Source organism: Actinomycetaceae bacterium MB13-C1-2, from assembly GCA_035621235.1.
Taxonomy (GTDB): domain Bacteria; phylum Actinomycetota; class Actinomycetes; order Actinomycetales; family Actinomycetaceae; genus Scrofimicrobium.
Genome location: CP141731.1, coordinates 115,343 through 173,013, shown reverse-complemented (window position 1 = coordinate 173,013; position 57,671 = coordinate 115,343). Strand labels below are relative to the sequence as shown.

At 56.3% G+C, this 57,671-nt stretch carries 40 protein-coding genes (2 of these 40 running past the window's edge); 29 read left to right on the top strand and 11 right to left on the bottom strand.

The window, feature by feature from the left end; genetic code table 11:
- The 6 genes from U6G28_00680 to U6G28_00655 all read left to right on the top strand — a co-directional run.
- A protein-coding gene (locus U6G28_00680) for an acyltransferase family protein (protein WRS30244.1) crosses the window boundary here: on the top strand, window positions 1-1,923 show its 3' portion. Its footprint begins 192 nt before the window's first position; only the last 1,923 of its 2,115 coding nucleotides appear in the window; its start codon lies off the left edge, out of view; it ends in the stop codon at window positions 1,921-1,923.
- Window positions 1,924-1,934: 11 nt separating this feature from the next.
- A complete protein-coding gene (locus tag U6G28_00675) occupies window positions 1,935-2,120 on the top strand; it encodes a hypothetical protein (protein WRS30243.1) in 186 nt (61 codons plus the stop codon).
- On the top strand, window positions 2,105-4,792 hold the full coding sequence (locus tag U6G28_00670; GenBank protein WRS30242.1) for an FG-GAP-like repeat-containing protein: 2,688 nt from the start codon (window positions 2,105-2,107) through the stop codon (window positions 4,790-4,792). The genes U6G28_00675 and U6G28_00670 overlap by 16 nt, the downstream gene beginning before the upstream one ends.
- A 166-nt stretch (window positions 4,793-4,958) precedes the next feature.
- A complete protein-coding gene (locus U6G28_00665; protein WRS30241.1) occupies window positions 4,959-8,051 on the top strand; it encodes an N-acetylmuramoyl-L-alanine amidase in 3,093 nt (1,030 codons plus the stop codon).
- 81 nt (window positions 8,052-8,132) lie between these two features.
- Complete coding sequence (locus U6G28_00660) at window positions 8,133-9,338, top strand: hypothetical protein (GenBank protein WRS30240.1); 1,206 nt, start codon at window positions 8,133-8,135, stop codon at window positions 9,336-9,338.
- A 13-nt stretch (window positions 9,339-9,351) separates the two neighbouring features.
- Window positions 9,352-10,542 (top strand): hypothetical protein, encoded by a 1,191-nt coding sequence (locus U6G28_00655; protein WRS30239.1) that lies wholly within the window; start codon window positions 9,352-9,354, stop codon window positions 10,540-10,542.
- 6 nt (window positions 10,543-10,548) lie between these two features.
- On the opposite strand, the gene U6G28_00650 is transcribed toward U6G28_00655, so the two are convergent.
- On the bottom strand, window positions 10,549-12,348 hold the full coding sequence (locus tag U6G28_00650) for an ABC transporter ATP-binding protein (GenBank protein WRS30238.1): 1,800 nt from the start codon (window positions 12,346-12,348) through the stop codon (window positions 10,549-10,551).
- An 87-nt stretch (window positions 12,349-12,435) separates the two neighbouring features.
- Between U6G28_00650 and U6G28_00645 the strand changes: the two genes are divergently transcribed.
- The 4 genes from U6G28_00645 to U6G28_00630 all read left to right on the top strand — a co-directional run bounded on the left by U6G28_00645 (window position 12,436) and on the right by U6G28_00630 (window position 22,062).
- Complete coding sequence (locus U6G28_00645) at window positions 12,436-13,548, top strand: glycosyltransferase family 2 protein (GenBank protein WRS30237.1); 1,113 nt, start codon at window positions 12,436-12,438, stop codon at window positions 13,546-13,548.
- Window positions 13,549-13,627: 79 nt separating this feature from the next.
- Window positions 13,628-17,413, top strand: coding sequence for an asparagine synthase-related protein (locus U6G28_00640; protein WRS30236.1), 3,786 nt, complete (start codon window positions 13,628-13,630; stop codon window positions 17,411-17,413).
- The gene (locus tag U6G28_00635; protein ID WRS30235.1) at window positions 17,403-19,715 is read left to right on the top strand and encodes a glycosyltransferase; all 2,313 of its coding nucleotides are present in this window, start codon (window positions 17,403-17,405) and stop codon (window positions 19,713-19,715) included. The genes U6G28_00640 and U6G28_00635 overlap by 11 nt, the downstream gene beginning before the upstream one ends.
- Window positions 19,678-22,062: a glycosyltransferase gene (locus tag U6G28_00630; protein WRS30234.1), complete on the top strand. Its 2,385-nt coding sequence runs from the start codon at window positions 19,678-19,680 to the stop codon at window positions 22,060-22,062. The genes U6G28_00635 and U6G28_00630 overlap by 38 nt, the downstream gene beginning before the upstream one ends.
- 15 nt (window positions 22,063-22,077) lie before the next feature.
- Here U6G28_00630 and U6G28_00625 read toward each other — a convergent pair whose 3' ends face one another.
- Together U6G28_00625 and wecB are read right to left on the bottom strand one after the other, a co-directional pair.
- Window positions 22,078-23,559, bottom strand: a complete 1,482-nt coding sequence (locus U6G28_00625) for a sulfatase-like hydrolase/transferase (protein WRS30233.1) — start codon at window positions 23,557-23,559, stop codon at window positions 22,078-22,080.
- A 242-nt stretch (window positions 23,560-23,801) separates the two neighbouring features.
- Window positions 23,802-24,887, bottom strand: a complete 1,086-nt coding sequence (wecB, locus tag U6G28_00620) for a UDP-N-acetylglucosamine 2-epimerase (non-hydrolyzing) (GenBank protein ID WRS30232.1) — start codon at window positions 24,885-24,887, stop codon at window positions 23,802-23,804.
- Between the two features lie 155 nt (window positions 24,888-25,042).
- Between wecB and U6G28_00615 the strand changes: the two genes are divergently transcribed.
- The 7 genes from U6G28_00615 to rfbA are packed head-to-tail and all read left to right on the top strand — an operon-like array spanning window position 25,043 to window position 34,404.
- On the top strand, window positions 25,043-26,332 hold the full coding sequence (locus tag U6G28_00615) for a nucleotide sugar dehydrogenase (protein ID WRS30231.1): 1,290 nt from the start codon (window positions 25,043-25,045) through the stop codon (window positions 26,330-26,332).
- Between the two features lies 1 nt (window position 26,333).
- On the top strand, window positions 26,334-28,274 hold the full coding sequence (locus tag U6G28_00610; protein ID WRS30230.1) for a DUF6541 family protein: 1,941 nt from the start codon (window positions 26,334-26,336) through the stop codon (window positions 28,272-28,274).
- Between the two features lie 30 nt (window positions 28,275-28,304).
- Window positions 28,305-29,135, top strand: a complete 831-nt coding sequence (locus tag U6G28_00605) for an ABC transporter permease (protein WRS30229.1) — start codon at window positions 28,305-28,307, stop codon at window positions 29,133-29,135.
- Window positions 29,132-30,355, top strand: a complete 1,224-nt coding sequence (locus U6G28_00600) for an ABC transporter ATP-binding protein (protein WRS30228.1) — start codon at window positions 29,132-29,134, stop codon at window positions 30,353-30,355. The genes U6G28_00605 and U6G28_00600 overlap by 4 nt, the downstream gene beginning before the upstream one ends.
- Complete coding sequence (locus tag U6G28_00595; GenBank protein WRS30227.1) at window positions 30,348-30,641, top strand: hypothetical protein; 294 nt, start codon at window positions 30,348-30,350, stop codon at window positions 30,639-30,641. The genes U6G28_00600 and U6G28_00595 overlap by 8 nt, the downstream gene beginning before the upstream one ends.
- Before the next feature lie 8 nt (window positions 30,642-30,649).
- Window positions 30,650-33,520, top strand: a complete 2,871-nt coding sequence (locus U6G28_00590) for a glycoside hydrolase family 99-like domain-containing protein (protein ID WRS30226.1) — start codon at window positions 30,650-30,652, stop codon at window positions 33,518-33,520.
- A gap of 11 nt (window positions 33,521-33,531) precedes the next feature.
- Window positions 33,532-34,404 (top strand): glucose-1-phosphate thymidylyltransferase RfbA, encoded by an 873-nt coding sequence (rfbA, locus tag U6G28_00585; GenBank protein ID WRS30225.1) that lies wholly within the window; start codon window positions 33,532-33,534, stop codon window positions 34,402-34,404.
- On the opposite strand, the gene U6G28_00580 is transcribed toward rfbA, so the two are convergent.
- Window positions 34,401-35,312, bottom strand: coding sequence for a glycosyltransferase family 2 protein (locus tag U6G28_00580; GenBank protein WRS30224.1), 912 nt, complete (start codon window positions 35,310-35,312; stop codon window positions 34,401-34,403). The two genes, rfbA and U6G28_00580, sit on opposite strands and share 4 nt — an antisense overlap.
- Window positions 35,313-35,539: 227 nt before the next feature.
- Between U6G28_00580 and rfbB the strand changes: the two genes are divergently transcribed.
- From rfbB to U6G28_00560, 4 genes are all read left to right on the top strand, one after another.
- On the top strand, window positions 35,540-36,547 hold the full coding sequence (rfbB, locus tag U6G28_00575; protein ID WRS30223.1) for a dTDP-glucose 4,6-dehydratase: 1,008 nt from the start codon (window positions 35,540-35,542) through the stop codon (window positions 36,545-36,547).
- A 387-nt stretch (window positions 36,548-36,934) separates the two neighbouring features.
- Window positions 36,935-37,198 (top strand): hypothetical protein, encoded by a 264-nt coding sequence (locus tag U6G28_00570; GenBank protein WRS30222.1) that lies wholly within the window; start codon window positions 36,935-36,937, stop codon window positions 37,196-37,198.
- Between the two features lie 3 nt (window positions 37,199-37,201).
- On the top strand, window positions 37,202-37,459 hold the full coding sequence (locus U6G28_00565) for a CopG family transcriptional regulator (GenBank protein ID WRS30221.1): 258 nt from the start codon (window positions 37,202-37,204) through the stop codon (window positions 37,457-37,459).
- Between the two features lie 382 nt (window positions 37,460-37,841).
- On the top strand, window positions 37,842-38,804 hold the full coding sequence (locus U6G28_00560; protein WRS30220.1) for a glycosyltransferase: 963 nt from the start codon (window positions 37,842-37,844) through the stop codon (window positions 38,802-38,804).
- Between the two features lie 6 nt (window positions 38,805-38,810).
- On the opposite strand, the gene U6G28_00555 is transcribed toward U6G28_00560, so the two are convergent.
- Window positions 38,811-39,782 carry a TIGR03089 family protein gene (locus U6G28_00555; protein WRS30219.1) on the bottom strand — a complete coding sequence of 324 codons (972 nt, stop codon included), beginning with the start codon at window positions 39,780-39,782 and terminating at the stop codon, window positions 38,811-38,813.
- A 232-nt stretch (window positions 39,783-40,014) separates the two neighbouring features.
- Here U6G28_00555 and U6G28_00550 point away from each other — a divergent pair, with 232 nt between their 5' ends.
- The 3 genes from U6G28_00550 to U6G28_00540 are packed head-to-tail and all read left to right on the top strand — an operon-like array spanning window position 40,015 to window position 45,193.
- Window positions 40,015-40,314, top strand: a complete 300-nt coding sequence (locus tag U6G28_00550; protein WRS30218.1) for a WhiB family transcriptional regulator — start codon at window positions 40,015-40,017, stop codon at window positions 40,312-40,314.
- Between the two features lie 21 nt (window positions 40,315-40,335).
- A complete protein-coding gene (locus U6G28_00545; GenBank protein ID WRS30217.1) occupies window positions 40,336-43,752 on the top strand; it encodes a glycosyltransferase in 3,417 nt (1,138 codons plus the stop codon).
- Window positions 43,745-45,193: a DUF5719 family protein gene (locus U6G28_00540; GenBank protein ID WRS30216.1), complete on the top strand. Its 1,449-nt coding sequence runs from the start codon at window positions 43,745-43,747 to the stop codon at window positions 45,191-45,193. Before U6G28_00545 ends, U6G28_00540 begins: the two co-directional genes overlap by 8 nt.
- Before the next feature lie 6 nt (window positions 45,194-45,199).
- Here U6G28_00540 and U6G28_00535 read toward each other — a convergent pair whose 3' ends face one another.
- Window positions 45,200-45,694 carry a metallopeptidase family protein gene (locus U6G28_00535; protein ID WRS30215.1) on the bottom strand — a complete coding sequence of 165 codons (495 nt, stop codon included), beginning with the start codon at window positions 45,692-45,694 and terminating at the stop codon, window positions 45,200-45,202.
- Between the two features lie 132 nt (window positions 45,695-45,826).
- Here U6G28_00535 and U6G28_00530 point away from each other — a divergent pair, with 132 nt between their 5' ends.
- On the top strand, window positions 45,827-46,333 hold the full coding sequence (locus U6G28_00530) for a DUF3499 domain-containing protein (protein WRS30214.1): 507 nt from the start codon (window positions 45,827-45,829) through the stop codon (window positions 46,331-46,333).
- On the opposite strand, the gene U6G28_00525 is transcribed toward U6G28_00530, so the two are convergent.
- Entirely contained in the window at window positions 46,239-47,324 is a 1,086-nt protein-coding gene (locus U6G28_00525; protein ID WRS30213.1) for a glycerophosphoryl diester phosphodiesterase membrane domain-containing protein, read from the bottom strand. The genes U6G28_00530 and U6G28_00525 overlap by 95 nt on opposite strands.
- A gap of 147 nt (window positions 47,325-47,471) precedes the next feature.
- On the opposite strand from U6G28_00525, the gene mtrA reads away from it, so the two are divergent.
- The 3 genes from mtrA to U6G28_00510 are packed head-to-tail and all read left to right on the top strand — an operon-like array spanning window position 47,472 to window position 51,432.
- Entirely contained in the window at window positions 47,472-48,152 is a 681-nt protein-coding gene (gene mtrA, locus U6G28_00520) for an MtrAB system response regulator MtrA (protein ID WRS30212.1), read from the top strand.
- Entirely contained in the window at window positions 48,149-49,768 is a 1,620-nt protein-coding gene (mtrB, locus tag U6G28_00515) for an MtrAB system histidine kinase MtrB (protein ID WRS30211.1), read from the top strand. Before mtrA ends, mtrB begins: the two co-directional genes overlap by 4 nt.
- Window positions 49,768-51,432, top strand: a complete 1,665-nt coding sequence (locus U6G28_00510; protein WRS30210.1) for an LpqB family beta-propeller domain-containing protein — start codon at window positions 49,768-49,770, stop codon at window positions 51,430-51,432. Before mtrB ends, U6G28_00510 begins: the two co-directional genes overlap by 1 nt.
- On the opposite strand, the gene U6G28_00505 is transcribed toward U6G28_00510, so the two are convergent.
- Both U6G28_00505 and raiA read right to left on the bottom strand, forming a co-directional pair.
- Entirely contained in the window at window positions 51,366-52,286 is a 921-nt protein-coding gene (locus U6G28_00505; GenBank protein WRS30209.1) for a phosphoribosyltransferase family protein, read from the bottom strand. The genes U6G28_00510 and U6G28_00505 overlap by 67 nt on opposite strands.
- Window positions 52,287-52,440: 154 nt before the next feature.
- Window positions 52,441-53,115, bottom strand: coding sequence for a ribosome-associated translation inhibitor RaiA (raiA, locus tag U6G28_00500; protein WRS30208.1), 675 nt, complete (start codon window positions 53,113-53,115; stop codon window positions 52,441-52,443).
- Window positions 53,116-53,462: 347 nt separating this feature from the next.
- On the opposite strand from raiA, the gene secA reads away from it, so the two are divergent.
- Window positions 53,463-56,360 (top strand): preprotein translocase subunit SecA, encoded by a 2,898-nt coding sequence (secA, locus tag U6G28_00495; protein ID WRS30207.1) that lies wholly within the window; start codon window positions 53,463-53,465, stop codon window positions 56,358-56,360.
- A gap of 174 nt (window positions 56,361-56,534) precedes the next feature.
- Here the strand turns inward: secA and U6G28_00490 are convergent, their stop codons facing one another.
- Both U6G28_00490 and U6G28_00485 read right to left on the bottom strand, forming a co-directional pair.
- Window positions 56,535-57,020, bottom strand: a complete 486-nt coding sequence (locus tag U6G28_00490) for an Rv3235 family protein (GenBank protein WRS30206.1) — start codon at window positions 57,018-57,020, stop codon at window positions 56,535-56,537.
- A 45-nt stretch (window positions 57,021-57,065) separates the two neighbouring features.
- Window positions 57,066-57,671, bottom strand: the 3' portion of a protein-coding gene (locus tag U6G28_00485; protein ID WRS30205.1) for a LysM domain-containing protein. The gene runs 573 nt beyond the window's last position; only the last 606 of its 1,179 coding nucleotides appear in the window; its start codon lies beyond the right edge, outside the window; it ends in the stop codon at window positions 57,066-57,068.

Genomic DNA, 57,671 nt, shown 5'->3' with positions numbered 1-57,671 from the left:
ACCGGCCATTTATTGCGCGAGGCAGAATCTAGCGGAACCGTCCGTCTATTGCGGTTCTGGACCCGTCGGATCGCACGGTTGCTTCCTGCCTCCCTGTTGGTGCTAGCAGTGGTGGCAGTAGCTACTTACTTCCTGGTTCCCAAAGATCTTTGGCCCGACTACTTCGCGCAAATCCGCGCGAGTGCGATGTACTACGAAAACTGGCAACTGGCTTGGGATTCGGTCGACTACATGGCTATCGGCTCTCAAGCGACTGCGGTACAGCATTACTGGTCACTCTCGGTGGAAGAACAGTTTTACCTGATATGGCCGATTCTTATAGTTTTGGGGCTGTCCCTCGCGCGACGCGCTAGAGGTGAGACATCCCCTCGCACCGTCCTAATCTGGATTTTGAGTATGGTTGCGTTGGTATCGTTCTGGTTCTCCGTTACCGCCACCTCTCAAAACCCTTCCTGGGCCTACTTTGCTACTTTTACGCGCGTTTGGGAGTTTGCGATCGGTGGCATGGTTGCGCTTACCGCCACCTATGTGAGCGGAAGGGTTTGGCGCAGCGCTTATGCAAGCATTGCGGGTTGGCTGGGACTCGTGCTTATCCTTTTGGCTGCGCTTATGTTTGACGGCGAAACGCAATTTCCTGGCTATACGGCCGCCATGCCGGTTATCGGAACCGCGTTAATTCTTTATTTTGGCGACAGCGAGGCATCAGGATCACCGCGTAGATTCCTTTCCTGGCGACCGATGGTCTGGGCTGGGGGGATCTCTTATGCGATTTATCTTTGGCACTGGCCTCCGATAGTCATCTTGCCGTTGGTGACCGGTAGCGTCCTGAACTGGAGACAAAAACTCGTTATCGGAGTTGGGGTTGTCATCGTGTCTCACTTCAGCACCCACTACTTTGAGGCTCCGCTCCGAGCCAGCAGATTCTTCAGCCGCCCTCGTAATGCATTGTCATTCGCACTTGCGGGTGCATTGGTGTTCTTTGGGGTCAACGCGGCCGTGCAGGCTCAGCTACAGCACGAAGATAGAGCTGCTGCGGCACGATTGGAAGAGAGGCTCAGGGAGTCGTGCACTGGACCAGGGGCTCTGGACCCGGATAACAACTGTGGTGATCCGCTGGGCACTGGTTCGTACGTGGTGGATCCAGAGGTTGTGGCGTTGCAGAACAAGGGAGCCAAGTTCGGAGCATGCCAGGGTGGTTTTAACGGTTCTGAAGTGAAATCCTGCGTCTTAGGGACGGATGATGAAGCGCCAAAGAAGAAGCTGATCATTGCGGGAGATTCGCATGCGACACAATGGTTACCCGGCCTGGACGAAATCAGTGAAAAGAATCAGTGGGAAATTGCCACTTACGCCAAGGCATCTTGCCCGTTGTCACTGTCTCGCCGCGTTCTTGAAGGTGAAGAGACCGAGGACAACGCACGAGACTGTGATGTATGGGTGGATCAGGTATTGGCGACGATTGAACACAGTGACGCAGACATAGTGTTTCTTACCAGCTACCAGAGTGCGTATGAATGGGAGTCGCGGCCAGAAGATCCGCAGTATGCGGACCCGGTTGATGGCTATGCAGCCGCGATGGAAGCTATTGCTGATTCGGGCAAAGAGGTCGTGGTAATCAAGGCAGTGCCCCGAACTAACGGTGAGTACGTCACGCGTTGTTTGGTGGGAAACGGTCGGAACTTAGAAACGTGTGGCGCAATGCGAACAGACGCTCTCCCTCCCGACCTGATGGTGGCCGCGGCCGACAAGCTAGATCGTTCCGACGTGAAGGTCCTCGATCTGGATTCCCAGTTCTGCGACGATGAATGGTGCTATCCGGTGGTTGGAGACGTAGTTGTCTACCGAGATTACTCACACATCTCCGCAGAATACTCGCGGGCTCTGATGCCCTGGGTGGTCCCTCTGATTTCAAACGAGCGCTGACTTCCCCATATGTGGATCGCCAGACGGTAAACGCAGACACAGGCCGGGCTGTGGCGGCGCCCGATGGATTCGAAAACTACACGATTGTAGTTACGTTCGACAGGTTTATGCGTCTTGTTGCTGGTGTTACGGTTGAGGTCAATGTGACTACTGTGAGTTCAACACTAGGAGTAACGGGCGCGTGGCAACTCGGCTGATTCGTACCTCGAAATCTTACTTGGCGGCATTCGGAGCAACTGTTGTTGTCTCCGTACTGGCCTTGGGTTCTGTCTTCCTCATCGCCCCTGGGGCGCAGGCTGTTGGCAGTCCCTCATCGATAGGTTCCGAGGGTGCAACTTCTTTCTTTACGGGTGAGATTCCGGCGCTGTTCGTTAACGAGGTCGATCCGGTGGTTGATAATCCGGAAGCTACCGAGGTTGAGTTCGCCGACGCCGTGATCAGCGAGTCCTACACCGAGACGGGACCTGTCGCTGAGGAGGTCGGAAACGAACAGCAGGTAGAGGCAGTGCAACAGGCGGGGAAGGACGGAAGCGATGAATCAGTTCTTCAGGGCATCGCTCGGATCGACCTGGACGCAGACGTTGCTGTCGTCGGCGCTACATGGGACATTGACTCGCCCACTCCCGAGATCATAGCTTGGCGTTCTCTTTCGAACGGAGTGTGGTCGGAATGGGGGAACCTAGAAGCAGAGTCGAATGAGGAAAGCGGGGAGGTACTCGCTGGCACCGAGGTGCTGATTCTGGCAAATACGGATGCCGTAGAGGTGGTTGCGATTACCGCTGAAGGAACTCCGGTTCCGGGATTGGCACTCCAGGTAGTCAATGCCGAGTATTTCGCGCCCGCCGATAACGCCCTCCTCGACATATACCCTGACGAAGAAGCTCAGTCGGGGGAAGAAGCTACAGGGGATCAACCTCAAAAGGAAGGGACTGAGGGACAGTCGGGTGAGGTCGACGAAGAGTTGGAGGAAACGGGTTACACGGAGGACGTCGCGCTCGACAAGAAAGACCTCGCCCAGGCAGACGGAGTCTCACTGAGATCGTCCTCGGTACCGAACTCGCTGAGCTCGCTGTCCACGAGCGGATTGAACGCTGGGGGAACGATCTATGATACGGGCTACGACGGGCTGAAGATCGGCACTCGGAAGCAATGGTGCACCGGTCCCAGCTGTGATGTTGATGAATGGACTACCAATAAAGTCCAGGGTGCCGTGGTTCACCATACGGAGAGCAGCAAGGACGGATATACCAAAGCCCAGGTCCCCCAACTGATCCAAAACATCCAGTATTATCATGCGGTCACTCGCGGCTGGGGCGATATCGGGTACAACCTGATCGTTGACGCCTACGGTGGTGTCTGGGAGGGACGAGTCGGAAGCCTTACCAACCAGGTTCAGGGAGCCCACGCATACGGGGCCAACTATGAGACTTTTGGTATTGCGATGCTCGGTTCGTACACGAAAGTCGCGCCTCCAACCGTTGCTCGTCAAGCAATGAGTAAGGCGATCGCATGGAAGCTAAACCAGGTTGGTGTGAAGAGCGCTACGACCAAGATTCAAGTGCCCGGTGCCTGGAACCTAGAGGCCGGAAGCGCCGCAAAGATCTCCGTGCCGGCCGTTTCGGCGCATCGAGATGTTGGGCCGACGGACTGCCCCGGTGACGCTTTCTATGCGCAAATGGACACTGTACGCAGTGAGGTCGACGCACATCTAGCAAGAATGAACATATCCAGGGCGGAACCTATGGGTGGCACGATTGGCCAACCCTCACCGATAAGTTGGAATGGCCCGGTGCAGATCGGCAATGGCTGGTTTTCACGAGTCGTATTCCCTGGAGACTGGGATGGCAATGGCTATCCGGACATGATTCTCATTGATGATGCTGGGTACATGTGGCTGTACCCAGGGCTGGCGAACGAGCGATTTGGTGTTCGCTATAGGATCGGAAACGGATGGAATAACGTTGAATGGGTTCAAGGCGGAGTGGACTGGAATGGTGACGGCAACGTTGACATCATCGCGAGGATGAAGTCTGACAACTCCTTGCGGCTGTACCCGGGCAACGGCAGAGGTGGATTTCTGCCATCGCGTCAGATCGGCAATGGGTGGGGTGGTATGTCCCACATCCTCCTCACGGAAACGGCGACAGGTCCCGGGATATACGCCGTGACGGCAGGTGAGTCTCGGATGTACTTCTATCCGGGGGATGGCTTCGGTGGTTTTCGATCACCTAATCGCCTCGGTACCGGGTGGGGGGCAATGAGCGCTCTCGTTGCAGTGGGAGACTGGACCGGCGATGGAGTTCCCGACATGTTGGCACGAGATCGTGACGGACTTCTTTACCTGTATGCCGGACTTTCTGACGGAACGCCAGGGATTCGCACTCTCGTCGGCAATGGTTGGAACTCGATGGCAAACATGAGCGGCTCCGACAAGGGAACGCTCAATGCACCGCTGTGGGCTGTGAGACAAGACGGTGCGTTGATGTCATACGGGGTTAACGGTGGCACTTCAAATGCCCTGGGTATCGCGGTGGCGAACGCTGCCAAGAAACAGGTTGGGGTGGCGGTAGGTGAATGTACCTGGGTGATTTCGCGGGCGCTTGAAGCGGCTGGGATTAGTGTGCCATGGTACGCGGGAACTGTAGCTGAGCCATATCTGCAGGTTGGGGCTAAGCAGGTCACGGGGGAGTGGCAAGCCGGTGACATTCTGATTTGGCCTGGTGAGCACGCCGCAATCTACATCGGAAATGGGCAGGCTGTTCACGGTGGATGGTCAACGGGCAAGACTACAGTGATAACCACCACGAAGGTTTTTGTAGGAGGCTCAAAGGTGGCGCGTGAGCCCTCGACCGTCGTGAGGTTTAGTTAGGGGCAGTGAGTCTGTTCCGCTGGCTGGAGCAACGACACTAGTCTCTGAGGTCATCGAATAACTACACGGTTGTAGTTATTCAGCAGGTGTTCGTGCTTCCTGTTACTAGTGTTACGGTTGAGGTCAATGTGACTACTGTGAGTTCAACACTAGGAGTAACGGGCGCGTGGCAACTCTGCAGAGGACTACCTCAAGACTGATTCTCAAAAAGGCCGGGGCTACGGTCGTGACCGGGGCTCTTGCTTTTGGCTCCCTGGCGCTCGTGACAACGGATGCCGGTGCAACGGAGTCAGCTTCTCCCTCGACGTTCCCCACAGCCCCATTCCTATCTACGACCGAGATAGCAACTTTGTTTATGAACCAGGTTGACCCGGTTGTTGTGGATCCGGAGACAACCGAACTCGACTTCGCGGACGCAGTAATCGACGAGAGCTACACGGAGACCGGCCCTGTGACCGAGGAACAGGGCGATCGACAACAGGTTGAGGCGGTCGAGCAGGCGCTTCAAGAGCAGACGGTGGAGGAGTCGAAGAGAACTCTCGCCCCGGACACTCAGGGGATAGCTCGCATTGATCTCGAAGCCGATGTCGCCGTGCTCGGCGTGACCTGGGACCTTGGTTCGCCACAGCCCGAGTCAGTTTACTGGCGCTATCTGACAGACGGAATGTGGACCGAGTGGAGGACTATAGAGTCCGAGGTCAATCAGTCGGTAGACGAGACCCGTGGCGGAACTGAGCCCCTCACACTAGCCAACGTGCAGGCCGTCGAGGTTGTGGCCAAGACCGATTCGGGCACCGATGTCTCTGGTCTTACGTTGCATGTGATCAATGCTGAGACCTTTGCGCCAGCCGAAAACGTTCTGCTTGATATCTACCCGGATCAGACTGATGAAGACGACGCCCAGTCGGCAGATGAGTTAGTCGAGGAAGAGGACAACCAATCGGACGGTCCGACCAAAACGGATGAAGATGACCAAGATTCGAGGTCAGATGAACCGGTGGAAGCGGATCAAGACGACAAGGCTCTCGACACAGACGAACTGGTTGGGACAGATCTGAGAGACAAGGCTCTTGACACCGACGGTTTGGTCGAAACGGACGGAGTGTCATTTTCCGGCTCGGTAGTACAGTCTCTGCGCGGCATCCAGCCCGCGGTCGGACTCAACTCAGCGGGGACTATCTACGACACTGGCTTCGAAGGCTTGAAGATTGGCACAAGGAAAGCGTGGTGTACTGGTGACTGTCGCCAGGTGAGCACCTGGACCCCCGAGCCGATAGCGGTTAAGGGAGCCGTGGTTCACCACACCGAGGGAAATAACAACTACACCCAGGCTCAGGTTCCGCAGCAGTTACGCAATGTCTACCAGTGGCAGGCAGTGTCTCGGGGTTGGGGAGACATCGGCTATAACTTGGTTGTCGATAAGTACGGTGGGGTTTGGGAAGGTCGCTACGGTGGGCTCACTAAGGGGATTCAAGGAGCCCACGCACTGGGTGCAAACTACGACACTTTTGGGATCACGGTCTTAGGAAGCTATACGGACTCAGCTCCTCCGGTAGTTGCCCGGCAGGCAATGAGCAAAGCGATTGCCTGGAAACTGAACCTGCACGGAGTCAAGAGTGCGACAGAAAAGGTCAAGGTCCAGGCCCAGTGGGCCGGTGGAGCAACCGTTCCCAGGGTCTCCGCACATCGTGACGTGGGTTGGACAGACTGTCCCGGAGATGCCTTTTACAAGCAAATGGATACAGTCCGCAGCGAAGTAAATGCCTACCTTGCGAAGCTTAATGCTCCGTCTTCAGGTACGACTACGCCATCCACCACCACGTTTAAGCCGGGCAATGTGATCTCCGATGCGGTGTTCTACAACCCGAATGCGATGACTGAGTCCCAGATCAAGAGCTTCATCGAGTCGGCTGGTGCGAGTTGTAAATCAAGCGGGAGTTCAAAGTGCCTAAAGGATATGACGTTCCCAACCTCTAAGCTCAATCCGATCCGAGTGAAGACAGGAGGTTGCTCGGCGCTCAATCTGAGCGGTAGCCAGCGACCGTGGACCATCATCGACAAAACCGCAAAGGCTTGCGGTCTAAACCCCCAGGTCATTCTCGTCACCCTTCAAAAGGAACAGTCTGGCCTGACTCAGCCCAAGACCGATGCTGTCTGGGCCAAGGCAATGGGTGCGGGTTGTCCGGATGGAAGTGGGTGCGATGCGGCGCAGGCAGGCTTTGCAAAACAGGTCTACTACGGCGCCGAAAAGCTTGCCACATACAAGATCAATGCGACCTGGGAACAGTACATTCTTGCGTTCCAAAACGGACAGAGTGTGACGGTTCAGAACAATGCTGGCACCGCCTGCGGTTCGCAGACCTTCAAGCTTGAGAACTACGCTACGGCTTCCCTTTACATGTACACGCCGTACGTCGGCAACGGGACCGGAGCAAACTGTCCGGCCATCGGTCAAAAGATGTTCTGGGACTTGATGAAACGTTACTTCCCGGCATCCTCGGGCGGAGACTCCTCGAATAACTCTCCTACGCCGGTCGAGTGGTCGGGCAGCCGACAGATCGGAAACGGTTGGCCCGCGCAGATCGTATATGCCGGGGACTGGAACGGAGATTCGAGACCCGACCTCATGCTGGTAGACAGCAACAAGAATCTGAGGCTGTATGCGGGCGGTTACGACGAGACGTTCGCCATGCCGGTGGTCATCGGTAACGGCTGGGGAAAGATGGACTGGATTCAGGGTGGCGTCGATTGGGACGGTGATGGAAACAATGACATCCTCGCGCGGCACTCACTGACTGGTGCCTTGCATCTGTACCGCGGAGACGGAAAAGGTGGTTGGGCGGGCTCACGCGTCATTGGTCAGGGCTGGGGTGGCATGTCGAAGATGGCTCTGGTGCAGTTGGGTTCCCGTCCGGCAATCTACGGCATAAAGGGAGACACGCTTCATTTCTACCTAGGGGACGGCAATGGCGGTTTCGCGTCTTCGGTGAATATGGGATCGGGCTGGTCGTCGGTGACGGCCATGACCGGCGTGGGCCACTGGGGTGGTGGAGGAACCGCCGATCTTGTTGTTCGAGAAAAGTCTGGCAACCTTTTCCGTTACACGGCCTCGGCGAGTGGAACTCTTAGTGGAAAGCTGGCCATTGGTCAGGGATGGAACGGGATGGTTGCGATCGGCTCAGCAAGCCAGAAGGACTTCAAGTCCTCACTTTGGGCGGTGCACTCGGATGGTCGACTATTCTCTTACGGTGTCAGATAAACCAATCCGAGGGGTAGTCGCTGAGGCCCCTTGCGCACTGTCGCTCGGTGCGATTGGAGCCGATGTTATGGTGATGCTCTGATGAGAGCTTCTAGACAGATAGTTAGAGTGACTGCAGAGCACGCTCTTGCGTGGTTACCCGCTTCGTTGCGAACGCGAATCGTCGGTGAACGATATTCGTGGGATCGGGACGACCTCAACTGTGTTGCGCGCGCCGCCAAAGGCGAGAAACGATTGTTGATTGGTCCGGCAAATTCCGCCTCACAGGGAGTCTATTGGGCTAACGCGGCTAGGAGCCTGGAGGGCGTTGAGGCGCAGAGTCTAGCGTTTGTAAGACCTGGACTTAGCTTCACAAAAGACCCGGATTTCGCTGTTCCCGGCACGGTTGGCTGGTATTCACGCGCTTGGGCGGCTCGACAAAGAAGGGCGATTATTGACACCTTCACCCACATCCTTTATGAGTCGGAGTTACCGATTATTCCAGGCCTTTATGGAGACGACATAAGGTCAGAAATTCAAGACTTATGCGAACACGGAATAAAGGTGGCGATGGTTGCTCACGGTAGCGATGTGCGCACGCCCTCCCAGCACGTGACCATTGAGAGGTTCTCGCCATTTTCTGAGTCGCTAGATGGACTAACGGACGTACTGGAGAAGAAAACGACCAAGAATCGGGCGATCTTGGACAGTTTGGATGTTCCCAAGTACGTGTCTACTCTTGATCTATTGAGCTATGTTCCAGAGGCTCGGTGGTTACCGATTCTCACCGACCCCAAGCGATGGACCGCTCTTCCGTTTCCCGGACTGGGAAGCCACAAGTTACGGGTGCTCCACGCTCCTTCGCGCCCTGAGTTGAAGGGCACTCCAGCGATTCGCGAAGCGATGGGGTCTCTAGTCGACGCGGGGTTAATCGAGTATCAAGAAATAACGAATGTCAGGTATGAAGAAATGCCGACCCGGATCTCATGGGCAGATGTGGTTATCGACCAACTTGCCATTGGCCCGTATGGAGTCACCGGAGTTGAGGCGATGTTGGCTGGCCGCGTCGTAGTTGCTCAGGCCGGGGACTTTGTGCGCAGCGAGATAGTAGAGCGAACCGGCCGAGATCTGCCGATTCTGGAGGCCAACCCGGAGACAATAGAGACCGTGGTTAGGAGCATCGCGCTAGAGCCAACCTCGTATGCCGAGGTAGCTCGCGAGAGTCGGTCATTTGCGCTGGACGTACATTCGGTCAAGCGGGCAGCAGAAGCATTGCGCCCATTCCTGTTTTCTGAAGCCCAAAATTAGGCGGTGAGCACTAATGTCTTCCACAGTGGCTAGAGTTCGAAACGAGATTGCTGCCCATACGATTCCGTTGTTGCCGGAGTCAGTACAGGCCAGGATTGTCGGACCCACCGCAACCTGGAAGCCGACAGATCTACGTCAGGTTGCCCATGCTCCCGCTACGGACACTCGATTGCTCATCGGTCCGACCAACTATGCAGGTCAAGGCTACCTGTGGGCGAGGGCAGCGGAAAGCTTACCGGGAGTCGGGGCCCAATGTCTTCAGTATTACAAACCCGAAGCATGGCATAGATTTGCCGCTGACACTGACGTTCGGATGAACGTATGGGGGTACTCGCACCTATGGAAACGTCGCCAACTGGAGGAGCTTGCTCGGTTCACCCACGTCATTGTTGAGGCGGGTGCGCCATTGATAGTCGACGAGGGGTGGCAACTAACCAGCCGACAGATAGAAAATCTTCAAGAACTAGGCCTCAAAGTCGCGTTAATGTGGCACGGGACAGATGTGCGGCTACCTTCCAAACATCAACTACTTGAACCATTTTCTCCCTATCGTGACGCAAGCCCTGAGTGGGTGGAAGAAGTTGAGCGCCTTGCCCAGGCTAATCACGATCTCGCTGATGGTTTGGGAATTCCAGAGTTCGTCTCAAATCCCTATTTGCGTGCATTTCGAAGTGGTGCGACCTGGGTACCGACGCTTTCTGATCCCGATCGGTGGGACGCGCCGCTACCCCCGGAAGACAGCCATCTTCCGGTAGTTCTTCATGTTCCCAGCCAGGGAGTGTGGAAGGGCACCGATCAGATCAGGGCCACCCTTAGAAAGCTCGAGTCGGAAGGCCTCTTGCGATTCATCGACGTTGCCAACATTAGCCCCGAGAAGATGCCTGCTCTAGTTGCTTCTGCGGACATCGTTGTCGACGGAATCCTCAATGGACAGTATGGCGTGGCATCTTTGGAAGCAATGCTCTCGCGGCGCGTAGCTGTTGCACATACTTGGCAGTCAACGCGCGAACATATCCGTGAAGAATACGGGCTAGATGCCCCTGTTGTTGAGGCGGATCCAAGCAGTCTAGAGCAGGTAATGCGGGCTCTAGTAGCCGATCCGCAGTATCGTGCGAGACTGGGAGAACAAGGGCGAGACTATGTCCTAAAGGTGCACAGCAAAGACAATGCCGCCGCTGCGCTGCGCCCATTCTTGCTGTCTTAGTCGGGCTTACTTCTCGGCGTGTTCCAGCAGTCCAGCTAGTTGAGCCTGTTCACGGAAGTTCGGAACGTCCGCTACCACCTCGTCAAATGTTCCGTGGGCGAGGACGAAGCTGTTTTCCATGTAAAACAGCTCATCGGCATCCTTGACTGTCGAAAGACGGTGGGCGATTGAGATCACGGTAACTTCGCCCCGTAGTTTGCTAAGTGCCTTCGTTATTTTGGCTTCGGTCTTCGTGTCAAGTGCGGATGTCGCCTCGTCCATTATCAGGATGTACGGATCGGCGTAGAGGGCACGCGCGATGCCGAGTCTTTGGCGTTGCCCCCCTGACAGAGCAATGCCTCGTTCACCAATCTTGGCTCCCAGACCCCCAGGCCGTTCTTGCACCGCTTTCCACATTTGGGCTTTTTTCAGGCACTCTATGACCTTCTCGGTGTCAATGTCGTCCTGCCAAGTCAAGGCAACATTCTGGGCGATAGTGCCATCAAACAGTGAAACGTCCTGTGGGACGTAGCCGACTCGAGAACGCCAATCTGTCATCACATCGGTGATGTCCTGCCCATCAACACTCACCTTGCCTTCTTGGGGTACAAGAAGACCAAGAATGATATCCACCAGAGTAGATTTTCCCGATCCGGATTCACCGACGATGCCGACTCTCGAACCCATCTTGATAGACATCGAAACTTCACTCACTGCGGGTTCATCACGGTTCGGGTAGGTAAAGGTCACGTTATCGAGGGTCAGTTCTTCGGGGTCGTGGAGTAGCGGTTCCTTGCCCAGGTGCTCCGTGGTGGAGCGGTACTTATCGGCTGATCGAAGATCGCGTAGTACGGCGTCTATCTGTGCCGCGTTGGAGTTGAGAGTATTGACTGTTGTCTGATACGTGAGGAGTGAGGGAATCAGGCGCATGGAGGTCACCGCGAACATGACAACGGCTCCGATAGCGTCGTTAAGGTTGCCGTCCACCAGGTACGAGATTGCGCCAACAAGGAGGAATCCTCCGACCAGAGCGCCATCCATTACAAACTTGGGGATGGAGCCAAGAAACTGTATGTTCGCCCTGGCACGAGTGGAGTGTTTTCTGTTGCTTCGCACTTCGCCCGCCACCTCGTCGAACTTGTTGCGAAGCGTGATCTCTTTTAGGGCGCCCACCATATCTGTCATGAGCGAGGCGACCTTGTAGCTGTAACGCTGATTGACGCTACCCGCCTCTAACGTTTTCTTACTCAGAACTACGCTCATGAGGACGGCAATGCCCCCGAGGTAGAAGATCGAGACCACCGCTGTTAGAGGCTGAACAACGAGCAACGTTACAAGTATCAAAATCGTAGAGACTAGTGCCGCTGGGAGAGCGATCAGCGGCATGATCAGTCCACTGACCAACGCCGCTACTCCAACATCGGCCATTCTCACCAGTGTCGCAGTTGATCGGGCAAGTCGATCAATCCAAGGTGCTCCGATGTATGCGTCGAACAAACGCAGGCCGAGGGTCAACTCAAACTCGGTAAATCGTCTGGTTGCGAACCACTGTTGTAGCAGGGAGAGCAGGGACTTCAGGAGGATAAGCGCCGAGACGACCACCAACAGCCAGACGTAATTGTCCTGGCTGACCGTGAAGTTTATGACTGGGATTACGACATCATCGCCCTGCAACATTGTCGAAAGTGAGAGGGCAAGTAGCATCAGCGCGGCGACATCAAGCAGAGTAAGAAGACAAGACAGCACCACGTATCGCACCATGTAGGGCACCGCGCCCTCTGGTAAGTAGGGCAGAATCGATCGGAGGCGCCCAAGTGCTTGTTTCATCTGGATCCCCTCTTGCGTCCAAAAAATCGGCCTGAAGCCGGGACTAAGCTTACATCCAGACACAATAACGACAGAAAGTCAGGTGCAATGGTCAGCAGACCGTCAGGTTCCCTAAAGGCAGAGGTTGTCGTTCCTGTACACCGTGAAGATCGTCCGATCAGAAGAGCCGTAGATTCCGTTCTCGCCTGTCCACAAGCAGGGGTAGTGGTTGTGGCTCATGGGATCGACCCGTCCGTTCTGGACCTACCTGATGATCCCCGGGTGCGTGTGGTTGAAGTAAGTCGAAACGTTGGAAAGCCGGGTGCTGCATTCAACGAGGGCGTGCGCGAGGTGACTGCTCCCTGGTTAGGAATTATGGGCTCGGACGACTGGTTCGAGGATGGGGCGCTAGACCTGATGATGACTCACCTCAAGCAGGACGGGGCGGACGGCGTAATTGCTCCGCTTAGACCAGATCACCTTTCAGCCAACGTGGTTCTTCCAGTGACATCTCGTCAACGCAACCTTCGGGGCGCAAAGGATCGACTTTTTCATCGGACTGCGCCGCTTGGCCTGTTTAGAACAGAGATCCTTCAGAATCCCGACTATTCATTCGACGAAGATGTGGTATCTGGAGAAGACTTGAAGACGAGCACCAGATTATGGACGTCGGGCATTTCAATTTCCTACTACGCAAGTGATCCGGCATACGTGGTCGGGAGCGATGCTTCCTCGCGCGTCACAACAATCGAGAAACCTCTTTCGGAGCATATGGCCGCCCTGAGCGATCTGTGGGAGAGCGACCTGATCAACTCCCTCTCGATTCGCGAAAGACAAGACTTGGCCGAAAAGATCTTTCAGGTGAGCGTTGTCCCCCTATTCCAAGACCGCAGAAGTCGCGAAGACTGGGGCCAGGGTGACTTTGAGTGGCTTTGTGATCTGGTCGCGCAGATGCAGGGGAAGGCTCAGGGATTTGACCAAGGTTTCACCCGAACTTGGAACGCTATCTTGGTGTCGCTTCTAGAGAGAGACTTCAACGCGTCGATGGGCGTCATAGCGAATTCCCGATACCTGGATAATCGATTGCCGGCGCGAGTCGCAGGGTTAGTACATCGTCACAGTTGGTGGCGAAAAGAGCTTCGACGGAAGCGCGTGAGTGCGAGGGTCCAAAAAGAACGCTCACGATCGAGCGGAGGAGACCATGTTTCTTCAAACCGGTAGCTACATTCTTGATCTGCGGTCTCCGAACTGGCAGTTTTCTCGAGACAACACATCTTGTTTCTGGGACAGCCTCGGTCCCATGCGGCCGGTTTCAAGGCGCTTCCTTGACGACGGTGTCGCTCACGAGATGGAAACAAACTGGTGTGCTGTGCTGGTGCGCCAAGACTGCATTGTGTTGATGGAAGACGTCGTACGCTCGCATGCGCTTTTCTATGCTCGCGCGGGGGAGAAATGGATTATCACCGATCATCCCGACGCGCTTCGGTCGTTGTTGCCAGACTGGAGGCGAGATCGGAGTGAGGCAGAGGTATTCGCACTGACAGGGTTTACTTTGAACGAGGGAACTCTGGTCGAGGGGGTTTCTATGGTCGAGGCGTCGTCCATCGTCACTCTTCCCCTGGACGGTGCCGAGCCGAAAGTCGAGTTTACCGGCCTTCCGCTACACCCAGCAGATAGCGCAATGGGAGATGCACACGAGTATGGGGTTCAGTATCTTGCCGCTTTGGATGCCGATTTTGACGACCTTATTGAACGCTCAAATGGCCGTCAGCTTGTCGTCCCGCTTTCTGGAGGCCTTGACTCTAGGCTGATTGCCGCCATGCTGAAGCGGCGCGGTGCATCGAACATCTTGGCGTTCACGTACGGAAAACGTGGCATCCCGGAGGCGGCGATGTCTAGATCTGTGGCGGATGCTCTAGACATTCCGTGGGTCTTCGTTGAGATGGACCCGGCAGATGTCTCAGTTACGTGGTTTAGTGAAGAAACGGATTCCTTCCGCTCTGACACGTGGAATGCAAGCGCTCTGCCACACGTCCAAGACTGGTATGCGTTACGAAAATGTAAGAGGGACGGGCTAGTAGAAGACGACGCAATCATCCTGCCGGGGCACACCCCCGTGGGTGCTATGCATGATGAGCAGATCCTGAAGAACGGGGTGTCGGCATCGGATATTGTCGCCGTGATCGCAGAGCATCATTGTGCTGGCTCGTCGGCTACAACTCGTCTTGAGCGAAGCCCAGAGTTTCGCAAATCTATCAGACGCACATTTGGGCTGGTTCCAAATAACAGCAGACGTGTTCAGAACGCAGTCAGCCTGTTCAACTTTCGGGAGCGCCAGGCGAAGTACATCAACAACTCGATGAGCGCCTATGAGCATTTCGGATGGAACTGGGCCCTACCTCTTTACTGGCCTCGCTCCCTGAACGCTTGGATCATCGGCTCAGAAGAGCTAACTGCGGACCGTCGCTGGTATCAGAAGTTTGTTGATTGGGTCTATGCCGAGCAAGCCGGGATCGATGAAGCCATAGGCTACATTGAGGCTCCTGCTGACTCCGCTCGAGTTCCGTTCCGCGACCAGGTTGTGAAGCTGGCGCGAAAGACCGGAGTAAATCGTCCCCTGAATCGAGCCTGGAGCATCAGAACGCAGATGAACCATCCGCTTGCGTTCGAGGCGTTTGTGAAGGATCAAAGCGACGTAAGTCGTTTGGGTCGTCTTCTGCGGGAAAACTCGCTCGTGGGAATCTGGTCTAGAGATTTCCTTGACGGCAAATGGGGGTCTGGAAGACAGCAACTGGTCCCGCTAGAGTGCGGAGAGCAAACATCAAACAGAGAAAAGCCGAGCGTCCTGCTTATTTCTTACTCAGATATCTCGCACGATGCGCGGTTGCTGAAACAGATCGGGGCGTTATCGAACGACTTTAACGTGACGGTGTGCGGTCACGGTGATTCCTTTGAAACGCCGGCCGAGCTACTGCTTTTTGACTGCAAGGAGTCGAAGAGCGGTGACCGGGTTCGGGCTACGCTCCTGCACCTTGGCCTGTACGGATTAGCTCAACGACTTGAAGCTGATAATCTCGCGGCCCACAGACTACTGGCGGGACGAGAGTTCGACGCGGTGATCGCCAACGATATCGAACCGGTTGGTTTGGCCATAGAACTGTTTGGTGCTGATCGGGTTCACGCTGATCTTCACGAGTACTATCCGGGGCTTCAGGATCAGGACGAGGGCTGGGTGAAGCTTCGTCAACCGTACTACCGCTGGATGCTTGCAAATCACGCCTCCAACGCCGTTTCAACGACGACGGTTTCTGCCGCAATTGCGAAGCGCTATATGAACGAGTTCGGATTCGAACCCGGGGTCGTTGAGAATGCTCTTCCACTGGTTAATGTTGACCCGACCCCGGTACACCATCCAATACGTCTGGTTCACGCGGGAGCAGCGCTGCCTAATCGCCATATCGAGATAATGATGCGGGCCGTAGCTCGCTCGATCTCAGAGGTGACGCTGGACCTGTATCTGACGGGTACCGGAACCCAATATCACCGCTCCCTCGAACAACTAAGTGATGATCTTGGCCCGAGAATCCGGGTCCTAGAGCCAATCGCACGAGGGGACCTTGTCGGAACTCTAAACCACTACGACGTCGGCATACACTTTCTCCCGGCGACCGCCACCAATAACGTTCTTGCGCTACCAAACAAGTTCTTTGACTTTGTTCAAGCGCGCCTCGGAGTTGTAGTCGGACCCACCGAGGAGATGGCCAGGCGGGTAGAGCAGTATGGCATCGGAGCTGTGACCGACGACTTCTCTGAAGACGCCCTCGTCAGAACGATCGATGGACTAGATGCAGAGCGAATCAACGAGTGGAAGCAGAATGCCTCGGTTGCGGCCACCCACGTTGATGTAACGCCAATGCTTGAGGTGTGGCGCGAGGCGGTTACCCGGATCTGCTCTCCTCAAACCACTACGGGCGGTGACGGGGATTACCGGCCCCGTGCGCGGGTCGATGTCATCATTGCGGTGCACGATCCGAAGCGACCTATCGCCAGGGCGGTTGCATCTGTACTGAAAAACAACCGAACGCCGATTCGGACCATAGTCGTCGCGCACAATGTGTCACGCGAACTCATAGCGGGGCAGCTGGGCGAATGGGCGCACGACGAACGGGTGCTATTGGTCCATTGCGCCGACGGAATCCACAGCCCATCCGGTCCCATGAATCTTGGGTTTGACTGTGCAAGCGCGGAGTTCACGGCTTTGCTTGGGAGCGACGATACTTTGGAGCCCGGAGCAATAGACCGATGGATGGAAATAGCTGAACGCGGAAATGGCGCTGACTTCGTCATAGCTAATCGCCAAGAACCCGAGGGAATATCGGCCTCTGTACCACCTGTTCGTGTGGGTCGAAGAGTCGACCTTGACGGAGCTAAAGACCGCCTCGTTTATCGAGCGGCTCCGCTTGGGCTGATAAGAAGAAGCGTGTTTGGAGAGGTTAGATTCCCAACGGACATCCCGACCGGAGAGGATATCCTGTTCTCTAACAAAGTGTGGTTTTCCGGAGCTCGGATCGCGTTTGCTTTTGGTCCGCCAGGATACGTGGTTCATTCTGACCAAGACGTAAGAGTGACAACTACTAGGAGATCGGTCGCTTCTGAGTTGAAGTGGATACCGTTGGCCACGGATCCTTCCGCACCGGGAATGTCGGTTGATGGGCAGCGCAGGGCATTGATTGTCAAGATCCTCAGAAGCAACATACCCGACGCGGTCCGAAACCGGGTGGCTGGCGGTCTGTCAGAGCAGGACAGAAAAGATCTTCAGAAACTCACGCGCTCAGTTATTGCGTCCGATCCGGGAGCACTCGGATGCCTGTCCCGATCTGAGCACAGGCTCATTCGGGGAATATGTGAGGGAAACACGAGTCTCAAAGAACTATCCGACCTACTGGTGGAGCGTTCAAGATTGCATTCATTTGATGCGCTAGTGCCCGTCAATCGTGCCGAGATATTTTCCCGCCAGGCACCGCTGCGGTACCACATCGCTAGTTGGACGCTGGGACGTCAAGGTAGGTGCGCCAATGGAAGCTAAGCGCATGATCTTCCATGCCCCATTTCCCGTTGTTAACGGTGCAACCTCTGCATCGGGAATAAGGCCGTGGAAGATGCTCCAGGCGTTTCGTTTGCTTGGTTACGAGGTATTTACGATTACGGGATACTCCGCTGAGCGGAGGGCGAAATTCGCAAATTTGAAGAAACGAATGGAGTTGGGGTGGCGACCCGACTTTGTATATTCAGAGGCCGCGACAATTCCCTCATCCTTCACCGAACCCAAACACTTTCCCTTGATCCTCAACCTGGACCGGAGAATCTTTCAGTTTCTACACAGGTGGGGCGTGCCATCCGGCGTGTTCTATCGGGACGTCTACTGGGCTTTCGAGGAATACCAAAAGAGTGTGGGTAGACTTGTTGCGCTCGCGATGCGACAGCTCTACGCCCGAGAGATCGATACCTTCAATCGATACGTAGATGTCCTTTTTTTGCCCTCGCAGAAGATGGCGGATTACATTCCCCACCTCAAAGATATTCGTACCGTCGCGCTTCCCCCGGGATGTGATGCGGTTAGTGACCTAAAGAAGGATCGAACTAAAAAGCTCACAACGCTTCGCATGTTGTATGTTGGCGCAGTTGGGGGCGAGCACTATGACATCTCCGAACTGCTACGAGCCGTACGTGACGTTGATGGGGTCGAGTTGACGATCTGCACCCGCCCGGATCAATGGGAGTCTGCCTCGAAGGAGTACGAGGGCTTGTTGGGTAACTCGGTTCGCGTCGTGCATGAATCGGGCGAGGGACTAGTTCCCCTCTACAGGTCGGCAGATGTCGCATGTTTGATGATGAGACCGCAGGAATACCGCTCTTTCGCAGCTCCGATGAAGCTCTATGAGTACCTGGGCAACGGAGTCCCAATCCTTGTTTCTGAGGGAACCCTTGCAGCCGACGTGGTCCGAGAAAACGACGCTGGTTGGGTGGTCGATTTCAGCGAGCGCGCGCTTAGGTCAGTACTGACCAGACTGAAAGAGCACCCTAGCGAGATCCTAACCAAGGCCCAAAATGCGGCAGCGGCCGGAAGTCGAAACACCTGGAAGACTCGTGCGGATTCGGTGGCTGAAATCCTGAGCGCTAACGAGACCGACACGGGAGTTCATCCTGTCCATGTTCTGATGATTCCCTCTTGGTATCCGAGCGACGTTGAGGACCTCAACGGCTCTTTCTTCCGGGAACAAGCGCAGACGTTAGCCTCCAACGGTCTCAAGGTAGGGGTGTTATCACTTAAGCCGATACCGATCTACACCCGGGGAGGTCGGCCAAGGAGCGGGCCTAGGGTCGGTGTTGAGAACGGCGTGGGCGTCGCCCGTTCGACGTTTCACCAGTATCTGCCGATGCAACGCCTCGCGAATGTTCTGCTGGCTAAAGCTCAAATTGAGGATTCCTGGAACGCTTACGTTGCGAGATTTGGTCGCCCGGACGTGCTTCATGCCCACAGCTACTATCCGGGTGCCGTGATTGCTTCACGACTCTCAAAAGAGCACGGAGTCCCATATGTTTACACAGAGCACCGGAGCCTGCGGCACCTTCCCACGCGCACCGCTGTGGGGCGCCGCATAGAAACATGGATCGCACAGGGAGCCGCGAGTCTACAAGCGGTCTCTTCAGGACAGGCCAGATACATGGAAGCTCGTTTTCGGACGGGGTCCAACTCGTGGTCCACCTCCCCGAACTTGCTCCCTGAACTTAAGGGACCTTCAACCTCAAGGATCCGGGAGTCCCCATCATCAGTACAACGGGAGACGTTCACGTATGGGCACTTGTCGGTACTAGATCCCGTGAAGCGCGTCGATCTGCTTTTGAAGTCGTTTGCCGAAGTCCTGATAGTTAATCCGTTGGCGCGGCTGGTCATAGGTGGGGATGGACCTGATCGTCAAGCACTCGAAGAACAGACGAGTGAACTTGGTATCGGAGGTAGCGTGGAGTTTCAGGGTCGGATTCCACGGACGGAGGTGTCGGGCTTCCTTCGACAACTTGACGCTTTTGTTCTTCCCTCGGACTCTGAGACGATGGGAGTCGTGCTCGTTGAGGCGCTGTCGCAGGGGATTCCGGTTATCGCCACGCGAACCTGGGGTGGTGAGGACATCGTGACTGACTCGGACGGGATTCTGATCGATGTCGGCAATCAGCGGCAGTTGACCAAAGCAATGACCGCGATCCAAGAGTGGCCGACAGATTCCCAGAGTCGCGAGGACCGAGCACGGCGTTGTGTGGAACGGTACGGAGAGGAATCATTCGTGTTGAGGTATGCCGAAATCTATCGGCGCGCGATTGGAGGCGAATAGGAAGATGGTCAAGGTCGTCATCGCCTCGCGCATTTTCGATCCCGAACCCGCCGCCGCATCATTTCGCTTAAGGGCGGTCGCACACGCCCTTATAGAGAGAGGCGATGAGGTCACGGTGTTAACCTCGTGTTTCGAAGGAGCCGCCGCCAGGTCTTCTCTGACCCATCCCTCGACTCCGCTCAGCAGAGGGGAAAAAGACTCTGACGGAACCGTTCTTCGTTGGCCGGTCATGCGCGACAAGACGGGGTACCTTCGAGGGTACGTGCCATATATGTCGTTCGACCTTCCTTTGTTTTTCCGGCTTCTTACCTGCAAACGATCTGACGTTGTGCTCGTTGAACCGCCACCGACGACAGGGTTCTTCGTTCGCTTAGCCTGTGCCATACGGCGGGTTCCCTATGTCTGGTATGCCGCTGACGTATGGTCAGATGCGACAAAGATTGCCGGAACGTCAGCACCTGTCGTATCGGTGGTCAGAGCACTTGAGAGCTTTACACTCAGCGGAGCAGCAGGGGTGATTGCGGTAAGCGAGGGAGTAGCCGAACGGGCTAGGTCCCTTGGGGCAAAGAACGTGTGCGTCATTCCAAACGGAATTGATACCAGTGTCTACACACCTGATGCTGTCCCTCTTTCAGAGGGTGAGCTGCGTGAAATGGGGATCACCGGGCCATACCTGTTGTACGCCGGAACAGCCTCGGAGTGGCAGGGAGCCGAGGTGTTTGCCGAGGCGGCCGAATACCTGATGAAGAACGATCCACAGGTACAGATCGTTTTCGTGGGCCAGGGTTCCCGCTGGGACGTAATCGGTGAGACGGCAAGGCAACTGCACAAGAGCGCCAAGCGTGATGTCGTGGTCCAGCTACCCCAGGTGAGTCCAGAACAGGTCGCGCGCCTACTCGGTGGAGCAGAGTTGGCGTTGGTTTCAATTGTTCCGGGCAAGGGATACGACTTTGCCTACCCAACGAAAGTGTTGGCGGCTCTGTCTTCAGGCACGCCGGTCCTATACGCGGGGGTGGGGCCAGTCGCCGATGAGATTGAGGCAAATGGGCTAGGATTTGTCTCCTCTCACGAGCCTCAGAAGGTGGCACAGACTCTCACATCGGCACTTGAAGCACCACTGGCGAAACGAGATGAGTCGTGGAGACTTCACCGGTGGGTAAAAGATAATCGCTCTTTGGAGGCTGCTGGAAGTTCCGTGGCGGAGTTTGTTGAAGGTGTGGCGGATAAGGACGCCTCAGATCCGGGGGGAGATCCGGTGATCACGGTCGTCTCTCCCTGGTATCCAACACCGGATCGACCCGTTTCGGGACTGTTTGTGCAGCGAGAAGTGGTTGCCCTGCACAGAGCGGGTCTAGATGTCAGAGTGGTTCACTTGGACCGAGATTTGGAGGCTGGCACAAGCCGACTTAGCCGGTGTGACGGTGTGCAGCTACTAAGAATCGGAATGGATCCGGCTAATCCGGTGTCAGTAGCAAAAGCCCAAGCCCACCTAAGAGCGGCACTCAAGGGCTCCGATATAGTGCATTCCCACGCTATATCGGCGTTGCCAGTAGTCTCGATGTCGAGGGGTCGGATTCCGTGGATTCACACGGAACACTGGTCCGCTCTCAGCTCCCCAGACTCGGCGAGTCTATTACTTCAAGCAGTACGGCCAGCCTTTGCGTCGCTACTTCGGCTTCCCGATGTTGTTGTTGCCGAAAGTGAACGTCTGGCAGAGCCGATTCGAAGGTTCCGAGGCTCCCGCCCGGTTGAGATAATCCCCTGCATTGTGCCAGCGCCACGGACTCTGGCACCCTACAGGGATGCAGAGCCAACAATGAGACTCATGTCGACCGGGGGAGTCATCGACAGGAAGAACCCACTTCTTGCCGTTCGTACTCTTTTTGAACTGTCTCGACGGGGTATCGATGCATCGCTGCGTTGGATAGGCGATGGCGACCAGCGTGAAGAAGCAGTTGCTCTGGCCCGCGAACTTGGTGTTGAGGCATATTTTCCCGGATCAGGAAGCCCCAGTGATGTTGAGGAGGCGCTCGCTGCGGCGGACATATTCTTTGGTCCGACAAAAGGAGAAAACTTTTTCGTCGCCGCTGCAGAGGCGTTGGTGAATGGACGTCCGATATGTGCCAGCGATCAGGGTGGTCACGTGGAGTATGCAGACCCACGTTTCTGTGAGATCGTCGTGGATCAGACCCCTGAAGCCTATGCAGAAGCGCTAATCCGGCTACGGGACAAGACTAGCTCGGTGAGCGCCGAGCAGATTTCAAACAGTGTTGCCGCTCGCTTCTCGCCCGAATCCGTGGCAACTATGTACTCGGATATCTACGAGAGAATCCGCACGAAGGCATGAGTTAGCCGCGACCTTCTATTCGGCCCACATACTCGCAAAGAAGTCTGAGGAACGCGAGCGTATCAGAGCCTCTCGTTCCTCAGAAGAGAGTTGATGAAGCGAACCTGGGGGAGTGCTCGCGTTGTATGCCGACACTCCGAGCCCGGCTCGCCCATCGGTGAGCGCGAATCCCATTGCCTCCAGGATTGTCGGAAACATATCGAACTGATCGACAGTCTTCAGGCGTATCTCACCTGCTACCGGAGACTCGATTCGGTTGAAGATACTGCGGTTTTCGTAGTCAGTGAAGTCCGCTCCCAGGCTTTCACCGGTGGTAATAAACTTTAGATGATCGCCCATGACAACGAAGGTTGTGTCCTCTAAGTATCCTTGTCTACTGGCGAAACTGAGGAAATCGGCAACGGCATCCATTGAGCACCTTGTTGCATCAACCAGAGGGTATTCCGATCTCTGTTCACAGGACGCGAATCGGGGCGCCGGTTCATGTGTGTCCAGAGTAAGCACGGTAAGTGAAAACGGCTCGCCCTCAGATTCAAGCTTTGCTAGTTCGGCCTTCGCGTTCTCGAGCAGTCTCGAATCGGACAGTCCCCAGGATTCGGTGAACTCTGTTTCGCCCTGTTGTTCCCAATATTTCCTATCTAGAAATTCTGAGTAACCGTGCTGTGTGAAGTACTGTCCCTTGGATGCAAAAGAAGCATCTGCGCCACCCATGAACACATTCTTGTAGCCTTGTTCTTGCAGTACATCGCCAAGACAGGTTGTGCCAGCAAGGTAAGAACTGGTCGTCATACGGTTGAGTTCGCTCGAGTGATCGAGAGTCTCAGTCCCTTCGATACCCGCCGACGGTGGCATCCTTAGGGGAATCCCACACTGAGTCGAGACGATACCGGACATTGTCCATCCGCCGCCCGGATACTGCTCTAGAGGGTCGATGTAATCCCAATCCGCCGTCGCCTCCTGTATCGATTCGAGCATATTGATCTCGAATACCTCGTCGTCCCCAAACGTGTTTTCGATCGACTCAAGGTAGATGAGTACAAGATTGGTTGGAGAATCGTCATTGCTCTCCTGAAGCTGTGGCAGAACGTAATGGTCAGCAAGGTCAAGGGATGGATCGCGCGAAGCGATGTACTGGCGTACCTGTAGGGCCGAACCTAATGACCAAGCGCCCGCGAGGGGAACCGCAGCAAGAACAAGTGCGGGAAGCACATATGCCACTCGTCGTACCGTTGAACTAGAGTCATGTTTTCTAAGAGAATTTCGGATCACTCGAACTATAAGCCATAGGGAAATAACAAGAATGATTGGCACCACGAGAGCTTCGAGTATTGCTTCGTAGACGAACTCTTTGCCGCCGCCCTCTCCGGCTCCGTCCAAGTTCATTATTGCCTGGTCCAAGGTTATGTGCCCAAAAGTGCGAACAACCCACCGGCCTAGAGCGAATGCTATCGCCCCTGCCAAGATTAGGAGCCAGACCAGGGTCTTACCTAGTGTCATAGCAATTCGGCGAGATCGGCTGTCTTGGGCAGCTGATATTGGAGCCTCTCCAGTCGTCTCACTAGGGGAGGTCTCAGTCGCGGGAGTTCCCGGCGTAGCTCTCTTTACCATCTTTTGTCTTTACCTTGGATAGCGGTGCGAGTCTTCTAAAATAATCGGAGACGGGCACCAATCCAGTCTAGTTAGTGAGACCGGACGACAGACCAGTGCTCAAACTAGACGCCCATTAGGGCCTCATGTCTCTAGTCAGATAGCCCCTCGCCGGAGGCGCTGATAAGAGCTTCGACCACCTTTTGCGCGGCATGCCCATCGCCGTATGGTGCGGCATCGGTATCGGCTGGGCGAGGTCGACTTGCTGCTTTGGTAAGTTCGGGTCCCGGTTCGACCAGGACGTTCCATCCGAGGGCGACGGTTTCGGTCCATTCGGTTTCAGTCCGAACCGTGGTGCAGGGGATTCGAAGCAGAAACGCCTCTTTCTGCAATCCGCCCGAGTCTGTTACTACCCCCCGAGAGTTCATCACAGCAGAGACGAGCTGAGGGTAAGCGAGCGAAGTGTGGACTATGAGATTTCCGCCCCCTAGCTCGAGTTCATGATCTGCGCACTTTGCAAGCAACCGAGGGTGTGCCAATACCACGACCGGATGATCGATGTTCTGCAGGGCATCAATGATCGCCCGCAGGCGCTCCGGGTCGTCCGTGTTCTCGGCCCTGTGAATAGTTGCCACTGAGTAGGTGCCGGGCTGTAGTTCCAGGCTGTCTGTGAACGGGGGGACCTGATGCATCACCTGATCACGAGTGCTGTAGAGAACATCGGTCATGACATCACCAGTGACGATAACGCGATCCTCTGCGATCCCCTCGTTCGCGAGGTGGCGGGCGCCAACCTGCGTTGGTGGAAGCAGCAGATCGGCGGCGTGGTCGGTGAGGACGCGGTTGTGTTCCTCGGGCATCTGGCGATTGAACGAACGTAATCCCGCCTCAAGATGCGCCAGGGGGATGTGGAGTTTCGCAGCACAGATTGCTGCGGCGAGTGTGGAGTTAGTATCACCGTAAACCAGCACCCAGTCGGGGTCATACTCAAGGAAGACGTCATCAAGAGCGATCATCATCGAGCCGGTTTGTCTTCCATGAGAACCAGATCCGATTCCCAGGTGAACGTCCGGGGCCGAGATTCCCAGATCTTCGAAAAAGACATCGGAAAGCAGGGGGTCATAGTGTTGGCCCGTGTGAACGATCACGTGGTCTATACCGGCACTACGGAAAGCCGCGTCGATTGGTGCTAGCTTCACGAATTGGGGACGTGCGCCGACGACAGAAAGAACTCGCATGGCTTTGAGTTTAGTGGAGACTGGTGTTTGGGCTCGGGTGGCCAATAGATAGAAGTGTGTGAACTTTCCGATGCGCAACAGGGGTTTGGTAGACAGTAGACGTAGACTTGCAGTGCTCATTAGCAGGATCACGGCTGTTAAGGAAGACGAACTCGATGCGCATAGCTGTTGTTGCCCTTGGGAAGATTGGTCTACCGCTCGCGGTTCAGTTCGCCGATGCGGGCCATGAAGTCGTGGGAGTTGACGTAAACCAGGGGACCGTAGACCTGGTGAATCAGGGTGTGGAACCATTTCCCGGCGAAGCACATTTGCAAGATAAGCTCTCGGAACTGGTTCCCGCAGGTCGTCTACGAGCGACTACGGACTATGCTGAGGCGATACCGACTGCGGATGCCGTGGTCTTGGTCGTTCCACTGTTCGTCAATGATGAGACTTGGGAGCCTGATTTTGGATGGATGGATGCGGCAACGAGATCGTTGGCTGAGCATCTCAGTCCAGGCACACTGATTTCTTACGAGACCACGTTGCCAGTTGGAACAACTCGCGGTCGTTGGAAGCCTTTGATCGAGGAGGTCTCGGGGCTGGTTGAAGGCACCGATTTCGACCTGATTTTCTCTCCCGAAAGGGTCCTTACGGGGCGCGTTTTTGAAGACCTACGCAAGTATCCGAAGCTGGTTGGTGGCTTGAGCGAGCGGGGTACCGCGCGCGGCATTGAGTTCTATAAGCAGGTGTTGGATTTTGACGAGCGCGGGGATCTTCCGCGTCCAAACGGCGTGTGGGACATGGGCTCCGCTGAAGCTGCTGAGATGGCAAAGCTTGCAGAGACGACCTACAGAGACGTCAATATTGGACTCGCCAATCAATTTGCCGTCTACGCCGACAAGGTCGGTCTTGATGTCGATAAAGTGATCGATGCGTGTAACTCCCAACCATTCAGTCATATCCACCGACCTGGTATCGCGGTTGGTGGTCACTGCATTCCGGTGTACCCGCGCCTCTACCTATCGACTGACCCGGACGCCTCTGTCGTTCGAACGGCTCGCCAGTTCAACGCTGGCATGCCCCAGTACGTCGTGGATCGAGTGCAAGAGACTCTGGGATCGTTAGAGGGGCTACGTGTAGCGGTATTGGGCGCTTCGTATCGTGGTGGAGTGAAGGAGACTGCGTTCTCGGGTGTTTTCCCGACAGTTGACGCGTTGCGCGCTGTGGGTGCAGAAGTCGTCGTTCAAGATCCAATGTATTCGGATGAGGAAATAGAGGCGTTTGGTTGGCTTCCGTACCACTTTGGTGAAAGCGTTGACGCTGTAATCGTTCAGGCCGATCACTCCGACTATAGAACTATCACCCCGGCTGATCTGCCGGGAACCAGGGTTTTGTTTGATGGTCGGCGCATCACCGACCCCACTCTTTGGCAAGGAACCCCCAGACTCGTCATAGGTGAATAGCTTGCTCGCTTGGCTCGGTATTGTTCCGGGAGTCCTCCTACTACTCGGAATTCTTGTCTTGCCGGGATTCGCCCTCCTATGGGGAGGGCTTAGGTTTCGTGCACCCGCGGCGTTCCTCTACTCTCCGGTAGTTGGGGCTGGGATAATCGGAGCTGGGACGATACTTCTTCCGGCACTCGGAATTGGCTGGCGGTTGGCTAACGTTGTGGCACTGGCACTGGTTGTGAGCGCCATCTCGGTGATCGCGCGAATCTGGGTCGATAGAAGCGGGCACGCTCTTGTGCCCAAACTTGCTGGTATCAAATGGTCCCAGGTCGCCTGGGTCGGAGCTGGCGTCGCCGTCTTTGTCATCACCTACGGCAGCGCGATCATCCCTGTGATGGGGACGCCGGATGCGCTCCCCACGGTAGGCGATTCCGTGTACCACATGCAGGGCGTTCGGATTATTTTAGAGACCGGGTATGCAGACCCGAGGGGTCCTTTTGCGGAGCTGTACCCCGGGACGAGTCCGGCGCCCTATTATCCAACGCTCTGGCATGCGCTAGTCGTTCCCGTGGCGCAGATTTACTCCATTGTCGAGGCAACGAACATCGGTGCCTTAACCGTGGGTCTTGTTCTATGGCCGTGGGCGATAGCCTCACTTGCGGCAGCGCTCGCACCGTCAAAGCCTCAGGTGGGGCTGCTCGCGCCCGTGCTAGCAATCCCCATCGTCTTGATTCCAGGAATTCAGATTTTTGCCTTCTCGATTTACCCGTATAGTTTGGCGGTTGTTCTGGTCACTCAGGCTTTTGGCCTGCTGGTCTGGTTCATAAAGTCTCCGTCCTGGGGGATAGGAACCGCAGTTGTTGTTGCAACACTGGGAGCCGCAGCGGCTCACATAAGCACGGTGCTTCTAGTTGGTGCAGCGGTGGTCATCTGGGGTCTCTTGAGTGCTGCCGGGGTGGTGAAACGTCTCTTCGGTCAGAGACGTTATTTCGGTGGTTTTGCGCTCGCTATCGGAGCCATCGCGCTCATCGGAGGCGGCATGATTTTGCTTCCGCGAATTGGATACATTCAGGGAATAAACGGGAGACAAACGGAGTCGATCTCGTTCAGACAGGCAGCTGAGCATCTGGTTTTGGGGCCCACATTCCTTCAGTCCCCGAGTCTTATTCCATTGCTTCTGGCGCTATTTGCGACGGTTGCCGTCGTGATGTCCCGAAATGTGACAGGAAATGTAGTCATGGCACTCACGGTGGTGCTCCTGTTGTTCCTGTACATGGTCGCGGCGGGACCAGAGTCGTATTTGCGAGTGTTTACCGCTCCGTGGTGGAAGGACTCTTCCCGATTTTCAACGGTGCTCGCTGCGCCACTGGTTTCGTTCGCAGCTGTCGGAGCCTGGGCGATGATTTCTGCTTTGGTGGAGAGAACTAAGGATCCAAAAGTCGGATTTCGTTTGGTTGGAGCGTCGATAGCGGTCGTTGCTTTGGTTGCCGGGACGACAGAGAACTCTTGGTCTCTCAACTCTGTAAAGAGTGCCTTCGCGGCGAGGAACTATGACCGTAACGGTAGTGAAGGGGTCGGACTCACAGAGGATGAAGTCGCTCTGGTCGAGACCCTGGACGACGTTCTGGAGCCGGGAGACCTTGTGGTGGGTGACCCAGATTCGGGAACAGCCTGGGTATCGGTCCTCTCTGATGCTCGTCAGTTCCAGGGCCACCGCATGCCCGCAGATTCTGAACAGAAATTCTTGGCGATGCACTTCGATGAGATACATTCGAATCCACGAGTTTGCGAGATAATCGAGGACAATGAGATCAGGGCGTTCATTCAGTCCGACTCTCCCACCTCCGAGTTCGTCGGGTGGAATCAAGGATTCAACAACGTGGACACGTCAGAGGGCTTTGAACTGCTGAATCAGGTAGGAGGTGCCAGGGTCTACAAGATCACCGCGTGCAACTAATGCCGAGATGATTGGTTGACTCCAAGACATATGAGCACGACACCCGCAGAAAGCGTGCGTCCAAAGAAGCCGATTTGGTCCTACTGGTTCCTTATCTATACCTTCGGGCAACGTGACCTGAAATCAAAGTTCAAAGGAAGTGCCCTGGGTTGGCTATGGTCCCTCGTGGTTCCACTGGCGACTATAGGCATCTATTCGGTTGTGTTCTCTATCATTCTCAGGGTTGAACCCCCGGATTTCGGCTCGGGACGTAAAGGTCTTTTCGTAGTCTGGCTGTTCTGTGGCCTCATCTTCTGGACGTTCTTTTCCAACACCGTGAACAACGGAATCGCGGAAATGCTTAGTGCAGGACAGATCTTGCAGAAGGTCTACTTTCCCGCGTACGCGCCGGTTTTGGGATCTGCCCTGGCAGTCGGGGTTCAGTCTCTGATCGAGTTCGGTATTTTGGCGATCATAATGCTCTTTTTGGGCAACGTGTCTTGGACGTGGTTGCTCATCCCTGTGTGGATGGTATTCGTAGTGATATTCGTAGGTTCGATCGCAACAATTTTCGCTATTTTGAACGTGTATGCAAAGGACGTAGCACACCTGGTTGCAATCGCCCTTCAGCTGCTGTTCTACGCGACGCCGATCATCTATCCGCTCTCGATGGTTGGCGGGGCGTGGGGCGGAAACCTCGTCGCACTGCTTCAGGCCAACCCTCTCACCGGATTCGTCACTCTTTTTAGGTCGCTGATGTATGAGTTAACCCCAGGGAACCTATACCAGTGGGGGATGGTTGCCGGAGCCGCTTTGGTTTCGCTTGGCCTCGCGACCTGGGTTGTGCGAACGAAGGGTGAGGACTTGGGGGAGCACGCATGAGTGAACTCGCGATCCAGGTCGAGAATCTGACCAAGACTTTCAAACTGCACGAGCAGAAGAGGGACACGGTCAAGGAGGCATTCGTAAAGGGACGCAGCGGGGCCAAACACACCTTCAATGCGGTTGATGATGTCTCCTTCGGCATCCGGCAGGGCCGTACGTTCGGTCTGGTGGGACATAACGGTTCTGGAAAATCGACTCTGTTGAAGATGCTGGCCGGTGTCTATCGACCTACGTCGGGTCTGCTCAGGGTCAACGGAAATGTCTCCGCTCTTCTTGAGCTTGGTTCTGGCTTTCATCGTGAACTTACGGGGCGGGAGAACATCCGTCTAAACGGTGCGATTCTAGGGCTGTCGAACAAGCAGATAAACGAGCACATGGAAGCGATTATCGACTTTGCGGAGTTGGGTCCGTTTATAGATGCTCCGGTGAAGACCTACTCCTCGGGGATGTTTGTCCGCCTCGGATTCGCAATCGCTGTCATGCTTGAGCCAGAGATCTTGATAGTTGATGAGGTTATAGCTGTCGGTGACGAGGCTTTCCAAAGAAAGTGCTTCGACTACATTTACAAGTTGCGTGAACGGGGCACCACAATTGCCCTGGTCACTCACTCGATGCCGCTTGCCAGAGAGCTTTGCGACGAGGCGATATGGATGGATCACGGAAAAATCCGTGCGATGGGTGCCATCGAACAGGTGGTCGAAGAGTACATTTCGAACGTTAATGCGGTGGAGGAAGAGCAGTATTTACTTGACTCATCGGCAAAGCGTGATATTCCTCGACGTGGATCGGGCGAGGCTTTTGTTCAAGGAATCGAAGTGCTCGGAACGGACGGAGAAGCCACATCGATCATTCGGTCCGGAGAGGATCACAGGCTCCGTCTGCTCTTGGAGGTTGCCAGCCCCGTCGAATCGGTGGAGGTGGTGATTTCCATCTTTATGGAGAGCGGCGCTCTTTTGTCCTCAAAGAGTTCAATGTTGGAGGGGAGAACCTACAATATTCCGGAGGGACTCAGCTCGATCGAGCTGGATCTACCGGCACTTCCTATCGAGTCAGGGACCTACTGGTTGTCGACTTCCCTGCGCCGGTACGGCCATGTCTGGGATCAGGTCGACCGGGGTTGGAAACTGTTGGTCAGGTCCGATGATCAGGGAGCAGAATCAGGTCCGCTTAGGTTGCCGGGCAGTTGGTCTGAACTGGAGGTCATCACCGATGTCTGATGTTCCGGAACCTGATCTTGAGCGCGAAGTCATACTGCTAAGGCACAGGCTGACGGAGGCCAACCAGGCCCTTGCGTCCGCCGAGGATAAGGTTAGTAGCCTGCAAGTTGAAAACGTTGCGTTGCGTGAGCGAGCGAATACGTCGCAAGAACAGTTACGGCGTGTGCGCTCCACCCCTGCGTGGAAAAGAAATCTTAGAGTCCAGAGTGCCAAAGCCGACAGGAAGGCTCGGGCTGTTCGAACCGAGCAGTGGCTACGTTCGGCCGTGCGTCGTTTCATCAAATAGGGTCCGCCATGAGTGAAGCGGTTATTAGCAATCCAGTTCGACTGGAGCGCGGCGACATCTCGAAGGCACTCGAGTCTGGCTCAGTTGCCATCATTTCGTCGTGGACCGCCACGGCGCAAATGTCGAGGTCCCTTTCGGCCTATTTGGAGGCCCTTGAGGATATCGGCTTTACTTCTTTAGTCGTCAATACCTCCGACGTAGAAGGGGCTTTAGAGTGGCCCTACGGGATCCCGGATTCCACGGTCGTGCTTAGACGTTGCAACGTTGGTTATGACTTTGGTTCTTGGGGTGCCGTCCTGTCACAGTTCCAGGAGATCCGGTCCTTACCACGGGTGCTTATTACCAACGACTCAATGGTTGGTCCGTTCGAACCACTTACTGCCATTGACAATGCAATAAGTGATTCTAGTGCGGACGTGTTTGCACTGACGGAGTCATACCAGATTGAGCATCATTTCCAGTCATTCTTTGTCCTCTTCCGCAACGGCGTCTTGGCGGAGGAGCCCTGGGTTCGCTTCTTTGAGTCTGTCCGGCAGGAGAGAAGTAAAGAGAACATAATCCAGGTCTATGAGTTTGGGCTCATGAGAACCTGTGAACTCTACGGATATTCATGGGACGTGATGCTGGATGCTCAGACGACTGCTCTCAGCGAAGGAAATCCGACGTTTGATGGATGGAAGGTACTTCTGGACGCCGGTATCCCGATGGTCAAACGAAGTCTTGTTGTCAGCGACAGGTATGTCGTAATGGCGGCCAATGCGATACGTGAGGTGCGACAGAGGTACGGAGAGGGCATTGACGACTGGCTTCCTGACGGTGTCAGCGCGTTTCGGATAAAGGGTGATGCTGCTCGGTTCGAGGCCGGTAAGCGCTCTTTGGTTCGGCGAGTGGGTCATCTTGGCGTCAAGGCAATTCATAAATTGAAGAGTGAGACCTCCGGAGTGCTCAGGGCCCAGGGGTTACGAGTTCCTGGGCCGGCATCACACGGCGCTTGGCTTGCCCGTTCGAGCGGTCATCCGAACGCGTGGGTTCCGCCGGGATGGAGGAGTGCCTCGAAAAGAGTCGGACACTCGGGCGCGCGCGTCGCGGTGCTACTACACCTAGAAAGCGCCGAGGGCGCCCATGCGATCATTCAATCTGAACTCGCAAAAATCCCGGTTCCGTTTGACCTCTTTATCACTAGAGCACCCGGGACTGAACTGGCGGTTGGGTCTTTTCGTGTCGGCGAGGTCCGCAGAGTCATTCCTCTGGATGTTCAGAGTCGTGGTGGAAGCCTTGCGGCGGTCGTTTGGCTGGCCAATGCAGGTTACTTGGATTCTTACGATCTGGTGTTGAAACTTCGATCTGACCTTTCTCCGGATTCTTTGCGCGCGTGTCTTGGCGACCTCATTGGCTCCGCAGACAATGTCCGAGCAGTCCTTGCCCTCTTCGCCTCGGATCCGTCACTGGGTTGCTTGGGGCAAGAGGGCAGTCTTCGTGGTCCAGAGAGTTGGGGATCGGGTAGAGTCGCTGCGCGAGAGCTGCTAAAGCGTCTGGGAATCGCTGATGATCACCTGGAACTGAGCTTTTCCGCGGGTGGAATGTACTGGATTCGCTCCTTTATTCTGCAGGGACTTCGCGCCCTTGCCATGACTCCAGAAGACTTTGAAAAGGGAAAAGGCGATACCGAGGGTACGACAGCCTACGCACTTGAACGCACGATTGGAGTCTTGACATCTGAGGCGGGATACCGGACGTCGAGTACCGGGCAGGAGTTACAGATTCAAGGGCCAGGGAACGATGGGTGGAGGCGCTTTATCCCGGGAACCCCGGTTATTCCCTCAGCGCGCGTTATTCCTTTCTATGCGCCCCAATTCCACACCGCAGCCGCGGGGGAGGAGGAATGGAGCCAGGGAGAGCGCGAGTGGAACCGAGTCATGAAAGCCAGGCAGTCCTTTAGCGGGCATGTCCAGCCACTTATTCCGTCCGAACTGGGCACTTACGATCTGCGCAATGATGAGGTTCGTCGCCGTCAGCTCGACCTCGAGGAATACGCCGGAGTCCGCGGTCTAATGTATTACTACTACTGGTTTAGTGGGGCAAGGAGTCTGAACCTTCCGATAGAGCGGCTGCTGGAAGACAAGAACCTTGATCAACCGTTCTGCTTGATGTGGATGAATGAAGACTGGATTAAGCCATGGGATGGGGTTTCGGAAGAGATACTTCGTGCCCAGAGATATGACGAACTGGATACGGGCGCTTTCATCGACGACGTGATGCCATTTCTTGAGGATCGCCGCTACCTTCGGATGGATGGAAAGCCGGTTCTTTCAGTCTTTCGTCCCGCCGACATTCCAGACGTGGGGGAGGTTACACGGGAGTGGCGTGCGCGCGCCGCTAAACGAGGTGTTGGAGAAATCTATTTGCTCGCCGTCGATACCGACAAGAAACGTGGTCAAGTCTCTCATCAGTATAGGGAGTCGGGATTCGACGGAATCATGGGATACCCGCCCCTTGACCTAAAAGAATCCATGGCCTCTCGTGCCCACCTCAACGTTAAGACTGTTTTCCACGGACGATTGCTCTCATATAAGGACTCAGTACATAACGGAACCGTAAGTGCTAGAAAACGGGGGGTGGAAAGCTTCCCAACTGTGATGGTGAGCTTCGATAACACTTCGCGAAAGAAGCTTCTTGCTGACATATGGTACGGATCGAATCCCTATACGTTCCGCCGATGGTTGGACCAAGCTGTGTCTATAGTTGCTTCGAGACCTCTGGACCAGAGATTGGTCTTTGTCAATGCGTGGAATGACTGGACTGACTCGGCGGTACTGGAACCCACACTCCGGTGGGGTCCGACGTACATTCAAGCCGTACGCAGTGTCGTATACGAATAAGGAGATCATCTGTGAAGGGCATCATTTTGGCCGGCGGTAGTGGTACCCGCTTGCATCCGCTGACACTGGGCACTTCAAAGCAACTTATGCCCGTTTATGACAAACCAATGATCTACTATCCGCTCACCACGCTCATGCTGGCGGGCATTGACAGCATCCTTGTAATAACGACGCCTCACGACGCGTCTGCCTTCGAGAGGCTATTGGGGGATGGGTCGCAATTCGGGGTCGAGATCAGCTATGCGCAACAGGCGGTCCCTAATGGTCTCGCTCAGGCTTTCGTGATTGGGGAAGAGTTCATCGGGGATGACAAGGTTGCCTTGGTGCTCGGAGACAATTTGTTCTATGGGCCGGGAATGGGGACTCGGCTGTCTCGCCTGAACGATATCGATGGTGGAGCCGTATTCGCCTATCAAGTGGCTAATCCGAAAGAGTATGGCGTGGTGGAATTTGACGACGAGTATCGCGCGCTTTCACTTGAGGAAAAGCCTGAACAACCTCGTTCGAACTATGCGGTGCCAGGACTGTACTTCTACGACAATTCGGTGGTTGACATTGCAAAGACTCTTGCGCCCTCTGCCAGGGGCGAATACGAGATTACGGACATAAACAAAGAGTACCTAAGGCGGGGAAAACTAGCGGTTTCGGTATTACCGAGGGGAACCGCATGGCTTGATACGGGTTCTTTCAACGACCTATCGGATGCCGCGGTTTTCGTTCGCACGGTTCAGGACCGACAAGGAATGAAGATCGGTTGCCCAGAAGAGGTTGGGTGGCGAAAAGGATTCTTGTCTGATGAGCAGTTGAGGGCAGTGGCAGAACCCCTAAGAAAATCGGGATACGGCGATTACCTGATCAACCTGGTTGAACGCGGAAAGGACTAGTCGTCCTGAAACGGTCCAGTTTTGCCCGTTATGCCATCCCACAATCCTTCAACCATTTGCGGAACCCGTCTTTCACGTCCCGGCGCCAAGGTGTAGAACCCGATGTACTTGGTCAGGTAGGGAATATAGCCGAGTTTCCACTTGAGCGGCATGAACGGCGCGCGCATCAAAAGCAGAGTATTGCGAACCATGAAATACGCGCGCATGGGGGATTGGACGTGTACTTCGCGGCCGCCAGGAAGCCTTGTGGTTTCCTCACCCAACTCGTGAGTTAGGCGAGCATCTCCACAAGCTAGGACTCGATATCCTTTCTGGATTGCACGCAAACACCAGGCAAGGTCGACATGGTCGATGAATAGCCCCTCGTTCATCGGTCCCACGTCAATTAGAGCGGCACGGGGAATCAGGCATCCGGAAGCAAGGACAAACGGAACTTCGAGGACATCACCGGGTTCTGGAATCTCTCGGCGCTTTGGTCCCCAGGTTGTAAACGAGTAGACCAGGGCGTCCCCTCTGTTACCCCGCTCATCTACCGGCACAGGACCGATCGCCGCGACGGGACGGGAGTGAGGCAGACTCGATTGCTCGCCCAGACATTGCATGAGTTGCTGGACCATATTAGGTGCGGGCACGGAGTCTTGATCACTGAGCAGGACATGGTCTGCGCCGTTTCGTAGAGCGTGCTCAATCCCCACGTTCTGGGCGGCGGCAATGCCGATGTTCTCTTCGGAACAAATGAGCGTGGCACCGTACTCTTTGGCAAGATCGCGAATTGTCGCCTGGTTGCTGGAGCCGTTGTCAACAACTATCGCCGAGTTAACCTGGGGTCGGAGTGCAGTCAGAAGTCGCTTGAGCGCGACGGGATTCGGATTGAACGTCACAACGACGACCGAGACTAGAGAGTTCACTCCAAAACCCTATCTGGAAAGTGAAGGATACTCTCCTAACGGCCGTTTCTGGCCTTGAACGACTTCGTGCCCCTGTGGGGGCGCTCGTGCTTTAGCTCGTTCAGTCAGAAGCCAACTCTCACGGGTTTGAGACTGTAGGTGCGCTACTGGGGACTGCGGGTACTTCGTTCCGTTGGCCTGCAGTCCAGATAGACTTACTCGCGGTACCTTCCAACCGAGGAGAACTAATGCGCATTGTGGTCACCGGCGGCGCCGGTTTCATTGGAGCCAACTTCGTCCACTACCTGCTAAAAGAGAAACCAGACGTGGAAGTTCGGGTTCTTGATTCCTTCACCTACGCCGGGAACCCGGACTCGCTGACGGGTTTCACCCCCGAAGAAAAGACTCGTCTGACTGTGGTCAATGGCGACATCACCGATGCAGCAATCGTGGATGTGGTCGTCAAGGACGCGGATGCGATTGTCCACTTCGCGGCAGAGTCGCACAACGACAACTCCCTGATGGGCCCCGCAGCATTTATCAACACGAACCTAGTCGGCACGTTCACCCTCCTTGAGGCGGCGCGAAAGTACGACACCCGTTTCCATCACGTTTCAACGGACGAGGTTTACGGCGATCTTCCCCTCGAAGGCGACGACAAGTTCACGCCGGAGACCCCGTATAATCCCTCCTCCCCGTACTCCGCTTCGAAAGCAGGTTCGGATCTGCTTGTTCGGGCGTGGGTTCGTAGTTTCGGGCTGCGGGCGACGATCTCAAACTGCTCAAACAACTATGGGCCTTACCAGCACATCGAAAAGTTCATTCCTCGGATGATCACCAATCGCTTGGTGGGTATCCGCCCTCGTCTCTATGGCGAGGGAGCCAACGTTCGCGACTGGATTCACGTTTGGGACCACAACCGGGCGGTATGGGAGATCCTTGAGAGTGGTCGGATAGGCGAGACCTACCTAATCGGCGCGGACGGTGAGGAGACCAATAAAGAGGTCGTCCATATGCTCAATGAGATCATGGGATACCCGGCGGACGACTACGACTTGGTGGCGGACCGTTCTGGACACGATTTGCGGTATGCGATTGACGCGTCGAAGTTGCGTGACGAGTTGGGGTGGAAGCCGATCTTCAGAAACTTCCGTGAGGGACTCGAGGAAACCGTGAAGTGGTACACCGAGAACGAAGACTGGTGGAAGCCACAAAAGGATGCGGTGGAGGCAAAGTACGGCGAGTTGGGCCAGTAACCACTTTATTGGGCACTCAAGTAACAGATGTCGTGGCATGTTCTAGGCAGTGGGGTTTGGGAGCATAGCCTATGTGCCCAATTCTGCACCGTGGTCACGCGGAAGACAGGATCTGGGCGGTGAAAACTGCTGGGTCTCCAGAATGAGTCTCACCCAAGTGGCTCCAAAAGGTTAGGTTTCCTAAGCGGCTCGTGAGAATAACTGTAGTTGTCCACAGCTACTTCGAACGGGGTCGGACTATGGGAGTTCTCCCCAACCGTGGACGATGCCACTTGCCGAAGGCGACGCAAATCGCCAGTATCACGGCATGCCAAATCGATCAGTATATGAGTTTCCAGACTTATGTAATACAATTGTTTCTGGCATCGCGAATGATGGCGAAGCGCCATGTTGATCCGAGTACATAGGCGAGTAAATCGAATACACCCGGAGATCAAAGATGAAGACGCTATTGCAGCACTTGAGAACAGCATCCGCTCGGCGCCCAGAGAAGGAACAGGTTTTCCTCCTGAGTGGATCGGAATCGGAATCGATATGAATGGACGTCTGCTGCAATACGTAGCTGTGAACTTGAACGATGATGAATGGCTTATCTTCCATGCAATGTCTGCAACTAGGAAGGTCCTAAATGAACTTGGGGTGGGGAGGTAGAAGATGACAACCTATGTCGGTGCGGACGGTACGAAGTTCGACGATGAGGACCTTGAACGATGGGCGGAAGAAGCAGAAGAAGGCTTCCCTAACTGGAGGTTCGGTAAGCCGGTTATGGGTCGTCCGGTGAGCGTTGGTTCGGATGCAAAACCGATTACTGTTCGTCTCGATACCGGCCGTCGCGCCAAGCTTGATGAGGTAGCTCGTCAGCGTAATATCTCGAATTCCCAACTGATCCGCGATCTCATTGATGCGCTCTAGACACTGTCAGACCCTCCAAAACCAATCTCGCATGGGTTCAGAAGCTACCGCTAAGAGAAGGGGTCGCGGCATGAATGTGTGTATGGTTCCGGCGTATCACGCTTGTCCTGCCCGTACTTTTCGGCTCCGGCGATCTCTTCTTCGGCGTTGATGCCAGTGTCGTATTGGCGGACGTCTCGGGGCGAATACCTCGTGTTCTATACCCAGATAGCCTCCGTCGCCCGTGGTGCCCGAAGCTCGACCCAGAGCTTGTCAACGCGGCCTCGGCTTCCCGAGCCTAAGTCTTAGTGTTACTTCGACTGTAGACTTTCGTACTGTGTACTCACGGTTCCTCGCGCCTCGGGCGCAAAACCTTGACCTCTGTGGAATGGACGGTGGATAGTTGGCCTCTAGTCAGCCTGCGGACCTGCCCACTGTTCACGTTGCGGTGGCTACGTACAACGGTCGTCGTTGGATAGAGCAACAGGTGCGCTCTATCCTCGACCAAGACGGCGTTCAGGTTACTTTGACGATCTCCGATGACGGCTCCACTGACGGGACCGCCGAGTGGATTTGCCAGCTAGCTCAGGTCGATAGCCGCGTCACCGTACTGCCTTCCCGCACCGGCGAGCCGGGCGTTGGCGCCAACTTCCTTTATACGCTGAATGGTATGGAGGTGCGCGAGGGCGAATATGCGGCCTTCGCCGACCAGGACGATATTTGGCGTCCCGGTAAGCTAGCGCACCAGGTCCAGTTCCTTAGGCGAGCCGGGGTGAACGCTGTTTCCTCAAACGTCCTATCGTTCAAACGGAACCCGGACGGAACTCTCAGCAAGCACGTAATCCGCAAAGATCAACCTCAAGCGAAGTGGGACTTTGTGTTTGAGGCGCCCGGCCCGGGTTCGACCTTCCTAATGGATTACGAGTCGTGGAGTCTGATCGTGAACCAGTACCGTCGCTTCGGTGCGGACGGCGTCTGGTTGCATGACTGGTATGTCTATGCCCTGGTTCGAGCCGCCGGTCTGAGCTGGATGATTGATAAGGAGCCGCAGGTCGCCTACCGTCAGCACTCAGAGAACGCGCTCGGGGAGCACAGCGGGACGGAGGCGGTCCTGTCTCGTTTCAGGAATCTTCGCAGCGGCAAGTACCGCGAGCAGTTTCTCCGCGTCGCTCACGATGCGGCGCGCGTTGCGGATGAGGCTGGAGCGGACCGTGAGTGGCAGAACGAACTCGCCGAGATGACGGCACTGCTTGAAAACACTTCTATTTCGACTCGAGTGAAGCTGTTCGCCCGGTTTCCACAGATTCGCCGGAGACGCATGGACGGGTTCGCCCTGGCTGTTGCACGCCTAATCGGGGTCTGGTAACAGTCGTTAGCTGTGGGCGCCGCCGTCGGGTAGGACATAGTCGGGGCGCTCGCGGTCCAGTAGCTCCTGTGAGACGGTGTGGCCAGGAGCCCAGATCACCCTGGCGCCAGCCATCCAGAAGCCCGCGATCTGAGCGCTAAAAAGCACCGGGTTCAGAGTGTGAACGAGGATGCGCGCGCCTTCTAGGTCCAATGAACTCGCGCTCAGTGACGGCTCGGCCGCCCCGAGGGAATCCCCTCTCGTCGAGGAGTCGGCGTGGGCGTTCCGGCGGGGTACGGAGTCGGTGAGGGAATCCTGCCTCAGTGAGGCGCGGGCGAGGGACTCTTGTGACGAGGTCTCACCAGCCTTCGCGGACGTACTGCCTTTTCCTCTGTCCGCCGCAAAGAGCGGGCCGACGTAGTCGAGGGAGCCGAGGGTCTCGATAGGTAGCCCCTGCTCCTCGGGCTTTGTCCACAGTTTCGGAGGGACCCATTCGATTGATTCTGAAACCAGTTGAACGCCGGGCTCTGCCTCGGCTGGGTCCTCGACCCAATCACCGTACGTCATCACGTCAGCGATTCCGTCCAGCATCGTGCCAGGGAGTTCACCGGACCAGGCGAGCGCCAGTGAGTGCAGGTTCTGTGCGACCAGGGCATCAGGACCACCCTGGTCCGCGATTGACTCCAAGAAAGCAGAGTCATCACTCACGACGAGGTCTACATCGGTAGCAGTCCGTGGCGGCTCAAGGCGCATTCCCCTCATCCAGGGAACCAGGAGCCAAAACGGGGTGCGCCAGTGCGCGGGAAGTAGGGCGCAGAAGTGTTCCCCGCCGTAGGGGAACTCCGATGCCATGAAGTTGTCGGTCTTTGCGATCCAACGTCTGGCCACGGGGCCAGAGAGCTCAATTCGTTCCCTACCTGCTGGAGCGAACCAGGTGAGAACGGGCTCAGATACGTTGGTGATCCGTTTGGTAAGCCCGGTTGCGTTGAGTTGTTCCACGTACCCAGACTAGCGGTGCTGAATGTGGAAAGCCTCATGAGCGATCGGCAATTCTATTTGCGGGATGCCTGGAATTACTCGCGCCACGCGGGAACGACACGCGGATTATTCTCGAAGTCTCTGGAATCGGCTTGACAGAGGTCGAATCACACGGGTGTAATTAGGTGTCAAACGGATGCCGGGCGACGTAGCGAGGCGTAGGTAGCTACTTCCCATCAGTATTGGAGCCAGTATGTGGAACATATTCGGAGAGGGTGAAATTGCCTTCACCCCGGACTCCGGATTGAGTCCAGCACTGGACGTATTTGACGGCCCCCTTGCCTGGCAGCACCAAGCTCTCTGCGCTCAGACTGACCCCGAGGCTTTCTTCCCGGAGAAGGGTGGGTCGACCAGGGAGGCCAAGAGCATCTGCGCGGAGTGCGAGGTCCGTGCCGCATGCCTCGACTACGCCCTAGCAAATGATGAGCGTTTCGGAATCTGGGGCGGCCTTTCCGAAAGGGAACGGCGGAGACTACGTCGTTCTGCCTCCTAGGTTTTCTTCAACCGAGGTCCTGTGCCTGAACAACCGTCAAAGCGAACCTCTGCTCTGGACGCCGACGCATCTGATGTGGTCGCGATCGTTGTTGTTCGCGGCGACAGGGACAATCCGCGAACTCCGACCGAGAAGGGTCTGAAGGCGCTCGATTCCGTTCTCGCGCAGACCGCTCTCCCCGGCGTTATTCTTCTTGTGCACGTCAGTCACACGGCCCCGGCCAAGCTCAGCTTTCCCCACGCTGAAGCGCTAATTGAGCAGGTACACGCGCCGACAGCCGCCAACCTGGGACAAGCGATTGATGCCGCTCTAGGTCACCCTGATGTAAAGGCAATCCCCGGGGTGTCGAGAGCTCGGTGGATCTGGCTATTGCACGACGACATGATCGCTGAGCCGGAAGCGTTGGCCTGGCTGCTGAAGACTGGTCGCCCCTCCGGAAGCATCGCAGCAATCGGCCCGAAGCAACTGGATTATGACGATCCGACTCGGCTCCTTGAACTAGGCATTCGCGCCACCGGCAGTAGTAGACGCGTTGAGGACATCGAGGTTGACGAAATCGACCAGGGACAGTACGACTCACGTCAGGATGTGCTGGCCGTGGGAACGGCTGGAATGCTAGTTCGTAAGCAGGTCTGGGACGAGGTTGGCGGACTGGATCCAGCACTTGGACCCTTCGGCGATGGGCTGGAGTTTGGGCGGCGTGTCCGTCTGGCCGGTCACCGCGTCGCTGTTGCGCCGCACGCTCGGGTTTTACACGAGCAGGCGGCTCGAACACGCGAGCGTGGCGGAAATGATTCGTTTGAGGACCGCCGTACCGCCCAGATTTACAACTGGTGCCTTTCCGTATCAGCCATTTCGTTTCCGCTCTTGGTCTTGTGGCTGCCCATTCTCACCGTTCTTCGCTTGGTTGGGCGGCTGTTAACCAGGCAACCGAGGTTGGCGCTGGCCGAGGTCAACGCTTACTTACGTTTGGTGGGCATGTCTGGTTCGGTTATGCGTGGACGACGTAACATCGCAGCGCTTGCAAAGGTGCCACGAAGTGCGGTTGCGGAGTTGGAGGCGAATCCCGCAGACATCGGTCGAGCTCGGAGGATGAGGAAGAGGGTTTCGGGTCAGGAACGGCTTAGCCAGACCGTGCTGGACCAGAGTGCGTTGGCCGCACTGGATCAGCACCGTCTCAAGGCCGGCATTACGTTAGGTGTGGCTCTGCTTCTGGTGATGGTTGCCTCGATCTTCATCTGGCGACCTTACTTGAGCGGAATAGAAGGCGGACTTTGGGGCGACCTTCCCACATCTTGGGGCATGCTCTTGGACCAGGCACTCAGCGGTTGGCAGATTTCTGGTGACGGTGCCGCTGGTCCCGCCACCCCAGTTTTGGTGCCTTTTGCGCTGCTTAGTGCACCGTTCGCACTTATCGGCATCAAACCAATTACATTTGCGACGCTTCTGCCTCTGTTCGCATTGCCGCTTGCGGTCTGTTTCGGCTGGCTTTTTGCTTCGACCCTGACTCACTCAATCCCGATCCGGTTAGCGGGCGCTCTGCTATGGGCCGCCTCACCACCGCTAATAATTTCCCTGGTGCGAGGCGATCTTCAGGTTGTACTCGCCCTGCTATTACTCCCGGTCGCCGCAACTGGACTACTTCGAGGTTTGGGGCCGTCTATCGCCCGGCGAGTCAGATCGGTTTCCGAGGTCGTCTTGGTCTCCAGGGCTGACAGGTTTGCGTGGCTTGGTATTGCCGGTTTCGCGACGTTGTTCATCGGCGCGGTTGCTCCGGTGATGATTCTGGTCGTCTTGGTGGTCGCGATCTTGATTGCAACGCTCGGAACTTCAATGGCCTCGCTGGCCAGAGAGTCGCTCTCTCCGGAGATAGCGCTGGTGGTCGATCAATCCCGGTCGAAGGTGAGCACCCGGTTCTGGGGCATTCTGGTAGTTGTTATTCCGGCCATCGTTCTGGTTCTCCCTTCCCTGGCCGCTCATATCTCATCGTTCAACGCCACCGAGTTTGTGGGTTGGATGGTCGGAGGGGTTTCTTCCGGTGCAGAACTCTCCACCTGGTGGCAGTTTCTGGCTGGCTACGAACTGAGTCCTGCGGCGTTCGACAACCCAGAGTTTGCCTTCGGATGGTCAAACGTTTGGATGATCTTCGCAGCTTCGTCAGGACTGTTCCTGCTTGGTTGGGCCGTTGTTTCGCTTGCGTATGCGTTGCTTCACCGCGGAGGGATTCGATGGACTCCGGTCTGCTCATTCGCGGGCGTGGTCCTTTTTTGGTCGGGAGCCGCCCAGGTCACCGCGAGCAGCGGGGGAACCTACATTGCCCCGATCCTGATGGCGGCCGGCACACTCTCGCTTATGAGTACTGCGATGACCAGTTCCACTCCATTGATAGTGTCGGCCCCGGGTCTGCGACGTGAGAGGTCCTCAGACCGAGGCGCGCTTGTACGTGGGTTGATAGGGGGGATTCCCTCGCTCGGCGCTGCTTTGACGATTGCTGGACTACTTGTAGTGGGCATTATCGGACCGGCGCAGACAGGCAACCAAAACGGCGGCTCCCAACTCGCCTCATTCGCCATTTCTCCGAGTCGCGGTGAGGCATTCCCGCTGATCGCGAAAGAGGCCCAAGAGGGGGAGCGGCGAGCTCGGGTTCTGGAGATCTCAACCAACGGCCCGCTTCTTCAGCTCATGCTGCTACGAGGATCGGGAGCGCAGATCGCCGATATTCACGGCTGGACGGGCATTGCCTCCAGCGAGAATAATCTGGCCGTACTGGGGTCCGAGGAGTCACTGGCCGAGGCCGGTGCGGCACTGGTTACTGGGATTCGTGGAGACTCGGCGACCGACCTTGAGAAACACGCCGTTGATATCGTCCTTCTGCGTTCAGACAGTGACCACGTTGCTGATATCACTAACACCATCGACGCAACCGAGGGCATGGAACGCATAGGAACGGTTGAGGCTGGAACGATGTGGCGTGTTCGCCCTAATCAGTCGGTTCCCGCTCGAATCAAGGTTCAGTTCCTCGATGGCACCGCCATCGAAGTCGCATCCGGCCCAGTTCGAGTGAATACCAGTCTTCAGCTGGATCAGAGCGGGACCCTGGTAATGGCCGAGACCCGTGATCCGGCTTGGAGAGCAACCTTTGATGGGGTGGAACTAAAGCAGGTCGACAGCGGTGACTGGCGCCAGGCCTTTGAGATTCCTGCGGGAAGCGGTCAATTGAGTATTGAGTACGTGACCCGATATCAGCCCTGGTGGATCGGCGGCGTCGCCTTTGTGACTCTGGTACTACTCGTCAGTTCGATTCCTCTTCGTGCCAGATCTGCGAAGCGCATTCCGATGGCGACTGCACAGACTAAGTCGAACCTTGAACCAATGGGGGAGCTCGGTCCTGAGGACGAAATAGAGGCGACAACCGATGAGGCGGGTGGCGATGAGTAGCGACCATGCGCGCGGACCCGGTGGAATTCGGCGCAGCTACCCGGCAAGGATGGTTGCAGGCATCCTCATATTCATCCTGCTGATTGGCGGACTCGGCGGCGTTACTCTACTTAAGCTGAGAGCTTCGGACACGGCTACCGGTGGAAGTCCTACCGAAGCGGAGACACTAGGACGACTGGTTGATGTGGCGCTTGAACAGGGTGAGCTCGTGCTCGCTTGCCCTCCCGGGATAATTGACCCTGCCACTGCGCAGCCGCGCGAGAGTGAACCGCAGCTCTGGGAGACCGCAGGTATCACCGCCGAGCCGTTGCAGGGCGGAGGATCCGCTCTGAAGGTGCCGGCGCAGGACCTCCAGAGTGACTCATATGCTGCTGCGACACTTTCGGCGGAGCCCCAGGGCGATTTGGCCAGTTTCATTCTCGAGTCCTGTGCCATTCCCAGCCGAGATGTTGTCTTGAGTGCTGGCGCGACGGAAATCGGCGACGACACGGTACTTGTTCTGAGCAATCCGGGGATCAAGTCTGTCGAGGTACAGGTTCAAGTGATGACCGCAATTGGACCCGCTCTGGATCAGCCCGCGACCATTACGGTTGCAGCAGGGTCTACGGTCTCCGTCCTCCCCGCAGTCTGGGCGTCCGGGGAAAGTCGGATCGCCGTTCGAGTGCAGGCTGACGGGATGGGCGTGGCTTCATGGCTTCAGACCTCGCGGCTAGACGGGGAGTTGCCACTTGGCCTCTCCCGAGTCCCCGGGGTCGTTCCGGCGACCGAGTCAGTCCTTGTCGGCCTAGATACTCAGAGTGCTAAGACTCTGCGTGTCGCGAACGCGGGTACGGAACCAGGATCGATCGAGATCACGGCGTACGGGGAGGACGGGCCGGTCATCCTGGGTGGAACCGAAGACCTCGAGGTTGAAGCGATGGGGGTTTTTGACGTTGATCTGGCCGGACTGCCCGCGGGTACAAGGGCTCTGAAAGTTACTTCCAACGTTCCGATTGTCTCTTCGGTGTTGGAGCAGAGCGATGGGGGCGTATTTGCAGCTTCTCCCGACCTCAACGTGGGGATTCGCAACCTACTTTCGTCTGCCGACTCGTTGGATAGCGCCATGTTTCCGACACAGTCGGCACTCGGCGCATTGACTGAGAAACTTGGTTTGGTAAACATCCGGGGAGAGCTCGTCTTGGCAAACGTTGGAAGCCAAACTGTGATCGTGACCCTCGGCGAATCTGAGATTGAAGTACCGGCTGAGTCCACGCAGTCCGTTGATCTCTCGAAGATCGGATCGGAAACCGCTGCGTCACTTACCTCAAGCTCGCCGATATTCGCAGCACTGCGGGTCACTGTAGAGGCGCCGGCCGGAAATCTCACGTCCGCAATGGACCTACGCCAGGACGTGGCGAATACGGTCAATCGCCAAGTGGATGTCTTCCCATCTCATGGATGAACTCGGTCAGTTGAGTAGATCGTCCGGCGAGATATCCAATAGTTCCGCGGTCCGTGCCGCAAGTAGCGAATAGACCGCAGGGATCACTTGATCCGACGCGTTACATCGGATGATCGGCAATCGGTAAAGAACAACGCGTGGCCTGAGTCCTCTACGTCGATCACGAGGGAATGAGCGTGACAGAGTCGTCTCGTGCCCTTCCCAGTCGGCCGGATCCGATGGCGGAACCTCTTCGACTCCGAACTCGATGGTCCAGGCCTCGGGTACCTTCTCGCGGAACTCGCCCATAACCTGTTGAACTAGCTCAATAAACTGTTCCCGCCTGGTCAGCCAGCCGGGAAGAGCCGGATGAAGGAGCGGTCCCCGCAACCCTCGGCCACGTCGATCACGGTAGCGGGTCGGCGGTGGGGTCGTCCCAAGGCGTGAATTGTCATCCTTGAGCGCGGCTATCCGTAAGCGGTCAGGGGCGCGGTACCTGGCGTGTCTCCCTGTCGTGCTCATACACAAACGGTACCGCGAATCGGGTCGAGGTAGGGACTTGAGACTTGAAGCCAAGGTCTCGGCCGGGATTACCAAGTTGGCGCGCCACTCGGTAGGACGTCGGAGGAATCTACCAAGACCCGGGTAGCATTAATGGGGTTTAGAAACGGATGGAAGAGGCGGTGCGCAGTGCGACAGTGCTCAAAGCCGGGGTGCCGCGGTCAAGCCGTTGCGACCCTGACCTACGACTACGCTAATTCAACGGTCGTCCTAGGGCCCATCGCCACCTCGCCCGAACCACATTCTTTCGACTTCTGTGAAGTGCATGCGGAGGGACTAACTGTTCCGCGCGGCTGGGAAGTCATAAGGCTTCAATCAAAATTCGAGCCAGCCCCACCGTCCGCTGATGACCTTCTCGCACTGGTTGAGGTCGTTCGTGAAGTCGCAGGAAACGGAGCGGGCACAGAAGAACTAGACTCGGAACGTCTGTCCTCGGGTCCGTATCGCACTCTAGGTTCCCCGGAGGACAAATATGCACCTCTGCGTCAACGGGAGCACTTCACGGTCATAGAGGGGGAAGCTGAGCCTCCTGCTGTGCCTGATCCTGCCTATTCGCGTCGAGGGCCGCTTGCAGACGCGGGGCCAGACCCTCTTTCCTGACCCGCTCATCGACGTACATGAGTGAGCTGAAGGCTGCGGTGACCGGCTGAACCAAGCCCGAGACCAGGGCGCCGAGCAACGTCGAGACCAACCCGATAATCCAGGATGCGTCGAGGAAACTTAACAGACCGATGACAACGGCGGTGATCGCTCCGCTGAGGATCGATGAGGCTGCCCCGACAACCAGGATCATCAGCGTGACTCGACCGAGAATCCGCCAGAATGACCCCTTTGTTAGGTTCCATGATCGGGCGAGGGCCCGGGTGGGAGAAACATCTTCCACGACCGCACACATGGTGGCAAAGTAGAGCCGGATTGACAACCAGATGATTACGGCAATGAAGACTGGAATCATCAAGAGGGCAGTAATCCCGAGGAAAAGACCCGGGTCACCGATCGCACTTGAGATCGCAACAATTAGCAAAGTTATGCCGATAACTCCGATCACGGCGATGCCACCGATGATCAGTCCGACCAGTAGCGTCGTACCGACGAGATTCCAAAAGCGGGGCCGTAACTGTCCCCAGGTCTTTGTCATATCGTTGTTCAGTCCGACGACAGCGTTGGTGACAGATAGGACAAGCATTCCCGTAATCAACATCGCGGCTGCTGCTTGCAACACGGAAATGACCAACTGTAACGACAGTGTCGGCAAAGTCATCATCGGGGAGGAGCCCGGGTCCAAGACCGTGGGGTCGAAGCCGTCCGCCCAGTCTGGAAGGTTTTCAAAGACAAACGCGTTCGCAATTCCGGCAATGGTACCGACTATGGCCATGGTCACAAGTGAGAACGTGAACATGACCTTGGGATTTGAGCGAATAGCCGCAAAGGTTCCTTCGAAGAGGTCGCCGATGCTGATGGGGCGAAATGGCACCACGGGCGGCTTCGGGCCGGTAGAGTAGGGTCCTTGATCCCAGCTTCCTTGCGCCGAACCATAGTTTTGGGGAGGGTAGTCAGCGGGCCATTCCCAGCTTCCATTCTGATTGCTCATGAAACCATTGTGAGTCCTACAGCGCTTTCGCACCAGATGCGGCAAAGTGGCGTGTCTGTGCCTGGAGGTGATACGGGCGGGTGTAGACGATGGCGCGAAATGCGGGTTGTACGTGACAGGTTTCCCCGTTCATGGCACCATCGGTTTATGCCTTCGAAAATTCTGGTAGTCGATGATGATGCCGCTCTGGCGGAGATGATCGGCATTGTCTTGCGCGCTGAGGGTTACGAGGTCGTGGATTGCTACGACGGTGACCAAGCGTTCGCTGCGTTCCAGCGGCATGAGCCCAACCTGGTCCTGCTTGACGTTATGTTGCCTGGAAAGAACGGGTTTCAGATATGTGATGCCATTCGCCGGGTATCCAATGTGCCCATCGTCATGCTCACCGCTCGCTCTGACACGGAAGACGTGGTCAAGGGCTTGGAGGCCGGGGCCGATGACTATGTGCCGAAGCCGTTTAAGCCCAAAGAGTTGGTCGCGAGAGTCCGGGCCAGGCTCCGTGGCGAGCAGGACACAGAGGAAGAACAGCTACAGCTCGGCGATCTACAGATTGACGTGTCCGGACATGACGTGACCAGGGCCGGAGAGCAAGTCTCCCTAACCCCACTTGAGTTTGATCTTCTTGTTGCCCTCGCCAAAGCACCCTGGCGGGTTTTCAGTCGCGAGGAACTACTAGAACAGGTCTGGGGGTATCGACACGCCGCGGATACCCGCCTGGTCAATGTCCACGTCCAACGTTTGCGCTCCAAGATTGAGCGCGATCCCGAGAACCCCTCGCTGATAATCACTGTGCGCGGCGTTGGTTATCGCGCTGGCACAGGCTCTTGAATCAAACCCCGCCTGCAAGCGGAAACCCGGAGGGCACCGCCCACGAGTCTGACTCCGCCACTGACGGCAGGGTTGCTCGGCTTGAGACGCCCAGCTGGCTCGCTGGTTCGCTCTCTACGCGAATTGCGGCAACGTTGGCGGCTTTCTTGACCATTGTGCTCGCCCTGTTCACATTCTGGGTGGCGACCCAGCTTCGTACCGGTCTGTTTGAGCAACGGCGTGACGCGATACTAGAGGACGCCTCTTTCCGCTTTTCTGCAGCACAGGGGAGCCTGAACCAGTCGGTGGCCGCAACCCCGGATCAAGTTCAGGAGTCGGCAGCACAGATACTAAATTCGATGCTCGAATCTGCCCGGGGTGCGGGGGCGGTGGGGGTGTACCTTACCCCGACTCAAAGGGACGCCTCCGCAGTTCGAATAAATGCCCTCGGGTCCAGCACCGTCGAGGAACTAGCTGCACAGTCCGGCCTGCGTAAAGTTCTTGTTCACGACGAGGGAGCTTGGCAGTCTGTTCCACTCGAAGCTGATGATCGGACAGAGCCCGCGATTCTTGCGGGAACGCTCATTGATCTTCCTTTAGCAGGCGAATCCGAAGTCTACATTTTGTACTCGCTGGCCAATGAACAAAAGACGGTGGACTTGGTGATCAACGTGTTGATGTGGGGAGCTGTCCCCATTTTGATCATCATGAGCCTGTTGACCTTCTACCTTGTCTACCGGATGCTTCGACCGGTGCGCCATGCCGCCGTAGCAGCCGAACGTCTCGCCGACGGCGATTTGGATAGTCGAGTCAATGAAAAGGGACGAGACGAGATGGCGATGCTCGGGCGCGCCTTCAATGACATGGCCGATTCCCTCTCGAAGCAGATTCACGACTACGACGAGCTATCGCAGTTCCAACAGCGGTTCGTTTCGGATGTCTCACATGAGCTTCGTACACCGCTGACGACGATCCGCATGGCCGAGGACATGATTTACGAGGAGCGGGATGAGCTCAGTCCAGCGGGACACCGCTCTGCAGAACTGCTTCATTCTGAGGCACAGCGCTTCGAAGAGATGCTGGCCGATCTACTCGAAATCTCTAGGTACGATGCGAACAGTGCAAAGTTGGAAGGCGAGTCGACCGACGTCTACTCCCTCGTACAAAAAGTTATCAACGCAAACGCGGGATTAGCTGGGCGTCTGGGTGTGGAAGTGCAACTTTCAGCCAGGCCCGAACGATGTTCTGTGCCGCTCGACCCCAAACGAATGGAGCGTGTGGTTCGGAACCTATTGGTTAATGCCTACGAGCATTCAGAGGGCAATCCCGTTGAGGTTACCGTGGCGGCCGGTGAAACATCGGTCGCACTTCGGGTGCGTGACTACGGGGTGGGGATGTCGCCTGAGACCGCTAAACAGGTGTTCGATAGGTTCTTCCGTGCGGACCCGGCCAGGGCTCGCACGACAGGCGGTACCGGTCTTGGACTGGCAATAACCAAAGAAGACGTCGAGCTACACAACGGCGTGATTAACGTGTGGGGAGAGCCTGGGAAGGGAGCATCATTCGTGGTGACACTCCCCAGGGAGGCTTTGAGCGCAGTTACAGAGTTTCCGCTGATGGTCTGGGAGGGGGAGTGATGCGAAGATCGATCGCACTTCTGCTCACGTTGGCTCTCGTTCTTGTCACCGGTTGCGCTCAGCTACCAATGGCTGGTTCACCACACTCGTTCCCAATCGAGGCGCCCAACCGCGAGCCACTTGGGCAAATCGGCTCGGGTCCCCAGGCGGGGTCGACGCCCGAACAGTTGATCTCGGACTTCCTGCGTGCGAGTGCGGCCGGTTCATTCGATAACTACGACACGGCCAAGAGCTATTTGCTTCCGAGCACGGCCGCTACCTGGCAGCCCACCGCCCAGGTGACGATATTTCCAACGGACCATATCCCGGTGCCGGAGATGGGCGAGGAAGAATCGGGAAATACGGCGCAGGTGACGCTTACTGTTCCAGCAACGGCGACAGTGGGCGAGGACGGGTTCCTGCACGAGTTCGGAATGTACACAGCGACGACGTTGCGTTTTCGACTTGCGAGACAGGACGGTGAATGGAGGATTGCGGGTCTCGAAGACGGGGTGATTCTCTCGCAGTCGTCCTTCACCACGGAGTTTGGTTCCTACAACGTCTACTTCGTCTCGGCAGACGGCCAGAGTCTGGTTGCGGATCCCAGGTGGGTGTCCAGGTCGCGCGTTGCCTCTCACTTGGCGCAGGCAGTATTGCAGGGTCCTCCGGAGATACTGGAGGGCGCGGTGATGAATCATTTGGCCGAGGGACTGGATCTCACGACCCAAAGCGTGGACGTTACTAAAGGTGTCGCGCGGGTGGATTTGCGCGGGCAGCTACCCGATGACGCTCAGCTGCGCAGACTTTTGAAGTGGGAGATTACAGAGACCCTAAAACAGTCTGCAAGCGTAACGGACGTTGAGATAGCGGTGAACGACGTAAACCTGGACGCACCAGACCTGCCGACCGGTCCCGACTACAGCTTTGAACGGATTGTCTGGCTTGAGGAAGGTGCACTGAGCATCGGTCTTCTCTCGGACAGTCGGGTACTACTGTCTGCTGAAGAACTAGGAGAAAATCCTAGCTATCCCGCTGTCGGACCTCTGAAGGACAGTCCCGTTGCGTGGATCGGAAACGCACATTCCGTCTCGATCGCTCCGGTTGGCGGTGGAGAAGTAAGAACACTGGAACTTGCCGGAGCCTCAAAGCCGAGCATTGATCGATGGGGAAATGTGTGGACAACAACCTCGGGAAACAGCGGCGAGGTTGCCCTGATTCAGCCATCCGCAGAGCCTGCAACGATTCCAACAGGACTCAGTGAACAAGAGATCGTGCAGGTGGCGATCTCTCCTGATGGCGCAAGGATTGCTCTGTTGACCCGTTCGGGTGGAGTTTGGATCGGGACCCTGGTGACGGACGGCGAGGGCAAGGTTTCCATTTCTCGGCTGAGTTTGGAGGAGAGGGTGATTGACCCGGCCCTGAGTATCTCTTGGGCGGGCTCAACCGTGCTGCTCACCCTGACTAGCGATGCAGTCCCGGAGACGGAGGAACGCCAGGTCAAGGTAGTGCCGATCGGAGGATTTTTGGCTAGATCGCCGGCTCCGGACGAGGTCCGTTGGGTGAACTCCGGAGTGGGCGCCTCTGAGTGGATAACTCAACGAGAGGATCAGACCGCGTTTCAGCGGGTCGGTGCTTCGTGGCGTCCGATATCCGGATCATTCGAGTACATTGCCTCCCCCGGGTGAGACGGTCTGCTCACTGCTATCACGGTGATCGCCAAGGTTTGATTGCCAACGTGTCTTAGCACTTCTCGTAGCGTTGCTCCCGACGCGCAGACGTCGTCAACAACGACTATTCTCACGTTCTTCGGGAGTTCAGAGGTGGGCTCCATCATTCCGGTTCGTGCAAGGCCTCTTGCGCGAACTCCGTGTCCCTGCTGCGAGCCGCCCCCTCCTCGTAGCCTGGCTTCAAGACATAGTCGTTTGAGGACAGATACGGAAGTTTCTGCTTCAGCAGAGGTGGTAGCTGTGGTTGGGCGGAGCTGCACAGCGCGCACGACTCTAACATCAGGGACCGTGCGGCCCCTCGCGCCAGTATGAAGATATTCGGGATCGGTACGAAGGGCGAGGGCGTTCTTGAGTCCTGCCTGAACCCCCTTGGCGATGAACGGAACAATCTCAGTACGATCTTGCCGACGCTTCTTTGAACTCGGAGTTGGGACCACCCAGATCTGCGTTGCTTGTCCAACGTCTAGTCGCTTCCCGAGAGAGACGCCAAATGTATAGCCAGACTGAAACAGAAACTCACTAAGGTCTCTGACGGGATCGTGTTTGGCGGCAAGAAGTATGTTTCGAAGTTCGCCCTCATACTCGCCACTAGCAATCATTGGCCAAGAAGGAATCCCTTGGGCGTCTTCCAGAGCGAAGCTGGTGGGTGGGCGGGTTGCCAGGGACGCGCAACGAGAACACAACAACTCGTCCCATTTGTTGCACCCGGCGCACTGCGCCGACCAGATGAGAGCCTGTAGTGTCTGATGGATTCGGCTCACCTGACCGGCCCAAGCAGCGAGATCTAGTGTCATGGCCCAGTAGTACGCCATCTGTCGCCTTTTCGCGAGTAGCTACGAGCGTCTCTGGGGATAACCTCCAAAGCCGGAGGTAGTGGGGTTGTGGGCTTCCGCGTGACAGTGACGCTAAAACCCCCGCGCGTTTCGGCATCTTTGCTTCATCGCGCGGGGGTCGTGTTGCCTTCCGCTAGCTGTGGGCTACCCCTTCAGAATCGACCCGGGTGTTCAGGCGGATAATTCCGTAAGTCCACCCCTTGCGGTGATACGCGACGCAGGGTTGCATGGTGTCCTGATCAATGAAGAGGAAGAATGGATGTCCCACCAGCTCCATCTGCTGCAAAGCCTCGTCAACAGACATTGGCGCGGCCTCGTGTACCTTCTGTCGAACAAGCACCGGTGAATCGCCAAGCTGTTCCTCGCGCACTTCACCGACCTTTAGGTCCTCTGCGGAACGAAGCGCCCAGTCTTCGGCGTCAGTGAAGTCCTCGTTCAGTTGGTCATCAACGATTTCGGGGGTCAGTTCACTCGGTTCGGGCGCTCCGTTGCCCTTACCCTTGCGACGGTCCTTTACCCGATCACGCATTCTACGTAGGCGTTCAAACAGTTTGGCGCTTGCCAGGTCGACTGCCGAATAGCGGTCCGCAGACTCGGCCTCGGCACGAATGACGGGTCCCTTTCCATAGACAGTCAACTCAATCCGCTCGCTGCGGTCAGCAAGCCGGGGATTGCCTTCGTGCGTTAACACGACTTCAACCCGCTGGGCACGAGGATAGAAAAGCGTTACCTTCTCAAGCTTGTCCTCTACCGCTTGGCGGAAGTTTGGATGAATTTCTGCGTTGCGTCCGGTGACGACGATGTCCATTAGGGCCTCCAGGAAACCTTCGGATTTGGAAGAGTGAATCGCGAAGCAAGAGGAGCTTCGCTGAATTGCGTGCCTCCTTCACAAAATGGATCGGGTTTGCACCCGACTCTCTATGAGAGTTCATTAATCTTACTCGACTGTGACCTGTTGCTCAGAATCGAAACGGGCTTTGTTAGCCAATAGCGCAAGGATTGTCTTTATTACTTAGTTGCTGGAATCTCACGGTGCTTTTGCCTCGCACAGGGGCTTACCCGCTGGGAATTCCGTAGACTGGTGGATGGTTAGCGGGCAAATTGCCCACGTTGCCTTCGCCAGCGACAATGCGATGGCAAAGATTAGGAGTCCCAGTGTCATTTGTTGACAAGATCCTCAGGGCCGGTGAAGGCCGACAGCTTCGCAAGCTCGACAGTATAGCCACGCAGGTGGATGCGCTCGACGAAGACTTCGCGAAGCTATCAGATGAGGAACTCCAGGCAAAGACCGATGAGTTCAAAGCACGTCTTGCCGATGGTGAGACACTTGATGACATTTTGGTTGAGGCTTTCGCAACGGTGCGTGAGGCCGCCTGGCGAGTATTGCGAATGAAGCCATTCCACGTCCAGGTGATGGGCGGTGCAGCTCTTCACGGTGGAAACATCGCCGAAATGAAGACGGGTGAAGGTAAGACTCTGGTTGCGACCATGCCCTCGTACCTCCGCGCCCTTGAGGGTAAGGGCGTCCACGTTGTCACGGTCAACGACTATCTGGCCGAGTACCAGTCAGAGATGATGGGGCGCATATACAAGTTCCTGGGGCTTACGGTGGGATGCGTTCTTCAGGGGCAGACGCCGGAGCAGCGTCGCGATGTCTATAGCGCGGATATCACCTATGGAACCAACAACGAGTTCGGCTTTGACTATCTGCGTGACAACATGGCGCAACGACCCGAGGACCAGGTCCAGCGCGGCCATAACTTTGTGATCGTCGATGAGGTTGACTCGATCCTTATTGATGAGGCACGAACCCCTCTGATTATTTCGGGTCCTGCGTCTGGTGATCTGAATCGTTGGTACACGGAATTCGCCCGCATTTCTCAGGTCCTCGAACCAGACGTGGACTACGAGGTCGATGAGAAGAAGCGCACCGTCGGCATCCTTGAACCCGGAATTGAGAAGGTCGAGGACCAGCTGGGTGTCGATAATCTTTACGAGGCGGCAAACACCCCACTTATCGGTTTCCTGAATAACGCGATTCGCGCAAAGGAGCTGTACCACCGGGACAAGGACTACATCGTCACTAACGGCGAGGTCCTGATTGTTGACGAACACACCGGACGCGTTCTGCCGGGACGGCGCTACAACGAAGGCATGCACCAGGCGATCGAAGCCAAAGAAAAGGTGGAGATCAAGGCCGAGAACCAGACTCTGGCAACGGTGACTCTACAGAACTACTTCCGTCTTTACCCCGAGGGCTCGCGTTCGGGCATGACAGGTACTGCAGAGACAGAGGCGGCAGAGTTTGCTTCGACCTACAAAATCGGGGTAATCCCGATTCCGACGAACCGTGACATGATTCGCGTCGACCAGTCCGATCTGGTTTATCCGACGATGAAAGGCAAGCTGAACGCCATAATCGACGACATCGCGGAGCGTCACAAGAAGGGCCAACCCGTCCTTGTGGGTACCACCTCCGTCGAGAAGTCTGAATTGCTCGCATCCATGTTGGCCGAGCGCGGCATTCCTCGTCAGGTGCTAAACGCCAAGGAGCACGAACGTGAGGCCCAGGTCGTTGCTATGGCTGGACGTAAGGGCGCCGTGACGGTTGCGACCAATATGGCAGGCCGCGGAACTGACATCATGCTTGGCGGCAACGCAGAGTTCATCGCTCAGGCGAACCTCAAGAGCCGCGGGCTGGATCCCGATGAGTATCCAGAGGAGTATCGCGAAGCCTGGGCCGATGCTCTTGAAGATGCGCGCAGAGCGGTCTCGGAGGAGCACGACGAGGTTGCGGAACTGGGCGGGCTCTACGTGCTTGGGTCTGAACGCCACGAATCCCGCCGCATCGACAACCAGCTACGCGGTCGTTCCGGACGTCAGGGTGACCCAGGTGAGTCCCGCTTCTACCTGTCGATGGAAGACGATCTCATGCGCCTGTTCAACTCAGGAATGGCGCAGCGAATCATGATGTCGGGTGCCTACCCGGAGGACATGCCGCTTGAGTCAAGGATGGTTTCGCGTTCGATTCAGTCCGCGCAGCAACAGGTCGAGTCACGCAACTTTGAGATTCGGAAGAACGTTCTGAAGTATGACGATGTCATGAACGCCCAGCGTTCGCTCATCTACGACGAGCGTGCTCGAGTCTTGGGCGGAGAAGACCTGGCGGACCAGATTGACCAGTTCCAGGAATCATTGGTTTCAAACGCGGTCGCTCAGTTCACAGCAGCAGAGAGATCTGAGGACTGGGATCTTGACAAGCTTTGGGTCGAACTGCGCGGATACTATCCGGTTTCGGTAACCGTTGATGAGGTTCTTGAAGAGCACGGTGGCCCGCAGGCGATTACGCGCGAAGACATCGCGTTTGAGCTTACCGGTGATATTAAGGCCGCATATCAGACGATGATTGAGGAGCTTGCTGACAATCCCATCGCTGTTGATCAGCTAGGGGAGGATCCGCGAAGTGAGCTACAGCGGCGTGTAGTCCTGGCCACGGTTGATCGCCTGTGGCGTGAACACCTATACGAGATGGACTACCTCAAGGAAGGCATTGGCCTTCGTGCAATGGGTCAGCGTGATCCCCTTGTCGAATACAAGGACGAGGGTGCACTGATGTTCCAAGCAATGATGGAACGAATCCAAGAGGAGTCGGTCCAACAGCTCTTTAACTATGCGACCCAGTTCCAAAAGCTTCAGGAACAGCGAGAAGAACTGCTAGCGTCCGGAGTCGACATTTCTGGATCGGGTATGGCGGCGGCGGGCATCGCTACGAATGCTGCAGCTACATCGGCGAGTGAGGCCGACAAGGACGATGCGGCGAGACAAAACACCGCCAAGGAAAAGAATCCCAGGAAGCAGAGCCCTGCCCCTGCGGCAGGAGTCAAGAGCGTTATGGGGGACGTTGGGCGTCAGGCTGCGCCCAAGCGAATGACACTCGAAGGTCCGGGTGCTACTCAGACCGTGGGAGGAGCCTCCAAACCAGGGCAGGCCGGGATGAATCGAGCGCAGCGTCGAGCACAGTCGAAGAAAAAGGGTGGCTCCAAGAAGCGCTAGACCCTAACCTACGTCCCCGCGTAGGCGGGGATGGTCCCATTCACGATGCAGCGCGTCGTCTGCTACTCAGTACCTCCCCGCATGGGCGGGGATGATCCCACCACGGCGGGTTGAAGAAGCACTAAACCTTTACCCGTTGCAATGACCAGTGACCCGACTGGTAAGCGTGATCTGCTAGCCGTACTCGACGGCCACAACGATCCAGCCCTTATTCCGTCGCACCAGTCGCATACTCACCGCCCGCAGCCGGTCTTGATCCCAGACTGTGACGGCAATTTCCACCACCCTGCTTGATGCGTACCAGGTTCGAGTTGAATAGGGTTGTGCGCGGCGCGGCTTTTGGTCGGTCTTTTGGTACGGTCTGCACGACTTGGTCAGCTGTGTGAACAGTTCCCGGGTAATCCACCGATCCAGACTGCGAAGATCTCTTCGTCCCTCTACCGCATCGAGGATCGCGCCAGCGAGGGCACGTGCCCAGGGCTCAGGTTTGTCATCAGAAGGAGATGGTTTGCTTGCGGCGAAAAAGCTGGATGCATCCGAGTCGACATCGATTGTGAGGCGGCTGCTTTGGTGCGGTGGGTAGAGCGGTGCATACGAGCGAATGGGTCTTTTCATTCGCGGCGAGTGTCTCTGTGCAGAGACGATGGTCTGTGCGGTCATTGGCCTGTCCTCCTCAACTCAGATTCATGTGTCCTGGCTTTCTAGTCACACCCGGAGCGATAGTGTCTGACCCGGTTCGATGAGATTTGGGTCAGGCCCAATATTCTCCTGGTTGTCGAGGTAGATTTGCTTCCACGCCTCTTCTATATCCCGGTCTTGGGTCCCCTGCGGTAGCTGAGATTTGGCGATGTTCCAGAGGCAATCGCCCGGCTCCACGACATACTGAAGAGCCTTAATCCCCGTCTTGACCTGCGCCGCTGTGGTTGCTTTCGTTGATTCAGCCGCAGCCAACGGTCGAGGGCCTTCGGCGCGCTGTGTCGCGGTAAGGTCCAAATCGCGAAACTGGTGTTGCGAAAGAATGTTGATCGGCTCGGTATGTGAGCCGTGCCTGGATGTCGAGGCGGGGTTGCCTTGCCCGATGACTTCCGGTTCAGAGAGGGCCATCAACGTGCCGACTGGATTGAGCATGCTCGCATCTTCTCTTTCCTTTGCTGCGGTCGAAGCAGCGTCAGGGGACACGGTGGACATTAGGGGGAGTGAGGGTTCAGCGGATTCCTCGACGGTAGACGGACCTGCCAACGGGTCAGGATTGGCCGCGGAAGATACCTCGGAACTCCCGTCTGCGAGCGGCTCAGGCGTAGCGCCTGGGAG

Coding starts and splice junctions, on each gene's coding strand:
- U6G28_00505 (WRS30209.1), bottom strand. CDS start 52,286: ATGGCGTACTACTGGGCCATGACACTAGATCTCGCTGCTTGGGCCGGT.
- U6G28_00600 (WRS30228.1), top strand. CDS start 29,132: ATGAGTGAACTCGCGATCCAGGTCGAGAATCTGACCAAGACTTTCAAA.
- U6G28_00530 (WRS30214.1), top strand. CDS start 45,827: ATGGGGTTTAGAAACGGATGGAAGAGGCGGTGCGCAGTGCGACAGTGC.
- raiA (WRS30208.1), bottom strand. CDS start 53,115: ATGGACATCGTCGTCACCGGACGCAACGCAGAAATTCATCCAAACTTC.
- U6G28_00565 (WRS30221.1), top strand. CDS start 37,202: ATGACAACCTATGTCGGTGCGGACGGTACGAAGTTCGACGATGAGGAC.
- U6G28_00625 (WRS30233.1), bottom strand. CDS start 23,559: ATGACACTAGGTAAGACCCTGGTCTGGCTCCTAATCTTGGCAGGGGCG.
- wecB (WRS30232.1), bottom strand. CDS start 24,887: ATGCGAGTTCTTTCTGTCGTCGGCGCACGTCCCCAATTCGTGAAGCTA.
- U6G28_00535 (WRS30215.1), bottom strand. CDS start 45,694: ATGAGCACGACAGGGAGACACGCCAGGTACCGCGCCCCTGACCGCTTA.
- U6G28_00490 (WRS30206.1), bottom strand. CDS start 57,020: ATGACCGCACAGACCATCGTCTCTGCACAGAGACACTCGCCGCGAATG.
- U6G28_00640 (WRS30236.1), top strand. CDS start 13,628: ATGCGGCCGGTTTCAAGGCGCTTCCTTGACGACGGTGTCGCTCACGAG.
- rfbB (WRS30223.1), top strand. CDS start 35,540: ATGCGCATTGTGGTCACCGGCGGCGCCGGTTTCATTGGAGCCAACTTC.
- U6G28_00650 (WRS30238.1), bottom strand. CDS start 12,348: ATGAAACAAGCACTTGGGCGCCTCCGATCGATTCTGCCCTACTTACCA.
- U6G28_00550 (WRS30218.1), top strand. CDS start 40,015: ATGTGGAACATATTCGGAGAGGGTGAAATTGCCTTCACCCCGGACTCC.
- U6G28_00635 (WRS30235.1), top strand. CDS start 17,403: ATGGAAGCTAAGCGCATGATCTTCCATGCCCCATTTCCCGTTGTTAAC.
- U6G28_00630 (WRS30234.1), top strand. CDS start 19,678: ATGCCGAAATCTATCGGCGCGCGATTGGAGGCGAATAGGAAGATGGTC.
- U6G28_00590 (WRS30226.1), top strand. CDS start 30,650: ATGAGTGAAGCGGTTATTAGCAATCCAGTTCGACTGGAGCGCGGCGAC.
- U6G28_00540 (WRS30216.1), top strand. CDS start 43,745: ATGAGTAGCGACCATGCGCGCGGACCCGGTGGAATTCGGCGCAGCTAC.
- U6G28_00510 (WRS30210.1), top strand. CDS start 49,768: ATGCGAAGATCGATCGCACTTCTGCTCACGTTGGCTCTCGTTCTTGTC.
- mtrA (WRS30212.1), top strand. CDS start 47,472: ATGCCTTCGAAAATTCTGGTAGTCGATGATGATGCCGCTCTGGCGGAG.
- U6G28_00525 (WRS30213.1), bottom strand. CDS start 47,324: ATGAGCAATCAGAATGGAAGCTGGGAATGGCCCGCTGACTACCCTCCC.
- U6G28_00615 (WRS30231.1), top strand. CDS start 25,043: ATGCGCATAGCTGTTGTTGCCCTTGGGAAGATTGGTCTACCGCTCGCG.
- U6G28_00595 (WRS30227.1), top strand. CDS start 30,348: ATGTCTGATGTTCCGGAACCTGATCTTGAGCGCGAAGTCATACTGCTA.
- U6G28_00645 (WRS30237.1), top strand. CDS start 12,436: ATGGTCAGCAGACCGTCAGGTTCCCTAAAGGCAGAGGTTGTCGTTCCT.
- U6G28_00655 (WRS30239.1), top strand. CDS start 9,352: ATGTCTTCCACAGTGGCTAGAGTTCGAAACGAGATTGCTGCCCATACG.
- U6G28_00605 (WRS30229.1), top strand. CDS start 28,305: ATGAGCACGACACCCGCAGAAAGCGTGCGTCCAAAGAAGCCGATTTGG.
- U6G28_00570 (WRS30222.1), top strand. CDS start 36,935: ATGTTGATCCGAGTACATAGGCGAGTAAATCGAATACACCCGGAGATC.
- U6G28_00660 (WRS30240.1), top strand. CDS start 8,133: ATGAGAGCTTCTAGACAGATAGTTAGAGTGACTGCAGAGCACGCTCTT.